The sequence below is a fragment of the Rhizobium sp. PDO1-076 genome, from assembly GCF_000247475.1.
Lineage (GTDB): Bacteria > Pseudomonadota > Alphaproteobacteria > Rhizobiales > Rhizobiaceae > Allorhizobium.
Genome location: NZ_AHZC01000408.1, coordinates 1 through 56,269 on the forward strand (window position 1 = coordinate 1; position 56,269 = coordinate 56,269).

Consider the following 56,269-nt stretch of genomic DNA (forward strand, 5'->3'; position numbering starts at 1 on the left):
GACCGCGCGCAGGACGCTGTCTGACCGCATCGGNGTCCTCAGCTAGCCCATGATGCGATCATCAAGGGTGGCAACGGGTCTTCCAGGGTGGGCGACCTCGTCGCACAGATGATTTCGCTGCACGACGATCCCAACGCGCCGCGGATCTCGACATCGGGTCCCAACCTCAAGATTGGCTCGCGGTCGTCGCTGTCGCTGTCGCTCATCCTGCACGAACTTGCGACCAATGCGCTGAAACATGGGGCGCTTTCGGTCCCGGAAGGCCGCGTCAACCTGACATGGGGGGTCATGGGTCCCCATCAGGACCGCTTCGACCTTGTCTGGAGGGAGAGCGGCGGCCCGCCGGTCATCAGTCCCGTCAGCGAAAGCAGCGGCACGCGCCTGATAAAGGCGGGGCTTGCCGGCACGGCCGACTGCAAGGTCGAGTTCACCTATGCCCCGGAGGGTTTCAACTTAATCATTTCGGCGGAACTGGCCGGATTTCAACAAGAGCATTGATCGTGGCACAGGCACAAAAAACGCGTTTACTGGTGGTGGAAGACGATGGTTTGATCCGGCTCGACCTGGTCGATATCCTGGTGGATGCAGGCTTCGATGTCATCGATGCCGCCAATGCCGACGAGGCCATGGTGGTCTTTCAAAACAGCCAGGACATCGCCGCCCTGCTGACCGATATCGACATGCCGGGGTCGATGAATGGATTGGAACTGGCAAACCGCATTCATGGCCAGGCGCCCGCCTGCAAGATCATCGTCATTTCCGGCCGCTACCACCCCGACACGGACCTGCTTCCATCCGGATCGAGATTTCTCACCAAGCCTTTGTCAGAAGCCGCCGTCGCGCGCCTATTTGCAGACCTCGAACTCCGGCCGCATTAAGCCGTGATACGACCACAATGCCCGCTTCGCCGGCTTCAATAAGGCATTCTTTCCCATGTCTTTTTTGAAAGCCGCCCTACTCTCATCATGATTTCCTGACATCCCTGTTCCTGCCGTTCGGCACTCCTGTTTGTTCTTTTAGAAAACATGTCTCCCGGCACAAAACGGGGCGATGCCAACCTGCCTCGGTTTGACAGCCTCGGCATGGCGCAGGACACTTGGCGGCGTATGATCGGATGTGCGGCAAGAGGGTAAGGGATTGGACGAATTTTATGCGGTCACCTTGGTGGCGACAGCGCTTGTTCTTCTGGCTGCCTTTTCGAGCCTGATCGCCTTCCGCTTCGGCGCACCGCTGCTTCTCCTTTTCCTGCTGATCGGCCTGGGCGCCGGCACCGACGGTCTCGGTATCGAGTTGTCCAACTTCTCCCTCGCCTACGTCATCGGTTCGGTCGCGCTTGCCATCATCCTGTTCGACTCGGGATATGGCACATCACTGCAATCCTTCAGGCTGTCGGCATCGCCCGCACTGACGCTGGCGACCATCGGGGTGCTCGTCACCACCCTGTTGTTCGGCCTCGCCGCCCATCTGCTGCTCGACCTGACCTATCTCGAAGGCCTGCTGCTCGGCGCCATCCTGGCCTCCACCGATGCAGCCGCCGTCTTCTTCCTGCTGCGCATCGGCGGCATCAATATCCGCGACAAGGTGCGCTCCACGCTCGAAGTCGAATCCGGCACCAACGACCCGATGGCGATTTTTCTGACCATCGCGCTTGTCGAACTGATCTCGAGCGGCGCCGGCTATAGCGGCCTTGATCTCGAACTGCTGCTGCTGTTCCTCAAGCAGATGGGCCTTGGCCTCGTCGTCGGGCTGATCGGCGGCGCGGTCATCGTCTTCGTCCTCAAGCGCATGCAGGTCGAGCGCGGTCTGGCGCCGATCTTCCTGCTGGCGCTCGCCCTGATGATCTTCGCGTTCACCGGCACCATTGGCGGCAGCGGCTTTCTCGCCGTCTATGTCGCCGGTATCTATGCCGGTTCGCGCAAGCTGCCGGCGACCACGTCGATCAGCCGCTTCCAGGACGGCATGACCTGGCTCGCCCAGATCATCATGTTCCTCGTGCTCGGCCTGCTCGCCACACCCTCGCAATTCCTCGACATCCTGCTGCCGGCCATCGTGCTCGGCCTGTTCCTCGTCTTCATCGCCAGACCGCTCGCCGTCTGGCTCTGCCTCCTGCCCTTCGACTTTACCCAGCGCGAAACCGGCTTCATCGCCTGGATCGGTTTGCGCGGCGCGGTCTCGATCCTGCTCGGCATCGTGCCGGTCATTGGCCATCTGGAAAACAGCCATACCTATTTCAACACCGCCTTCATCGTCGTGATGATCTCGCTGGTCGTGCAGGGCTGGACGATCAAGCCGGTCGCCAAGAAGCTCGGCCTGATCATCCCGCCGCGCATCGGCGCCATCGACAAGGTCGAACTCGATCTGCCCGGATCGGCCAATCACGAACTGCTCGCCTACCGCGTCGTCGCCGGCAGCCCGATCCTGGGCGGCGAGCGCATTCCGCGCTGGGCCATGCCCTCGCTGGTCATTCGGGACGGCAAGTCGATGCGCTACCAGTATGCCGGCCGCCTGCGCGAGAACGACAATGTCTATCTCTTCGTCGTGCCGGCCTATGCCAAGCTGCTCGACCGCCTCTTTGCTTCGGCAGCCCCTGTTGCCGAGGATGACGGCGAGTTCTTCGGAACCTTCGCAATCGCGCCGACAACCCTGGTCCAGAACCTCGACGATGCTTATGGCCCGCTTTCGGTCAGCGATTCGGAGCGCGGCAAGACCGTCGCCGAACTGATCATCCAGCGCCTTGGCGGACGCGGCGAATATGCCGATCGGGTGCGCCTGGGCACGATCGTGCTGATCGTGCGCGACATCGATGAACTGGGACACATCGCATCCGTCGGGGTTTCCATGGAGCCCGTGGCCCCGGCCACCACGCTGCCGATTTTCCTGAATATTCGTGAACTGGCCCATGCCCTGCGCGACTATCTGCGGCGCAAGCGTGCCGCGCGCATCGCCGAAAGCCAGGTGGAAAAATAGTCTTTTGATCGCCTTGCGTCACCCTGCGGGCGGTGTAAGGTCCGGCCCGACATACCAGTGATGACTGGTATTGACCCAGTTCAACCGCAATAACGACGGGTATTTCCATGCCGGCTTTCAAGACACTCGACGATCTCACCGACATCGCAGGCAAGCGCGTGCTTGTGCGCGTCGACCTCAACGTGCCCGTCACGGACGGCAAGGTCTCGGACACCACCCGCATCGAGCGCGTCGCCCCGACCATCAAGGAACTGTCGGAAAAGGGTGCCAAGGTCATCCTTCTTGCCCATTTCGGCCGCCCCAAGGGTGAACCGGTCGCCGACCAGTCGCTGTCCCTGATCGCCCCCTCCGTCGAGGAAGTGCTCGACCAGCGCGTCGCTTTCGCGGTCGATTGCATCGGCGAAGCGGCAACGGCAGCGATTGCCAAGATGGACAACGGCGACATCCTGCTGCTGGAAAACACCCGTTTCCACAAGGGCGAGGAAAAGAACACGCCCGAGTTCACCGCCGAACTGGCCAAGAACGGCGACATCTATGTCAACGACGCCTTTTCGGCAGCCCACCGCGCCCATGCGTCGACCGAAGGTCTCGCGCATTACCTGCCGGCCTATGCCGGCCGCACCATGCAGGCTGAACTCGAAGCCCTGGAAAAGGGCCTCGGCCAGCCGACCCGCCCGGTTGTTGCCATCGTCGGCGGCGCCAAGGTCTCGAGCAAGATCGACCTGCTCTCCAATCTGGTGACCAAGGTCGATGCGCTGGTGATCGGCGGCGGCATGGCCAACACCTTCATCGCCGCCCAGGGCATCAATGTCGGCAAGTCGCTCTGCGAGCATGACCTGGCCGACACCGCCCGCGCGATCATGGAAACCGCCAAGGCCGCCGGTTGCGCCATCGTTCTGCCGGTCGACGGCGTGGTCGCCCGCGAATTCAAGGCCAATGCCGAAAACGAGATCGTCGACATCGCCGCCATCCCGGCCGACGCCATGATGCTCGATGTCGGTCCGAAATCGGTCGAGGCGATCAATGCCTGGATCTCCAAGGGTGCGACCCTGGTCTGGAACGGCCCGCTCGGCGCGTTTGAGATCCCCCCCTTCGACACGGCAACCGTCTCGGCGGCAAAACATGCCGCCGAAGAGACCCGGGCCGGCAATCTCGTCTCCGTCGCCGGCGGCGGCGATACCGTCTCGGCGCTCAACCATGCCGGCGTTGCCCACGACTTTTCCTATGTCTCCACCGCCGGTGGCGCCTTCCTCGAATGGATGGAAGGCAAGGAACTGCCGGGCGTTGCCGTTCTGACGGCGTCGAAATAAACGCAAAAATCGCCGGCGCGGCATGGAACGAATGTCGCGCCGGTGTATCATTTAAAAAACTTTGAATTTTCAACCGATTGAAATGATTTCAATCGTTTCAATAGTTTAGGCTACCATTTTCCCACCACGGAAGTTCTGTTATCGCCGGTATCATCTTGGTTTTCCAAGGCTGGAAACACCTGAAGGTTTCGAAGAAACCGATCCGGAGTCTGATCAGCAGCCCTTGCTGCTTGATCGCAAAACAGTGAACATACGTGAGCGCGCTAGGCGCCATGTCCAGGGATAGGAGTCAGATATGGTGGACGCAAAGATGTTGAACAAGATCAGCTCGGCGCCAGGTTTCATTGCGGCGCTTGACCAGAGCGGCGGTTCGACACCCAAAGCGTTGAGCCTCTACGGCATCTCCGAATCAGACTATCAGGGCGACGAGGAGATGTTTCGCCTGATGCACGAGATGCGCGTCCGCATCATGCGCGCGCCTGCCTTTACCGGTGACAAGATCATCGGCGCCATTCTGTTCGAGCGGACCATGGACGGCGAGGCTGAAGGTCAGGCTGTTCCGACCTATCTCTGGGAAAAGCGCGGCGTCGTGCCCTTCCTCAAGATCGACAAAGGTCTCCTCGACGAGGAAAACGGCGTCCAGATGATGAAGGCGATGCCGGATCTCGATGCACTTCTGATCCGCGGCCGCGAAAAGGGCATTTTCGGCACCAAGATGCGGTCCGTGATCGCCAATTCCGACAAGGCGGGCATCGCAGCCGTCGTCAAGCAGCAGTTCGAAGTGGCCCGCCAGATTATCGGCCAGGGCCTCATCCCGATCGTCGAGCCGGAAGTCTCGATCAAGAGCCCTACCAAGGCGGAAGCCGAAGCCATTCTGCGCGACGAGATCGCCAACCATCTCGACAAGCTCCCGGCCGGAGAAACCGTCATGCTGAAGGTGACGATCCCGACGGTTGCCGATTTCTACACGCCGTTGGCCGCGCATAAGCAGGTCGCCCGCGTCGTCGCCTTGTCCGGCGGCTACAGCACGGCCGATGCCTGCGAAAAGCTCAGCCACAACCACGACATGATCGCAAGCTTCTCGCGTGCCCTCACCGAAAAGCTGCGCGTCTCGATGAGCGATGCCGAATTCAACGCCAGCATTGCCGATACGATCGACCGGATCTACGCCGCGAGTGTCAGCAAGGTCTGACCTCAACTGTCCGGCTCAGGGCCCGGCTTGACCGCCGGGCCTATTTCCATTGGGTGAGAATTGAAAACAGCATGCTTGCCTGTATCACGAGGATGGCGCCTCGCTCGCCCCGGTGTGGTAAAGGCGACACCCGAAGCATGGATGTGCTGCCGCGCTAAACCACTCACCCTTGTCCCCGCCACCCGTCCGTCCTATATGAACTGTTGAGGACGACCTCCCCACTATGGGCACGATTGCGGGACGACCCGGCTATCATTTCCGGGAGTATCCCATGCGTACCACCAGCGACCGTATCCGCCACGCCATCAGCTTCGAGCTGATCGGCCTTGCCATCGTCATCCCGCTCGGCGCGCTCGCCTTCGCAATGCCGGTTTCCGATATCGGCGTCGTCGGCATTGGCAGCGCCACCATCGCGACGCTCTGGAACTATCTCTACAATATCGGCTTCGATCACCTGATGCAGCGCTTTCTCGGCACGACGCAGAAAACGCTTGTCGTCCGGGTTCTGCATGCCGCTGCCTTCGAGGCCGGGCTTCTACTGGTGCTGATGCCCTTCATCGCCTGGTATCTCGGCATCAGCCTGTGGCAGGCACTGGTGATGGACGTCGCGTTTGCGCTGTTCTACATGGTCTATGCCTTCGTCTTCAACTGGACCTATGACCGTGTCTTCCCGGTCGCGGCCTGGCAGACGCACTGAAACCCGAAGATCCAGCCAAGGCCGGAAAACCCATGCGCGAAATCCCCTTCGTCACCGTCGATGTCTTCACCAGTGAGCGCTTCTCCGGCAATCCGCTGGCCGTCATCACCGATGCAAGGGGATTGAGCGACGCGGACATGCAGAAGATCGCCACTGAATTCGGCTATTCCGAAACGACCTTCGTCCTGCCGCCGAAAGACCCGGCCAACAGCGCGGAAGTCCGTATCTTCACGCCGGTGACGGAAGTTCCCTTTGCCGGCCATCCGAATGTTGGCACGGCTTTCGTGCTGGCCGGCATGGGTGAACTCTTCGGACAGGTCCTATCCGACCAGTTGATCTTCGAGGAAAAGGCCGGCCTCATCGAGGTCTCCGTTCAACGGGCCGGCCACGGCCAACTTGCAACGACCACCATCCGCGCGCCTGGCCCGCTGACGGTCGGCGCCAGTATTGCGGCTGATGAGATGGCACCCTGCATAGGGCTCGCACCGGCCGACATCGAGATAGCCAGGCATCTGCCGACATTCGCTTCGGTTGGCCTCAAATTCATCCTGATCGAAGTGGCAAACCTCGCCGCCCTCGCCCGCGCCGCCTCGCGCATCGAGCCGATCAGGGCTCTGTGCGAAACCTATGCCGACGAACACTGCGACTGCGCCACCTTCCTCTATACCTGGATTGGCGAGAACCACGTTCGCGCCCGCATGTTTGCCCCGCTGGACAACGTCGCCGAAGATCCGGCGACCGGCAGCGCGTCGGCAGCACTCGGTGCGTTCCTGACGACGCTCGTGCCCGATCCGGAAAGCCGGCCGCTTCTCGTCGAACAGGGCGTCGAGATGGGGCGCCGCAGCCTGATCACACTTCAGGTCAATGTCACGGACGGTCGCTTTTTTGACGTCACCGTCTCGGGCGCCTCGGTCGAAGTGACGCGCGGCACGATCCGTCTCTGATCAGGTCAGGTCGCGCGCCAGAAGCGTGATCGACCAGATCACGAAGGCGACCACCGCAAGCTTCCAGAAATCGCCACGTCGGCGCAAACCCGGCAGGCCGAGCGGTTTGATCACCTGGATGAGCATCGCAAGGATCAAAAAGGCGGAGATGGCTTTGGTCATCATTCTTCCCAGGCGGCCGACACATGCGGCCACAACGCCGTCACTTTTGCCTTCCAGAAAGAAATTCTGCAAGCTGCGGTTCCATTCAGACAACAGTAGGAACATGCATTTACTGTGACGTTGTAGTTCGCGCTCCGCTCGGAAGCCCTGCCAACCCCAATCGACAAGACATTGCCATGAGACGAAATCTTTTGCCGGTTGCGGCCCTCCTTCTGGGCACGCTCTTCCTCTTCCTTGGAAACGGATTGCACGGTCTGCTTCTGCCCGTCCGCGGCGCCGTCGAGGGCTATTCCAACGAAGTGCTCGGCCTGCTCGGCACCTCCTGGGCAACCGGTTTCGTCATTGGCTGTTTCGCCGCCCCGAAACTGGTCATGCGCGTCGGCCATGTCCGGGCCTTTTCCACCTTCGTGTCGCTGATTGCCGTCATCGCGCTGTTGACCGGCATCGTGGTCGACGCGCATTGGTGGGTACTCCTGCGCGCCATCACCGGCTTTTGCACCGCAGGCACCTCGATGATCGTCGAAAGCTGGCTGAACGAGCGCGCCACGAACGAGAGCCGGGGCATGATCTTCTCGCTCTACATCTCGATCACACTGCTCGGCGTGGTCGGGGGCCAGATGTTGGTTGGCGTCTTCGACCCCGAGACCACCATCCTGTTCATGATCTGCGGCATTGTCTATTGCTTCGCCATCATGCCGACGACCATGTCGACGGCCGCAAGCCCGCAGCCCTTGAAATCGGTCAAGATCGATCTGCCGAACCTCTACCGCAATTCACCCGTCTCCTTCATCGGCATCCTGCTCATCGGCATCGCCAATGGCGCCTATGGCACGCTCGGCGCAGTCTTCGGCACCCGTGCCGGGCTTGATGCCGGCACCATCGCCATCATGCTGTCCGTCACCATCTTCCTCGGTGCCTTGATGCAGTTTCCGGCCGGCAAGCTCTCTGACCGCATCGATCGCCGCTATGTGCTGGCGGCCCTTTCGCTGCTGGCCGCGCTGGCCGCCCTGATCCTGCTGATCTTCCGTCCGACCGATCCCGGCATGATGATCCTGTTTGTCGCGATCTATGGTGCAGCCGCCAACGCGCTCTATCCGATCGCCGTCGCCCATGCGAACGACTTCGCCGGAGCCGACGAGTTCGTCAAAGTCTCCGGCGGCCTGCTGCTGCTCTTCGGTATCGGCACGATTATCGGACCGACCCTCGGTGGACCGGTGATGACCTTGATGGGACCCTACGCGCTATTTGCCGTCACGGCGATGGCGCATCTGACGCTGTCCGCCTATGCGATCTATCGCAGCCGCCTGCGGGCAGCGATCCCGGCCGCCGACCGTGAGAACATGCCGAACCTGCCGATCAGCGCCTCGCCCATGGGCACCGCCGAAAGCCTGCAGCTGGATCCACGCGCCACACCTTTGCGCGATCAGGACGGCCAGGAACAGCAATCGGGTGAAGAGGTGCGCGCATGAACTGCGAAGACGAACCACGCCAGGTCAAGACAAACCACGAGATCGGCGCTGAGCTGTCAGCGATCTCGGCCGACGAACTGCGCCAGCGCATCGCGCTGCTGGAGCAGGAAATCGGCCGAATCAGGAGCGAGATCGACCGCAAGGAAGCCGGTCGCAAGGCGGCAGATAGCCTGTTCGGACCCAAAGTATAAAACCTGAAAATGCGATTATTCGCCGAGCTGGTCTGTAAAGATCCATTTCTCCCGAATGAATTTACTTAGCGTTAACTCTTTTCATGGAAACTAAGCTCATCCAGTCCTCCTGGATTCAGGCAGTTTCACCTAACGGCGATGGTCTGATTTTCTCCCTGTTTTACCTTGAGAGCCGCGTTTGCGGCTCTTTTTTTGCTTTGCGCCGTAAAGTAACCGCAAAATTGTGGGAATTAACCCTTCCTTAAGAAACGCCTTGCGCATTTGGGGTATTGGTAGCATCGTAGCCTCACCAAATGCGGCAGGAACAAGATCGCACCGCTGCCGTTACGTACAATAGTGATGCGTTTTACAGGGAAACATCCATGTCGGAACTCGGGTTGAATACGGTTAGCTTCGCCGGTCGCGCAGCGGCATCCAGCCAGTTCAAGGCGACCTATGCCGAGGGCATGGGCCTGGTCGAAGAAACGGCCGCCTACCTCGACGGTCCTGGCCGCGCCGCCGCCAAGGTCCTGCCACGCCAGGCCTCTGTGCTCTACGCAGCCGAATCCATGCGCCTTACCACCCGTCTTATGCAGATGGCCTCCTGGCTGCTGCTGCAGCGCGCCGTCAACAACGGCGAAATGAGCCGCGATCAGGTTCTGTCCGAAAAGAGCAAGGTACGCTTGGATGGCTTCAACGTCGACCGTACGGCACCGGGCTGGCTCGACCTGCCGGAATCCTTCCGTGACCTCGTCGAACGCTCGCTGCGCCTGCAGAACCGCATCGCCCTGCTCGACCGCGAAATCTACCGCCCGCAGGAAGAAGAGTTCCTGCCGGACAATGAAAACAGCGTGCAGGCACAGTTGAACCTGCTGCGCACGGCTTTCAACGCCGGCTGAACCACGCCCGCTTCAAGACGATCTGAAATGATACGATAGCCCGGCATGCGCCTGCATGACCGGGCTTTTTGTTAACCGTGCACCTCAAGGTATTTTCCAGGATATTTACAACTTTAAATAAAGGTGACACTCTCTTGCAATCCAAGGGAGGGCATCATGACGAAGTTCATTCTTTCGATCGACGGCGGCGGTATTCGCGGCGCCGTCCCCGCAGCCGTACTGACCGTACTGGAAGACAAGCTCAAGACCCGCGGCAAGACGCTGCCGCTCTATCGTTACTTCGACCTGATCGCCGGCACATCGACCGGTGCCATCATCGCTGCGGGCCTCACCTGCCCGAAGCCAAGCCATCCCGACCAGCCGGTCGCCAATGCAGCGAAGCTGCTCGAACTGTATCGTAGCAAAGGGCCGGCGATCTTCGATCAGTCCCTGTTCCGCAAACTCGCCAATCTCGGTGGCCTGTTTGACGAACACTATGATGCCACGGCATTGGAAAAGATCCTGATCGACATGCTCGGCAAATCGACGGAGATTGCCCAGGCTTTGACCAAGGTCCTGATCACCGCCTACGACATCCACACGCGACGGGCGGTCTTCATGACCAATGCCGATCCCGAGCATGAGCGCTTCTATTTCTGGCAGGCGGTGCGCGGCTCATCGGCAGCCCCAACCTATTTCGAGCCGGCGCTGGTCGAGGATCTTGCCGCACAGAGCCATGGCGCAGTTCCGTCGATCCCGATGGTCGATGGCGGCGTCTTCGCCAACGACCCGGCCATGGCCGCCTATGTCGAAGGCAGCAAGCTCGGCTGGCGCGACAAGAACGAGGAGATGATCTTCCTTTCGCTCGGAACGGGATCCGCCAACCGCAAGATACCCTACCAGCAAGCGAAGAACTGGGGTGCCGGCGGCTGGATCAGTCCGGCCAATGACACGCCGCTGATTTCCGTCTTCATGCAGGGACAGGCCAGCACGGCGTCCTATCAGTTGAACAAGCTGTTGAACCGCACTCCGCCGAAATTTACCGACGGCGCGACCATCGTCACCATGGCCAATCGCGGCTCGCTGAACTATTTCCGGCTGGACGCGCCGCTCATCGGCGTCAATGATGCGCTGGACGACGCCAGCCCCGGCAATATCAAGGCCCTGATCGAATTCGGCATGACGCTCGCAGCAAAGCACGATCTTGCGCTCGAGGAGGTCGCCGACCGGCTGGCCGCGATCTGACCGGGCGTCCGCTCACCTTGCCAATTTGTGCAACGAAAAAAGCCCGGTAAAAACCGGGCCTTTTTGTATTCTTGCGGAATTCGCAGCGATTAGAGGCCGAGGCCGCCGAAACGCTTGTTGAACTTCGAAAGGCGACCGCCGCGGTCCATCAGCTGCTGGTTGCCGCCGGTCCAAGCCGGGTGCGACTTCGGATCGATTTCGAGGTTCATGGTCGCGTTAGCCGAACCCCAGGTCGAACGCGTTTCATATTCGGTGCCATCGGTCATGACGACTTTGATGACGTGGTAGTCGGGATGGATGTCAGCCTTCATCGCTCTATTCCTGCTGTGCCGGTAGGGTCCATATGCCGCAATTGCGTCAGCGAGACCTATTCAATACATGATGCCGCAGTCCGATCAGGCCACGGCTTCCCAATTCGATGCCGTGCCTATACATGAAGGGCGCAGGGATAACAAGTGCCATGGCACGAAAGCCTGCAAGCACTGTCAGGAGCAATGCCGCGTGACCTTGGAAGCCGAAAACAACGATAAGAAACGCCGCTCTCTGAAGCCGCTCAGCAGTCTCTTGCCCTATTTGAAACGATATCGCAGACTGGTCGCCGGCGCCGTCATCTTCCTCGGCCTTGCCGCGGCCACCACGCTTGCCCTGCCGATTGCCATCCGGCGCATGCTCGATCACGGCTTCAATGCCTCCGACAGCGGCTTTATCAACAAATACTTCGCCATGATGATCGTCATGGCCGTGGTCCTCGCCGTTGCCAGCGCCATGCGCTACTATTTCGTCATCACCATCGGCGAGCGTGTGGTTGCGGATCTGCGTCGCGACGTGTTCGCCCATGTGACACGGTTGTCGCCATCCTTCTTCGACATCAACCAGTCGGGGGAAATCGTTTCCCGCCTGACCGCGGACACGGTTCAGCTGAAATCGGCAGTCGGCGCCACGGCCTCGCTTGCGCTCCGCAATTCGATTCTCTGTCTCGGCGCGATCGCCATGATGATCTACACCAGCCCGCGCCTGTCGATCATGGTGCTGGCCGCAATCCCGATCATCGTCTTCCCGCTGGTTGCCTTTGGCCGCTCCGTCCGCAAGCGCTCCCGCACGGCCCAGGACACCTTGGCCGAGGCCTCCACCTTCGCCGGCGAAATGATCGGCTCCGCCCGGACCTTGCAGGCCTTCAATGCCGAGGAAATGGCGCGCCTGCGTTATGGCTCAGCGGTGGAAAGCGCCTATGAAGCGGCCCGCGCCGCGATCAAGTCACGGTCGCTATTGACCGGCGTCGCCATTGCGCTGATTTTCGGCAGCATCGTCGCCGTCCTCTGGTTCGGCGCGCAAAGCGTATTGGCCGGCACGATGTCTGCCGGCACGTTGGGCCAGTTCCTGCTCTATTCGGTGATTGCCGGCGGCTCGCTGGGCACGCTGTCGGAAGTCTGGGGCGAGCTCTCGCAGGCCTCTGGTGCCGCCGAGCGCCTGACCGAACTGCTCGCCGAGCATCCGGCCATCGCCGCGCCTTTGCATCCCGCAGTCTTGCCGCAACCGGCCGAGGGTCGCGTGACATTCGACGGCGTGCGTTTCGCCTACCCGTCCCGCACAGCGAAGTCCGCCCTCAAGGGCCTGTCCTTCAACGTTGCGCCCGGCGAGACCGTGGCGATCGTCGGCCCGTCGGGCGCCGGCAAGAGCACCATCTTTTCGCTGATCCTGCGCTTCTACGATCCGTCCGAAGGCAGCGTCTATCTCGACGGTACCGATATCCGAACGGTTGATCCGCAGGCCTTGCGCGCCCGAACCGCGATCGTGCCGCAGGACGTCACCATCTTCGCCTCGTCGATCCACGACAACATCGCCTTCGGCACACCGAACGCCGACCGGCGGATGGTCGAGGCGGCCGCGGAAGCTGCCCAGGCGAGCGAATTCATCAACCGGCTGGAGAACGGTTTCGACACCGTGGTCGGCGAACGGGGTATCACCCTGTCCGGCGGCCAGCGCCAGCGCATTGCCATTGCGCGTGCGCTGCTCCGCGACGCCCCGCTCCTGCTGCTCGACGAAGCGACCTCGGCGCTGGATGCCGAAAGCGAGACGCTGGTGCAAAAAGCGCTCGATGGCCTGATGAATAACCGCACGACGATCGTTATCGCCCATCGCCTGGCAACCGTCCTCAAGGCCGACCGCATCCTGGTGCTCGACGACGGCCATATCGTCGAACAGGGGACGCATCAGAGCCTGATCCAGCAGGGTGGCCTCTATGCCAAGCTGGCCCGTCTACAGTTCGAGACCGGCGGACGCGACTTCACCGCCGCGGCGCAATAACGCACCAGCGCAAGACTGCTCGGACGATGAACAGACATGGGTGGATTTTCACCCATGTTTGCGCCCGTTTGGGCAGGAATCCACCCATCCCCCGCCAAAGACGTGCAGCCGTCCTACAACCACAGCGCATTGCCGTTGTTCGGTATCACCGGAACGCGACAATCACCCCTGTCCGGATGGATCGCGGGAGGAGCTGTGGCCGCCGGATAGTCAACACATGACGGGAGGAATGTTCATGTCATTCGTTAAATCCATAATCGCGGCGGGCCTGCTGGCCGGCGTTGTGTCGGTCGGTACGGCAAAGGCCGAATTTCCCGAGCGCGCGGTCACTCTGGTCGTGCCCTTTGCCGCCGGCGGCTCGACCGACGTCGTCGCCCGGGTCATTGCCGAGCGCATGTCGACCGATCTCGGTCAGCAGGTCGTGGTGCAGAATGTCGGCGGCGCCGGCGGCAGCCTCGGTGCTGGAAATGTCGCACGCGCAGAACCGGACGGCTACACCATCCTGATGGGCACAGTCGCCACCCATGCGCTCAATCCGCTGATCCTGAAGAACAAGCCGTATGATGCCGAAACCGATTTTGCCCCGGTCTCCCTGCTCGTCGTCGTGCCGAACGTTCTGGTCGTCAACCCGCAACTGCCGGTGAAAGACGTCAAGGAATTGCTCGCCCTGTTGAAGGCCGAGCCGGAAAAGTACAGCTATGCCTCGTCGGGCAATGGCACTCCGCTGCATCTGTCAGGCGAATTGTTCAACGCCATGGCCGGCGTCAAGATGCAGCATGTGCCCTACAAAGGCTCCGGCCCGGCCCTGACCGATGTGATCGGCAACCAGGTGCCGATCATGTTCGACAACCTTCCGTCCTCCTCCGGCCACATCAAGGCTGGCACATTGCGGGCGCTGGCCGTCACCACGGCTGAACGGGCGCCATCCTTCCCCGACGTGCCGACCATGGCCGAGGCGGGCATCCCCGGCTACGAGACCTATACCTGGAACGCATTGTTCGCCCCGAAAGACACGCCAAAGGACGTCGTCGACCGCCTGAACGCCTCCGCGAAAGTCGCCATGGCCGATCCGGCTGTCGTCGAGCGCATGAAGGAATTCAGCGCAACCGTCGTCGCATCGAGCCCCGAGGAACTGGCAGCCCACGTCAAGGCCGAGATGGCCAAGTGGACACCTGTCGTGCGTGACGCCAACGTGCAGATGGACTGATTGCGACCTCAGCAGGCAGGAAAGAAACAGTCCGCCGGATCACCCTCCGGCGGCTCTGCCGGCAACCCGTCCGGAAAACAGGCAGCCGCCGAGGAAGGTACCTTCCAGCGCATTGTAGCCATGCATGCCACCGCCGCCAAAGCCTGACACTTCACCCGCCGCATAGAGCCCCGCAATCGGCTTGTTGTCGCGCGACAAAACCCGACCGTCGAGATCGGTGTGCAAACCGCCCAAAGTCTTGCGGGTCAGGATATGCAGGCGCACCCCGATCAGCGGCCCCGCCTTGGGATCGAGCAGCCGATGCGGCTTGGCAGTGCGCATGAGCTTGTCGCCGAGATAGTTGCGCGCACCGCGAATGGCCGTGACCTGCGCATCCTTGCTGAACTTGTTGTCGATCTCCCGGTCGCGTGCCTCGATCTGTGTCCGGACATGATGGATGCCCAGGCGATGTTCGCCACTCACAGCATTCATCGCCGAGATCAGATCCTCGAGCGTGTCGCGGACGACGAAGTCCTCGCCCTTGTCCATGAAGGCCTGCACCGGACCCGGCGGGTTCTTGCCGAGCCGCTTCAGCAGCAGTGGCAGGTCCTTGTCGGTCAGGTCCGGGTTCTGCTCTGAACCGGAGAGGGCAAATTCCTTCTTGATGATCGCCTTGTTGAGGATGAACCAGGAATAGTCATCGCCGCGTGCCCGTATCGCCTTCAGCGTCGCCAGCGTGTCGAAGCCGGGCATGGCAGGCGCTGCAAACCGGTTGCCATCGGCATCGCACCAGAACGACGACGGACCCGGCAGGATGCGGATCCCGTGGTTTGGCCAGATTGGATCCCAATTACGCAGACCCTCGGTATAGTGCCACATCCGGTCGCCATTGATGATCTCGCCACCAGCGACCTGCGTGATCCCCAGCATGCGTCCGTCGACATGGGCCGGCACGCCCGCGACCATCGATTTCGGCGGCAGTCCAAGCCGCTCGACCGGCCAGCTCTTGCGCACCAGATCGTGGTTGCCGCCTATGCCACCAGACGCCACGATGACGGCTCCGGCCTTTGCCTCGAAACTGCCGACCACATTGCGCGAACTGGAGGCGCCCCGCGGCGTCGCGTCGCCTGCCAGAACTGAACCGGCAGCGCCTGTGACCGCGCCATTGGTGACGACCAGACGGTCCACCTGATGACGGAACAGCAAGGTGAGCTTGCCGGCAACTGCCGCAGCCCTTGCGCGCTGCACGAAGGGGGCAAGCACGCCCGGGCCGGTGCCCCATGTCACATGAAAACGTGGCACCGAATTGCCATGCCCTGTGGCGAGCGCTCCGCCGCGCTCGGCCCAGCCGACCACCGGAAACCAGCGCACCCCTTGCGCTTTCAACCAGCTCCGCTTCTCGCCGGCCGCAAAATGCAGATAGGCCTCGGCCCATTGCCGTGGCCAGAAATCCTCGGTGCGATCGAACCCGGCCGAGCCGAACCAGTCCTGCCGCGCCAGATCGAAGCTGTCGCGAATGCCCATCCGCCGCTGCTCGGGACTGTCGATGAAAAACAGGCCACCCAGAGACCAGAAGGCCTGGCCTCCAAGGTTCTGCTCACCCTCCTGATCCACAATGCCGACCTTCAGCCCGCGATCCACGGCTTCGGTGGCTGCAACAAGACCGGCCAGACCGGCACCGATGACCAGAATATCGAAATGCTGCATGATGTCCTCCAACAACAGGCAGTCTTACGCTTACGCGCACGTAATACAATCCTCAAATAAGGTGGGTATAGAACTGTACAGTACCGGATTTCACCGTTCGGTGAGTTTCAGCTCGATGCGACGGTTCAAGGATCGCGCCTCGACACTGTCGCCTTCGGCAATCGGCTGGTTTTCCCCGAAACCGGCAGCGACCAGACGGTTTGCGGGAACCCCTTGGGCAATCAGATATTTGACCACCGAGATCGCGCGCGCAGCCGAAAGCTCCCAGTTGTCGGCGTACCGACCCGTTCCCGCGAGCGGCACATTGTCGGTGTGACCATCGACACGCAGAACCCAGTTGATCTCCGGCGGAATTTCCCGCGCCAGATCAAGCAGGGCCGTGGCCAGCTTGGCCATCTCGACCTCGCCGGCCGGATTGAGCACATTGCCGCCGGACGGGAAAAGCACTTCCGACTGGAAGACGAAACGGTCACCGACGATGCGGATGTTTTCGCGGTCCGACAGGATTTCCCGCAGCCGGCCGAAGAAGTCGGACCGGTAGCGGTTCAACTCCTGGACCCGCTGCGCCAAGGCCACATTGAGCCGGCGGCCGAGATCGGAAATCTTCGCCTGGGAATTGGCATCCTTGGCTTCCGATGCCTGCAGCGCCTCCTCGATGGCGGCGATCTGCGCGCGCAGAGCGGCGATCTGCTGGTTGAGCAACTCGATCTGGCTCATCGCCCGGGTGCTGACCTGTTTTTCCGCGTCCAGTTCCTGCGTGAGCCTGCCGACTTTCACATTGGCCGCATCGGCAGACCCGGTTCCGCTCTCCAGAAGCTGCTGCAGCCGGGTGCGCTCGCTTTCCGAGGATGCGAGCGACGACTGCAGGCTGGCAAGCGTGTCTTCGAGATCCTGCTTGCCGCTCTTTTCGAGTGCCAGCAACTGGGTGAGTTCGGCAATCTGACTGTTCAGCCTGTTCAGCACCTCGTCCTTGCCGGAAATCTCCCGGCTCAGGATGAACTGCGCAAGGACGAAGACCGTGAGCAGGAACATGATCGCCAGAAGCAGCGTCGACAGGGCATCGACGAAGCCCGGCCAGTAATCGACGGAGCGCTCCCGGCGCCGGTTGCGGCCGAGCGCCATTTACTTCGTCCCACCGATCTTGTCGTTCAGCCGGTCGAGCGTCTTGCGCATCGCGCGGGCGTCCTCCTGCTGCGCCTCGATCCAGTCGCGCAGCATCTGCTGTTCGTTGCGCATGTTCTTCACCAGCCCCTGGATGCCCTCTGCCAGTCCGGCAATCGCAGCAACGGACCGTTCGCTGTTGCTCGTGTCGCCGCCGTCGCGATTGGCAAGCCGCGCAACCTCGACAAGCAGCAGCTTCACATCTTCGCTGGCGACCGCGCCGCTGCCGTCGGAAACGACCGCCAGTTCGGAATCGAGGTCCGTCACGGAAGACAGCCAGTTTTCCAGTTCCGTATAAAAGCGGTTCTGCGCGCGGCCCGCCTGAAGATCGAGAAAGCCGAGGACCAGTGAGCCGGACAGGCCGAGCAGCGAGGACGAAAACGCCGTGCCCATGCCGGCCAGCGGCGCGGTCAGACCGCTCTTCAGCGCGGTCAATACGTCATTGCTGTCGCCGGACGACGGATCAAGCGACTGGATGACGTCGTTGATCGACGCGATCGTGCCCAGCAGACCCCAGAAGGTGCCGAGCAGGCCGAGAAAGACCAGCAGGCCGACGAGATAGCGTGTCGTGTCGCGTGATTCATCCAGGCGCGTGCCGATCGAATCGAGAATGGACCGGAGCGCGGTGCTGGAAATCGCCATCGAGCGACGACCGCCGATCAGCGATTTCATCGGCGCAAGCAGACGCGGGTCACGACCGACGCGGTCGAAATCATTGCCTGCGGCACGGAAAGAATTGAACCAGCGCACTTCCGGGCGAAGTGCCAGCACGTGGTTGAACACCAGGATGATGCCGACCGCCAGAACACCCAGAATGAGGCCGTTCAGCCCCGGGTTGGTGATGAAGGCCGCGTGGGCCTGTCGATACAGGATGGCCGCGATGAAACCGACGATGATCAGGAAGATGACCATTGTGGTGAAGAAAGGCATCGGGCTGGAGAGCTTCTGGCCGTATTCCCCTGCTCGGGTTTCGCCCACTTCCAGGTCCGCCAGCTTCACTTTCGCCATGTGTACTCAACCTCCGGGGAATCTCAGTCCCGAAGGCTAGTAGAAAAATGAGACGAATTGAAGCCGGAAAGCCGCGTCATACAGCCCCGTTTTGAAAGCTCTTACGCCTTCGGTACGGGACGATTAATCACTTCTTCCAAGGCTTTGCGAATATACTCGTTGCCGGCGATCACGGCACCGGTCTCGAACATGTCCTGTGTACCCTTCATGTCCGAGACGAAACCGCCGGCTTCGCGGATCAGCAGCACACCGGCAGCAACATCCCAGATGTTGAGACCGGTTTCCCAGAACCCATCCAGGCGACCAGCAGCGACATAGGCGAGATCGAGCGCAGCCGCGCCCATGCGCCGCACGCCGGAGACTTCGCCCATGACATGGCGCAATTCGACGAGGAACTTGCCGTGCTGGCCACGACCGAGATGCGGCACGCCGCAGCCGATGACGCAATCCGACAGCACCTTGCGGGCGCCGACGCGGATGCGGCGATCGTTGAGGAAGGCGCCGCCGCCCTTTTCGGTCGTGTAGAGCTCGTCCGTCGCCGGGTTGAAAATCACGCCGGCGACGATCTCACCATTGCGCTCCAGCGCGATCGAGACGGCAAACTGCGGAATGCCGTGCAGGAAGTTGGTCGTGCCATCAAGCGGATCGACGATCCAACGATGCGCGCCATCGGTGCCCTTGATCTCTTCGCTTTCCTCGCCGAGGAATCCATAGGTCGGACGCGCCTTCAAAAGCTCCTCGCGCACGATCTTTTCGGCCCGGAAATCGGCCTGCGAAACGAAGTCGCCCGGGCCCTTGACGGAGACCTGCAGGTTCTGCACTTCGCCGAAGTCGCGCGCCAGCGACTTGCCCGCCTTGATGGCGGACTGAACCATGACGTTGAGAAGAGCTGAACGGGCCATTCGGTGACAATCCTTGAAATTCAGTGGTCGCCTTAAGGAAGCGACGAGAGCGGCGCTTGCGCGCGGCAGCGGTTGCGCGGTTCAAGACCACAAAAATTGCCGGATTTCAAGGGGCAACCCGCCATCCGGCCATGCACGAGGCTCACATCAGCCCCGCATCCCAATGCACCGCCCAGTGGACCGCCCAATGGACCACCAGGCCAGCACACACGGCAAGCAGCGAACCGACAGCCACTTTGGCGGCGAAGCTCCGGCTGCCAGTGCCCGCGGCGTAGAGCGCCTTCGCCGCGATGTTCGCAACCACGGCAAGGCCGACCGCCTCGACCGCGACGTCCGGGCTGAGCCGATCCGCCATGCCGGCAATCGTCACTGTCGCCGCATCGACATCGGCAAAGGCCGAAAGCACAGAGACGAGATAAAGCCCGCCATCGCCGAAGACCTGGCTTGCCGCCCGCGCCAGAAAAGCGACAGCAGTGATCAGCAGCGCCATGCGGATGACAGAGCCGATTTCGAACGGGTTGGCCGGCAGGTCTCCCTTGCCGGCGGGCTCACGCCAGCGGACGAAAAACAGCGCCGCAGTGACCATCACCAGCGCGGCAGCCAAAAGCCCCGGCAACACGGACCATCCCAGCAAGGGCGAAAGCGCAAGCATCAGAAACACAGTGCGCACCAGCGAAACGGCACCGGCAACCAGCGCTCCGGCGGCAAGCCCTGCTGACGAGACTGCATCAATACTTCGCCGCGCAAGCGCAAGCGTCGTGCCTGTTGATGAAACGAGACCGCCGACGGCGCCGGCCGCCAGGTCGCCCTGCCCCTGGCCGAGCATGCGGACCGCCACGTAGCCGACATAGGAGATTGACGCGAGCGCGATCACCAGCACCACCAGATTGCGCGGCGACACTCCGCCGAAAGGCCCCACGGGCTCGGCCGGGATCAGCGGCAGCAGCACGAATGTCATGGCCAGAAGAATGACCGCCGAGCGCAATTCCTCCCATTTCAGTCGCCGGATCGCCCCGTGCAGAAACTCGCGGCTCGCCAGAACCGCAACCATCGCCGCACCGCCGGCAGACGCCAAGACCATGTCGCCGATGACCGAGAGCGTTCCCAGGCCGAATGTCGCGACGGCGGCAATCACGGTCGTGGCGCTGAAGGATTTCTGCGCCTGCGCCTCCATCAGGCCAAAACGCAGGATGATCGCGGTGACGCAGAGCAGGAAACCGGTCACGACCAGCCCCGGGTATTGCGTCCCCGAAACCGCCCGCTCGATCAGCCCGGCCAGGCCTCCCGTCATCCCGATCAGGGTAAACGTCCGGATCCCGGCTGTTCGTCCACCCTCCGGCTCGTCACGCTCGCGCCAGTGACGCTCGACGCCGACGGCAGCACCGATGGCGATCGCAAGACCCAGACGCTGGAAAAGATCGAAGATGTCCATGCCACCGCTCCCCCAAGCGGTCGTCTTCCCAAACGAACCTTGTCAGCTCCGACGGAAACGATTGGCCCCGTCGATCGCCTGCTTCTGCTGTTCCTCGTTCAGACCCAGATAGAAGTCCTCAAGGGTTGGATCTGTCAGGCCGGCACGACGCGACAGCACATACCATTTGGCAGCTTCTACCGGGTCGGGCCGTGTGCCCAGCGCATTGATATAGAGATGCGACAAGCGGTTCTGCGCCACCACATTGCCGCGCTTGGCGGCAATGCTCAGCCAGCGGAAGCCCTCATCATAGTCGCGCGGGCCATTGATGCCATTGACCAGCCAGATGCCGATATCGAGCTGGGCCGTATCGAAGCCGGCCTTTGCCGCCCGCTCAAGCCAGTCGCGGGCCTTGGCCTTCTTCTCTGAAGGCACATCCTTCAAGGCCGTGTAGACCTGGGCCAGCGCATATTGCGCATCGGCAATACCTTGCTCCGACGCCTTTTCGTAATAGGGCATGGCCATGGTCAGACCCCGGACGCCCGGATTGTCCGACACCAGGATCTGCGCCCAATTGAACTGCGCCGAACCATTGCCTGCATCGGCGGCATTGCGCATGTATTCGTCGGCCTTCGCCTTGTCGCGCGCGACGTATTTGCCTTCCATCAGAAGAAGAGCATATTTGAACATTGCCGAGGGTTCGCCGCCCTGTGCCGCCTGGCCATACCAGAAGCTCGCACCTTTCAGGTCGCGCTTGACGCCAAGCCCGCGCGACATGATCTCCGCCAGCAATGTCTGCGCCGCCGGATCACCGAGTTGCGCACGCGGCAGTGCCTTGTCGACCGCCGTCAGAAACAGGCCGCGCTGGAAGGCGCCATAAGCCTCGTCCGGTTCCCCGGAGAATTCCTTTTCTTTCGGCGGATCGGGCAGCGGCGTCCCCATGCGCAGATAGATGTTGATCCCCTGCAATTCCTCTTCGCGACCGCCCTTGCCGGACTTGCCTTGATCGCGACCGGATTTCGTTTCCGGCGGCGCGGCATCACGGTCGGCACGGTCCAGCGTCGTCGCATCACCTGCGCTGCTGCTTGGCCGCTGGCCGCGATCAATCTTTCCGGCGTCTTCGGGCTCGGCAGGCCTGATTGCCGGCGCATCGCCAATCTCCATGCCATCCTCTGCATCCTGCGCATGCGCGGCAGGCGCCGTCGCGAGCGCGAGCCCTGTGAAAGCGGCGAGAATCAGACGATGGAGGGACAAGGATTGGCGCATGGAGCGGTTCAATCTTCAAACCGTGGCGCTTTTTCGTCCAGTTCGGCATTCACCTGGGAAACAATCGTCGCAGCCGTCGCCGGATCATCGAATACCGCCTTGCCAAGTGCCACGAACTCGGAGCCGCTCTCGGCCACGACAACGGCCGAGGAAGGATCGATGCCGCCCATGACAATGCACGGAATGGCAATCATTGCCGACCACCACTCACCAAGAGCGATGTTCTTCGAATGCGCTTCCGGCTTGATGTCTCCATCCAGCCTGCCGAAGAAAATGTAGTCCGGCTGTGCCTCGCCCATTTCGAGTGCGTGATGGCGGTCCATGGCGTTGCCACCACCGACAATCATTTTCGGCGTATGGTTCCCGACTGCCTCGGCCAGGGCTGCCGAATTGCCGCTGATATGCAGGCCGTCGGCCTTCACCCGGCCGGCAACCCGGCTGTTATCGACGATCAGCGCCGCGGCACCCGCCTCCTGGATCACCGGAACCAGCAGTTCGGCATGTTTCTGGAATGTCGCGTCGTCCAGTCCGTATTGCGGAATGATCACGGACGCGACGTCGCCACCGCGCAACGCATCGCCGAGAACGCGCGCCTGTTCTGCGGCATCCGCCATATCAGGGACGATCAGCACGAGGCGGCAGCGATCTTGTTTCTTCTTGGTCATCGATGATTCCGTTTCCGGGTGTTTCCGCAACCTGCGGAACACACCCTCGTTGTATCTCATGAAATCCGATAGACCGCTCTCCCTCAAGGATCAACCGGACAATGCGCATGGACTCGAACTTCTATGCTTGGTACCTCGCCCGCCATCTCCCTGTCGGCTGCCGAAAGACGCCGCGAGCACTAGCATCGTGCGCTCCATCAGGCGCTACGGCGAAAGGCAGGATCATTGCACGGAATTTCCACTCATTGATGTAGCGGCGAGCCTGTTCATCACGGAAGAAAGCCGCTCCACGCCAGCATTCCGGCGCCGGCCTGTGTCAGGCACCCGAAAGCCCTGCTGCACCGCACATTCGCGCTTGCCGCGCATTCGCCTTTGACATAACCTTTCGCCATGACAAACGCGGATCCTTTCACGGCTATCGCAGACCCGAACAGGCGTCACATCCTGGAGGATCTGCGTCGATCGCCGAAGACCGTGAATGACCTTGCCAAGACGCTGCCGATCAGCCGCCCGGCCGTCTCGCAGCATTTGAAGGCCCTGCTGGATTGCGGCCTGGTCGACGTGAAGGCGGAAGGCACGCGCCGCATCTACTGCGTGAACCGTCCGGGTTTTGACCGGATGAACCTCTGGCTCGATCAGTTCTGGTCCTGAACCGTCCTTGTTCACCGCAGAGCCTTGCTCACCGCAAAATGGAGACAAAATAAAAGCCCCGAAGTCGTGAACTCCGGGGCCGAAAAATGGTGGCTGCTTCACTCAGTACATCGGCCCCGGATCATCCGGAGCCGGCGCAGCCACATCCTGTCAATGTCGTGTGGAAGCCTTCAGGCGTTCCATTTCATCCTTAAGACGCAGCTTAAGACGCTTCAATTCGGCGATATGTTCATCGTTGACGGAGGGGGATGCAAGAGCGGTATGGAGTCTTTCCTCCAAAGCACCGTGCTTCTTTTCCAGCGATTCAAGATGAGCCTGCATGGTCATTTGATGCGTCCTTCCTTATTGGCCTACTTCCAGCTCTCTCCACTGGAGTTTCAGGCTTTACGAACGTAATGTGACACGAAGAATGCGGTTTGTCGAAGGCAAAGAACCCATTTCATTGCGGCAAAAACGCAGACAAGGATAACTTCCCGTTACCGGTATTTGGTGATAGGAGCTTGCGCGAATCTACCGTGCATCCTTAAGAAAGTGCACGAGGCGGCAATGGGGAACAAACAATGGCCGATCAAGAGCAGGCGGACGTCAGGCTCGCACTGGCACGGCTTCGCCAGGAGCACGAGGACTATGACGTCGCCATCAATGCGATGATCTCGACCGGTTGCGATGCCCTGAGAATTCAGCGAATGAAAAAGAAGAAATTGTCCATCAAGGACAAGATCACCTCGATCGAGGATCAGATCATTCCGGACATCATCGCCTGACCGCACAAAGGAAATCCGATGACAGCTGAGTGCCCACCCGTCGCCATCATCATGGGAAGCCAGTCCGACTGGGAGACGATGAAAAACGCTGCGGACACGCTGGACGCGCTCGGCGTCAATTATGAAGCCCGCATCGTGTCTGCCCACCGCACACCCGATCGCATGTATGCGTTTGCCAAAGGCGCGCGCGACGAAGGTTTCAAGATCATCATCGCCGGTGCCGGCGGCGCAGCCCACCTGCCCGGAATGGTCGCTTCGCTGTCGCCCCTGCCTGTTTTCGGCGTGCCCGTGCAGTCCAAGACCATGTCCGGCCTCGACAGTCTTTATTCGATCGTCCAGATGCCGGCCGGCATTCCCGTCGGCACGCTGGCCATCGGCCGCGCCGGCGCCGTCAACGCCGCCCTGCTTGCGGCCCGCGTTCTTGCCCTGCACGACGAAGACCTGACCGAACGGCTCGACGACTGGATCGAGCGCCAGGCCGGATCTGTCGCCGACTATCCGATGGACGAAACTCCATGACCATTCGCACCATCGGCATCATCGGCGGCGGCCAGCTCGGCCGCATGCTCGCCATGGCTGCGGCGCGGCTCAACTACCGTACTATCATCCTCGAGCCGCAGGCAGACAGCCCGGCGGCACAGGTGGCCAACGCCCAGATCACCGCCGCCTATGACGATCCGCAAGCGCTGGCAGAACTGGCAAAGCTGTGCGACGTCGTCACCTACGAATTCGAAAACGTGCCGGTCACGGCAGTCGAACGGCTGGCTGCAAGCGTTCCGGTCTACCCGCCGGCGAAGGCGCTGGAAGTTGCCCAGGACCGCGTCACCGAAAAACGCTTTCTCAATGCCTCGGGCATCGAGACGGCACGCTTTCACGCCATAGACAGCCAGAGCGACCTCGAAGCGGCATTGGCCGATTTCGGCGGCGAAGGCGTCTTGAAGACCCGCCGCTTCGGCTACGACGGCAAAGGTCAGAAGGTTTACCGCAAGGGTGACACGGCCGAAGGCGGCTATGCGGCCCTCGGTTCCGTTCCGCTGATCCTTGAAAGCTTCGTGCCTTTCGTTCGCGAAGTGTCGATCATCGCCGCCCGTGGTGCCGATGGCGAGGTGCAGGCCTATGACCCGGCCGAAAATGTCCACCGCAACGGCATCCTGCACACATCGACGCTTCCGGCCGCAATCCCGGCGGAAACAGCGATTGCTGCGCGTGAGGCTGCGACCACGCTGCTCAACGGCCTCGACTATGTCGGCGTGGTCGGGATGGAATTCTTCGTGCTCACCGATGGCGGCCTGATCGCCAACGAGATCGCACCGCGCGTGCACAATTCCGGCCACTGGACAGAGGCTGCCTGCATTGTCTCGCAGTTCGAGCAGCACATCCGCGCTGTGGCCGGCTTGCCGCTCGGCGACCCGTCGCGCCATTCCGACTGCGTGATGACGAATCTGATCGGTGACGACATTGATTCCGTGCCGGTATGGCTCGGCCGCAGCAATGTCCTTGTGCACCTCTACGGAAAAACCGAAGCCCGGCCCGGTCGCAAGATGGGGCATGTGACAGAAATAATGTCGATTAAAGCCTGAATTTCCGGGAATATTCGCTGCTTCTTGCCCGCAAATCGGGCATTGAAGGTTGACATGACCGGGCTGGTCGCGGTAATTGCGGCCAACTCTTCAGGGATGCGCCCGGGCGGCGCTCTTTTGATTGTTTTTGGCAGCGGGCGAATAAACCATTCCCCGACAATTGTTGTGGACCAGGAAAATGAAGATCAAGAACTCGCTGAAAGCGCTTAAGGCCCGTCATCGCGACAACCGTCTGGTTCGCCGCAAGGGTCGTGTTTACATCATCAACAAGATGAACCCGCGCTTCAAGGCTCGTCAGGGCTGAGGTTTCGGCGCAGCCTTCTGGCGCGCCATGCCTGTGGGAATACCTCGCCGTTCAGACGGCGTGTTGATGTCGTAAATTTGAGTTTGAAAGAAGGCGCAGAGGGATTATCGTCCCGGTATGCGCCTTCTTTCGTTGCGACTCACCTCGACCGCCCAGACGGTCTCCGCCCTGCTCCCCATGCTGCTCTTCGCAGGCATTGCGGTTGCACAGGTGCCCGATCAACCGTTTCCGGGGACACCACCAAATCCATCCGAACAGGCACCATCCGGGCAACCTTCGGTCGAGCCGGCGCCGGACAAGCAGGTTCCAGTCAAGGCAGCAGAAAAGCCACGCGATCTCGACGGCATGCTGGCCGCGCTCAAGCGTGAACGCAGCCCGCAGATCGCCCGGCAGCTGGCCAATTCCGTCATGGCCCGGTGGAATACATCGCAAAGCCCGACCGCCGACCTGCTGCTCGAATGGGCAAAGAAGGCGACCGATGAAAAACGCACTGCCGCGGCCCTCGATTTTCTCGACCAGGCGATTGCCCTGAACCCGGAATTTGTCGGCGCCTGGAACCAGCGCGCGACGCTTCACTACACAATGGGCAATTACAAGAAATCCGTCTCGGACATCAACAAGGTGCTGGAGCTCGAACCGCGCCACTTCGGGGCACTCGCAGGCCTTGCCGCCATCCTCTCCGAGCGTGGCAGCCAGGAGGCCGCGCTGAAGGCCTGGGAACGTTATGTCGAGATCTATCCGGCCGACCGCGAGGCGCAGGAATTCGTCATCACCATTTCCGAAGAGCTGGCCGGAACCCGGACCTGATGCATTGCCAACGGCAGGGCTTGACTGCGGGCTCCAGCGCCCGATCTTTCTGAGACCTGCCCCGCCATTTGGAAAGCTGCCATCTCCTTGCCAATTCCCCTCAGACCGGGCCTGATCGTGCTGGCCATCGTCATCTTTCTGGCCGCACTGCTTCTTGTTCTGGCCGCCGCGACCTATGTCCGCGCCAGGATGATCGAAGCGGCCTACCCGAACACCGGCACGCTGACAGATGTCGGCGGCTACCGCCTCAACGCGCTGCATGTTCCCGCAGGCCCGAACGCCGACTTGCCACCGATCGTCTTCATCCACGGCGCAAGCGGCAACCTGCGCGACCAGGCCGGCGCCTTCCTGGCACCGCTGCAGGGGCGGGCCGAGATGCTGTTCGTCGATCGGCCCGGCCATGGCTATTCCGAACGTGGCGGCCCGGAAAACAACTTTCCCGACGGGCAGGCGCGCGCCATTGCCAGGCTGATGGAATTGAAGGGCATCGACCGGGCGATCATCGTCGGCCATTCCTTCGGTGGCGCGATCACCGCAAGCTTCGGCGTGCTGTTTCCCGACAAGACCGCCGGCCTGCTGTTCCTCGCGGCGGCAACCCATCCCTGGCCCGGCGGCGTCGACTGGTACTACCATCTCGCCTCGATGCCGATCATCGGTCCGGTCTTTTGCCACACACTGGCGCTGCATGCCGGCATGGCCAGGCTCGACGCGGCTACCAGCCATGTCTTTGCGCCGAATGCGCGCGCGCAAACCTATGCAAATGACACCGGCCCTGCGCTGGTGCTGAGGCCGTCCACCTTCCGCGCCAATGCCACGGATGTCGCCAACCTGCTCGGCTACGTGACACGCTTTGCGCCGCGCTACAGCGAGATCGACAAGCCGACCGTGGTCATCACCGGCGACAGCGACGAGATCGTGCTGGAGGAGATCCATTCGCGCGGCCTTGCCCGCGACATCACCGGATCGGAACTCGTCTGGGTCAAGGGGCTCGGCCACAAGCCGGACTATGTCGCGACCGATCTGGTCATCGCGGCAATCGAGAAGCTCGCCGGCCAGCCGCACGACCTGCAGGCCATGGCACGGGACCTGGAGCCGATACTTGCAGCCTCAAGCCGGGATCGGCACAGCCACACACCCGAGGCCCGGGCGACAATCGGGGCAAGCCCGGCAACGCTTGCCGAACTGGAAGACAACCAACCTCCATCCCGTTGAGCAAAGTGCAATCCGGCCGAAAAAGCTTAAATTCGGGCATTAAAAAAGCCGCCCTCGGGCGGCTTTTCCAATTCTTGAATGTCGGAACCGATCAGATGCCCGACTGGCCGTCAGCACCGATATAGGCGATGCGCAGCATATTCGTCGCGCCGGGCGTGCCGAGCGGAACGCCGGCCGAGATGATGATGCGGTCTGCCGGCTTGCCGAAACCTTCCTCGACCACGATCCGGCAGGCGCCGTTGACCATGTCGTCGAGATCCGTCGGCTCCTTGGACACGACGCAGTGCAGGCCCCAGACAACCGACAGGCGGCGTGCCGTCTGGATGACCGGCGACAGCGCGATGATCGGCACTTCCGGGCGCTCGCGCGACGCGCGCAGGCCGGTATTGCCCGACGATGTGTAACAGACGATCGCCTGCAGCTTGAGCGTCTCGGCAATCTGGCGGGCGGCCAGCGAAATCGCATCGGCGCCGGTTGCTTCCGGCTGGGCGCGCTGGGCGTAGATGATGCCCGGATAATGCGGCTCGCGCTCGATAGTGGCAGCGATCGACGCCATGGTCGCGACGGCTTCAACCGGATACTGGCCGGAAGCCGATTCGGCCGACAGCATGATGGCGTCGGCACCTTCGAACACGGCGGTCGCCACGTCGGAGACTTCGGCGCGGGTCGGAACCGGCGCGGTGATCATCGATTCCAGCATCTGGGTGGCAACCACCACCGGCTTGCCTTCGCGGCGGCAGGCGCGGATCAGCTGCTTCTGGATGCCCGGAACGCGCTCCAGCGGCATTTCCACGCCAAGGTCGCCACGGGCCACCATCAGCGCGTCGGAAAGTTCGATGATTTCGTCGATACGCTCGAGTGCCTGCGGCTTTTCGATCTTCGACATCAGGCCGACGCGACCCTTGGCGATCTTGCGTACTTCGGCCAGATCTTCCGGACGCTGGATGAACGACAGAGCAACCCAGTCGACATCATTGGTCGCCAGAACGGCATCCAGGTCGGCGCGGTCCTTGTCGGTCAGAACGCCGGTCGCCAGAATGGTGTCGGGCAGGCTGACGCCCTTGCGGTCTGAAATCTTCGTGCCGGACACGACTTCGGTGACGATGGTCTTGCCGTCGCACTTCACCGCCTTGAGATGCAGCTTGCCGTCGTCGATCAGCAGGCGATCGCCAACATTGACCGATTCCATGATTTCCGGATGCGGCAGGTAGACGCGGGTGGCGTCGCCAGGTGCTTCGTTGCTGTCGAGCGTGAATGTCTGGCCCGGCTTCAACTCGACCGTGGTGTCGGCGAACTTGCCAACGCGCAGCTTCGGTCCCTGAAGGTCGGCAAGAATGCCGATCGGGCGGCCGCAGGCGGCTTCGACACTGCGAATGCGCTGGATCAGCGTCCGCAGCATCTCATGGCTCGAATGGCTCATGTTGATACGGAAAAGATCGGCACCGGCTTCATGAAGTTTCCGGATCATCGCCTCGTCGGAAGAGGCTGGCCCGAGCGTTGCAAGGATCTTTACTTTGCGGTTGCGCTTCATCAGTTCTGGCTTTCTTGGGTGCCCGACGTATCGGAGAGCTGGACCATCCAGCTGCCCTGCCGGCCGGTGTCATATTCTTTGAATCCCATTTGCTGATAGCCACGCGCGAAGCAGTCGTTCACGCCCACGATCTTGAACTCGTTCTCGGCGACACACATGTTGATGTCACCGGCCCATCGACCGCCGCGGGCCGCGTCTTCAGCATAGAGATAATAGTAGCGCGACTGCAGTTCGCCTTCGATCAACGTGGCGCATGTGCCAGCCGGCACCTGCCACCAGCCCTCGGTAATCCAGCCTTCCTCGGCTCGATATCCCACGGAAACGCCGACCAAATTCTGTGTCCCATTGCAGACCCTGAACTCGGCATGGGCAGCACTTGCGGCCATGAATGGCGCGAGCAAGGCTCCTACGAGAAGAAGGGGCTTTAAAAAACGCGCGGCAGCGCGGTCGCAAGTCTGTCGATGTTGCTTCTGCACGATTGCCGCCGGAACTCCATAAATGCGCATTGGATGCCTTCTTGCGATGATGACCCAAGAATGTCAACGCAACTCTAATCGATTATAATTCCCACCTCGGGTCAGGGTTGGAACCATCATGTTCGATCTTGGCACAAACGTGACCGAGGTGAAAGCTTGCGCTCCCTATTCCCCCATGCGATCAAACCCCTCTAGCATGAGATGGCTTCGAACTGATGAATGAATTCCCACCTTTCGAGATTGTAGACGGCCGATATGACAACGGCTTGATCCTGCTTGCCGATCACGCAACCAACCATCTCCCGCACCGCTACGACCGCCTCGGCCTGCCGGATTCGGCATTCGAGCGCCATATTGCCTATGACATCGGCATCGAGGCGCTGACCCGCGCACTTGCCGCCCGCCTCGGCGTACCGGCGGTGATGTCGCGTTACTCCCGCCTGCTGATCGATCCGAATCGCGGCGAGGACGACCCGACCATCATCATGCGCATCTCCGATGGCGCGATCATCCCCGGCAATCACCCGATTGCACCGGACGAATGGCAGCACCGTATCGAGACCTTTCACCGGCCCTATCATCGCGCCATCGCAGACACGATCGAAAGGGTTGCGACAACCTCCGGCAAGGCGCCCCTCGTGCTGTCGCTGCATTCCTACACCCCCGCCTGGAAGGGCGTGGCGCGTCCCTGGCATGCGGCCGTGTTGTGGGACACCGACCATCGTGCGGTCCGCCCGCTGATCGACCTGCTGAGCGAACCGGGCGACATCCTGGTCGGCGACAACGAGCCCTATGACGGTGCGCTGAAAGGCGACACGATGTATCGTCATTGCATGACCCGGGGCATCCCGCATGCCCTGCTGGAAGTGCGCCAGGATCTGATCGGCCACGAGGATGGCGTGCTCGCATGGGCCGATCGTCTGGCACCGATCTTTGGCAGGATGAATGCCGACCCTGCCCTTCATCGCTATCAGGTCCACGCCTCGCGGACTGGCCCCTACCCGACGATGTCGGCGGACCCCATATCCGAAACACCCCATGAGGAGTGTGCATCATGACAAAGCTCAGCCAACAACAGCAGCTCGAGTTCGAAGCAGCCGCCTTTCGCCGTCTCGTCGCCCATCTGCGTGATCGGCCCGATGTGCAGAATATCGACCTGATGAATCTCGCCGGCTTCTGTCGCAACTGCCTGTCAAACTGGTACCTTGACGCCGCCAAGGAGGCAGGCACGGCGCTGACGCGGGACGAGACGCGCGAGATCGTCTATGGCATGCCCTATGACGAGTGGAAGGCGCAGCATCAGCAGGAAGCCGATGACAAAAAGAAAGCCGCCTTCGAGCAGAACCGGCCGAAGGAGTGATCGCCACCGCGTCTTTGGGACTTGACGCGGGGCTTCGTTCACGGCAGTTCATCGCCACCGATAAAATTCCCCCTACGAAGGAGATTGCCCATGTCTGATGCTGCCCACGGCGTCGCCCGCGACCAGCTCCGCGCCTTTGTTGAGCGCATCGAGCGTCTCGAAGAAGAAAAGAAGACCATCGCCGACGACATCAAGGACGTCTATGGCGAAGCCAAGTCCATGGGCTTCGACACCAAGATCCTCAAGAAGGTCATCGCCCTTCGCAAGAAGGACGACCAGGAGCGCATGGAAGAGGACCTGATCCTCGACACCTACCTGCATGCACTCGGCATGATCGAAAATCCGCCGGAAGCCGAATAAGCGCTGTCAGCCGACATCAGGAACCCGCCCTCGTGGCGGGTTTTTTGTTGCCGTGCTAGGCCGCATCGAAGGTGGGCGCAGATCTGGGAAGGTCTTATGGCCGGGCAAGGCTGCGCTGCGACCTTCCCGGCTACAAACGAAAAACCCGCCGGAGTGGCGGGTTTTTTGTGTCTGGGATTTGCGATGCCGCTAAGACTTGGGCTGGCCGAAGCGGCTTGGATCGACCGAGGTCGCACCCTGCTTGAAGCCGACCGGAATGGCGGTGCCCGGTGCGCTCAGCGAGCGGGCAACGATGCGGGGTGCCTTGACCGGCTTGCTGACAGTCGCGAACGTGTCCTTGCTCAGTGCCCATTGCGTGATCATGCTCTTGGTCAGCTTTGCACCGCCGGTCATCGCCATGCGCGCCTGTTCGGCCTCAAGCTCGCTCGGACGGCCACCCTTGGTCGGCAGGCCGGCCTCGACACCATCGGCCTGGCCGACCGGCGTATCGAACATGTCGCCAAACTGCGTCTCGGGTTCGGCTTCTTCTTCGCGGTCGATCGAGGCAACCTCGATATAACGTGCCGGCTGCTGCGGCTGCGCAGCGGGCGCATCCTCGACCTTGGCCACCGCGGTCATGTCCTTCGGATAAGCTGCCGGAACCGGGGCTGCAGCCATCTCGGGCTGAGCATTGCCCTTCTCGAGCGCCTCGGCCGCTTCAGGAGACAGGATCGCCTGCTCGACTTCATCGACTTCCGCTTCGATTTCCGAATCGGCATTCGCGAGCAGCGCTTCGGCAACCGATGGGCGCACAGACGGGACTGGGACCGTCATGCCGTCAGCCAGCACTGCACCCTCGGTCATTGCCGGATCGATCGATGCCGTCATCACATTCGCGGCAGCACCCTGTTCCGCATTGCCAGGCATGCCGCGCGGTCCGAGCAGTGTCGGGATCGGGATGTTGACCGCCTGCAGATCAGCGAATTCACTGGCCGGTGCCTCAACCGGAACCGGTACGCCGCTGGCGACCTGGCTGAGGGCATCCTCGGCCGCATTGCGAGGCGGCTGATAAAGGGCAACGGCAAGACTTGCATCCGCCTGCTTCAGCGAAGGCCGGGCCTGCGGCACAGGCAGCGCCGCAAGCGACGGCTGCTCGACGCCCGGCAGGGCGCTGGCGACCATAACCGGTTCGGCGGCGGTCACGACGGCTGGCGCCGGTTCCTCGCGCTGCGGCTGCGCGGCGACGGCGGGACGCTCGGACGGCACGCTGACATCTTCTTCCTCGTCCTCGTCACCACCGCCAAACAGCATGGCAAGCAGGTTCTTCGAACGCGACGGGCTCTTAGCTTCCGCCATCAGGATCGTATTGCCGGAGGCCAGACGCTTCTTGTACTCAGCCATTGCCTGCTGGTAGCCCGGCAGCGGCTTGCCGTCCGAAGGAAGGTGAACCGTCTTGCCGTCGGGGAACAAGCGAACGAGATCCTGGCGGTTCATCCGCGGCCAAGCGCGCACGCCGCCGACATCCAGATGGACAAACGGCGAACCGGAATTCGGATAGTAACCGACGCCACCGGCCTGCAGCTTCACGCCGTTCTCGCGAATCGTCTTCAGCGAAACGCCCGGAATGTAGAAGTCCATCGCCGTGCCGCGCATGTGCTGGCTTTCCTTGGCCACGCCTTTCGAGCGGGACCTCAGCATGGCGTTGGTCTGCGGCGAACGATAGCCGGATACGGCCTTGATATAACCCTTGCCGCCGGAGCGCTTGTAGACTTCCCACACCAGATCGAACAGGCGCGGATCCATCTTGGTCGGCTCGTTGCGACGCCAGTCGCGGAGAATGTAATTGAGTTGCTTCAGACCCTTCGGGTCGTAGCGGCCATTGCGCTTGAACGTGATCGACGCTTTTTCGCCCGTGTGGACGAATTCGATGTTCAGCGTCCGGGTTTCGGCCGAAGCCGTCCTGGCCGTACCAACAAGCAAAAACGCACTGATAAAAAACATCGCGAACAGCGGCAGCAAAAGCCTCTTCGCGAAATGCGCGCAAGCAATCCGGGCCAAGCGCCCGTTTTGCTTATGAGGCGCGCTAATGTCCTGCGATGTATGCAATGCAATCCCCGTCCAAAGACTACGTCCCAGGCAAACTCAAATGAATGTCAAATGCGGTCTTAGCATGGCAAATCTGCCACAGATCCGCAAGCAATCCATATATAGTGAACGCTTGCCTAACAAGTGCTTAGCATGTGGTAAGCGATTAAGCTTACCCCAGAGTTAACACTGGACAAAGTCGGAATCAGGCCGCGTGCTTTTGCGGATCGTCCGGATCGATCCCGTAATCCTTGAGTTTGCGATAAAGCGTCGATCGGCCGATACCCAGTTTGCGTGCCACTTGGCTCATCTGCCCACGGTAGAATTTCAACGCGAAACGGATCAATTCCTCTTCAATTTCAGCGAGTTTCCGAACGTTCCCGGCTTCATCAGTGCTGATGATAACATTGCCCTGGCCACCGGTAGCGACCGGAGGAGGTGCTGTCTGTGGTGCCGCAAAACTGGCCGTACGTTCCGCCAGTGCCGCCTGCACCCTCGCCATCGTGGTCGGCTCGTTCAGACCCGCTGGAACGTCATGACTGTGTCCAGCGGTGCGGGTTGTGGATACCTGCGACGCTATATGCGGAAAATCTGATTCGCCGAGGACGCTACTTTCGGCAAGCACGACAGCTCGGAAAATCGCGTTTTCAAGCTGGCGGGTATTTCCCGGCCAGTCGAACGCGGTGAGCAGTGCAATGGCCGATGAATCGATCTGCAAGGTCTTGACCAGCCGCTGCTCGAGCGAGAAGCGCTCGACAAATGCCCGAACCAGATGCGGAATGTCCTCCTTACGCCGCCTGAGCGCGGCAATCGTGATCGGAAAGACGTTCAGGCGGTAGTACAGATCCTCGCGGAACCGGCCAGCTTTCACCTCCTCGATCAGATCCTTATTGGTCGACAGGATCAACCGGACATTGACCTTGCGCGATTTGCGCGAGGCGCCGCCGTCTAGCTCACCGGACTGCACGAGTTCCAGCAGCCGGATTTGAGCCGGTGCCGACAACTCGCTGATTTCCTCTATGAAAAGAGATCCGCCATCCGCATCGGAAATCTTACCGGGTGCGACTTCACCATCGGCCGCAACGCCGCGCTCGCTGCCAAACAGTGCCTCCTCGATTTGGCTCGGTGCGGCAGCGTTGCAATTGATCAGGACGAAAGGCCTGGAAGCGCGATCGCTTGCCGCATGAATGGCCCGCGCGATCAATTCCTTGCCGACACCCGCCTCGCCTTCGAGCATAACCGGAATGGCAGACTGCGCCGCCCGGCGGCCGAGCTCGACAACACGCGACATGGCCGCGCTGACCGACACCACATCGGAAAAACTGACCGCACCGCTGCGCGCTCGGCGCGGTGCCTTGCCCTGCAGGCTGCTGTGATGGATCTTCAGGGCCGCCTGCAAGGCCCCCATCAGGCGCTCCGGCGCAAACGGCTTGACCAGGAAGTCGAAAGCTCCGCCGCGGACGGCGGAAAGCGCGGTATCGGTCGCTCCATCCGCGGTCAACACGACCGCCGGGATCGTCGGATTGATGTCGGAGAGCGTTGACAGAAGTGTTGCCGGCAAGCCATTGCAGGAGGAGGCATCCACCAGCACGACATTGATCGCATCGCGATTGCGCCGCAGGATTTCAATCCCGGCATGCGGCGTCTCGGCCATGTGAGCAATATGCCCTTGCGCCTCGATCGCGAACTTCAGTGTCCGACGCTGTGTCGGATCCTCATCGATAACTAGGATATGTGCGGTCAACGGTGACTCCCCGGATCCATGCTGGCGCGTTCGCGCTCCTGGGTCTTTTCAAGCGGGGAGCCTGCCAGAAAGGACTGAACATGTTCTTTGAAGAAATGCTCGCATTTTAACCGTCTCTAACCTGATTTGGCACAATCCACAGGCGCAGACCGCATCAAGGCACACCCTTTCGATGCCAACTCGGATCAGTTCTGGTGCTTGCCGTCCGGCCACCGACTGACTACATCTCCCACGCGACCGAGAGAGAAAGGATACCACCATGATGATCGACCGAAGCCCCGCCGTGACCCCGCTCATGCGCACTGCGGCCACCGGCTCCGCAGCGGCGTCCCCCGTTCAGGCCTCGACCCTTGGTGATCTGCCCACATGGAAACTGGAAGATCTCTATCCCTCGCAGACCGGCCCGGAATTTCTCGGCGCCGTCGAAAAGGCCGCCAGCGATGCGCTGGCCTTTGAAGTGAAATGGAAGGGCAAGCTGGCCAACGCACTCGAAACAGTCGGTCCCGAAAGCGTCGCCGTCGCGCTGCAGGAACTGGATGCGCTGGAAGACCTGATCGGCCGCATCGGCTCCTATGCCGGTCTCACCTACTATTCCGACATGATCAACCCGGCAAACGGCAAGTTCTTCGGCGACATCCAGGCCAAGCTCACGGATGTTTCCGCCCGCTTGCTGTTTTTCCCGCTCGAACTCAACCGCCTGGATGACGACGCCGTTGATGCGGCCATCGGCCGCGATCCGGCGCTCGCCCATTTCAAGCCGTGGATCGTCGACCTGCGCAAGGACAAGCCGTTCCAACTCGACGACCGGATTGAACAGTTGTTTCTTGAAAAGTCGCAGACGGGCGCTGCGGCCTTCAACCGTCTGTTCGACGAGACGCTGGCCTCGCTGCGTTTCAAGGTCGACGATCAGGAAATGCCTCTCGAACCGACCCTGACCATGCTGCAGGACGCCGATCCGGCCCGGCGCGCCAAGGCCGCCGAAGCCCTGTCGAAGACCTTCAAAGACAATATCCGCGTCTTCGTCCTGGTCACCAACACGCTGGCCAAGGACAAGGAAATCTCCGACCGCTGGCGCGGCTTCGACGACATCGCCGACTCGCGCCATCTTGCCAACCGTGTCGAACGCGAGGTTGTGGATGCGCTGGCGACAGCAGTGCAGGAAGCTTATCCGCGCCTGTCCCATCGCTACTACACCATGAAGGCCAAGTGGCTCGGCATGGACCAGATGAATTTCTGGGACCGCAACGCACCGCTGCCGGAAACCTCCGACCGCCTCATTCCCTGGGATGAAGCCCGCGAGATGGTGCTGTCGGCCTATGGCGGCTTTGCGCCGGAAATGGCCGAGATCGCCAGCCGCTTCTTCGACGGCGGCTGGATCGATGCCCCGGCCCGCCCCGGCAAGGCGCCGGGCGCCTTTGCCCATCCGACGGTTCCCTCTGCGCACCCCTATGTGCTGCTCAACTATCTCGGCAAACCGCGCGACGTGATGACGCTCGCCCATGAGCTCGGCCATGGCGTGCACCAGGTTCTCGCCGGCGAACAGGGTGCGATGATGTCGCAAACCCCGCTGACCCTCGCCGAAACCGCCTCCGTCTTCGGCGAAATGCTGACCTTCCGAGCCCTTCTCGACAAGACGACCGACAAGCGGGAGAGGAAGGCCATGCTCGCCCAGAAGGTCGAGGACATGATCAACACGGTCGTGCGCCAGATCGCCTTCTACCAGTTCGAGCGCAAGATCCATGCGGCCCGCAAGGAAGGCGAACTGACCGCAGAAAAGATCGGCGAACTCTGGCTCTCGGTCCAGGAAGAAAGCCTCGGCCCGGCGATCAAGATCTCGGAAGGTTATGAGACGTGGTGGGCCTATATCCCCCACTTCATCCACTCGCCCTTTTATGTCTATGCCTATGCCTTCGGCGACTGCCTGGTGAACTCACTCTATGCCGTCTACCAGAATGCCGAGGACGGCTTCCAGCAGAAATATTTCGAACTATTGAAGGCCGGCGGCACCAAGCATCATTCCGAGCTTCTGGCACCCTTCGGCCTCGACGCCACCGATCCGTCGTTCTGGACCAAGGGTCTGTCGATGATAGAGGGCCTGATCGACGAGCTGGAAGCGCTTGATACGGCAGCTTGAGCAGGAGACGCCGACGCCCCATGGGTGACCATGCCCCTTACGTGCTTTTCCGCGATGATCCGCGCGGCGAGAGCCTCGTCTTTGCCGAACCGCGCGACCTGATCGTCGCACGGAGGGCAGACGAGGTTCTGCCGGCACTTGCCCGTCTGGAAAAGGCACGGCGAGCCGGAAAGTGGCTGGCGGGTTTCCTCTCCTACGAAGCCGGCTTTGTCTTCGAGGATAAGCTCCGGCCCTTCATCGAGGACAATCGTGAAACGCCACTGCTTGCTTTTGGCATATTCGATGCGCCACAGGCCAACGACCATCCTTTGGCCTTCGCGCCACATGCCATTCCCAATGCCCCGCTGTTGAATGATCTGCGCGCAGCCTGGGACCTGCCGACCTATACCGACCGCTTCGAGCGACTGCACCAGCACCTGCGCAAGGGCGATTGCTATCAGGCCAACCTGACCATGCCGATCACGGCAACCTGGTCGGGCGATGCGCGCGCGGCCTTCTGGTCGCTGATCGCCCGCCAACCCGTTCACTACGGCGCCCTGATCGACTTCGGCGGCCCGGTCATCCTGTCGCGGTCCCCGGAACTCTTCTTTGCCGTCGATGAAGACGGTTATATCGAAACGCATCCGATGAAGGGCACGGCCGCGCGCGGAGCGACGCCCGAAGAAGACGAGGCCATCATCGCGGCCATGCTGGCGGACGAAAAGACACAAGCCGAAAACCGCATGATCGTCGATCTGCTGCGCAACGACATCTCGGTGATTTCCGAGGTCGGCACGCTTTCGGTTCCCAAACTGTTTGCCATTGAGACCTACCCGACCGTGCACCAGATGGTCAGCCATATCAGGGCAAAGCTGCGGCCGGACATCGGTCTGCCGGAGATCCTTTCGGCCCTTTTTCCCTGCGGCTCGATCACCGGCGCGCCGAAAATGTGGGCGATGCGCATCCTGCACGAACTGGAGGCAAGACCACGCGATGCCTATTGCGGCGCGATCGGCTATTGCGATCCGGCCGGCCCGATGCGTTTTTCCGTTGCGATCCGCACGTTGACCCTTTTCAATGACAACAGAGCCGTCTTCAATGTCGGCGGCGGCATCGTCTTCGATTCGAAGGCGGAGGCCGAATATGACGAATGTCTGTTGAAGGCGCGCTTTGCCGTGGGGAACGAATGGATTTCTCGCTGATTGAAACCATGCGCTGGCAGCCGGGCGAAGGTTTTCTTCGCATCGACCAGCATCTGCGCCGCCTGACCCGGTCAGCTGATGCACTCGGCTTTCGCGCGCCGCAGAACCCGCTTGCCATGCTCAAAAGTGAGGTCGCGGCCGACCATCCGCTGCGCGTCCGCCTCGTCATGTCTTTTCGTGGCAAGATGGAAGTGACGACCACGCCTTTCGAGGCAGAGCCTGAAGAAAAGATCTGGAAACTCCGGATCGCCAAGACCCGGCTGAATTCCGAAGACGCCCTCTTCCGCCACAAAACCTCGCGCCGCGACCCTTATGAGGCTGCGCGCGCCGAGTTCTCCAAGGATGAGGCCGACGAGGTCCTGCTGCTCAATGAGCGCGGCGAGGTCTGCGAAGGCACGATAACCAATCTCTTCGCCGAGGCTGCCGACGGCAGCCTGCTGACGCCGCCGCTTGCCAGCGGGCTTCTGCCCGGCGTGCTGCGCGCCGAACTGATCCGCGAGCGGCGGGCAAAAAGCGAAGTGTTGAAACCCGAAGACCTGAAATACCGCAAGCTGTTCGTCGGCAATTCGCTGCGCGGCCTGATCCCGGCCGAACTGGTCGAGGAATAGGAAAGCCGATGTTCATCCTCTCCCTCACCTATGTCAAACCGCAGGAAGACGCCGATCGCCTGATGGCGCCGCACATGGCCTGGGTCAATGCCGGCTATGACAGCGGCATGTTCCTTGCTTCCGGCCGCAAGGTACCCAGAACCGGCGGCGTCATACTGGCCAGGGGTGATCGGGTGGAGATCGAGGCTTATGCGGCAACAGACCCCTTCGCCACGGAAGGTGTCGCGGAATATGCGATCAGCGAAGTGGCCGTGACGCGGACCGCTCAGGGGCTGGAAAATTTGCGGAACTGACGACGGCATCTGATTTTCAGCTATGATGCGCATATATATGCGCATTGAGGATGTGCCATGGAGACGGATTAACGAAAATCATCCAGCGACTCAAAGCCGAAGGTTATGAACTCGTTGCAGTATCCAGTTCTCATCACAAGTTTCGCAAGGACAAAAAGGCAGTGATCATGCCGCATCCGAAGAAAGATCTGCCATTCGGAACCGCGCGTGCAATTGCCAGGCAAGTGGGCTGGATCTAGTCGATCGAGGAGAATGTGATGCATCACTATGTGGCCATCGTCTACAAGGACGCTGAAAGTGCGTATGGGATCAGCTTTCCGGATCTTCCGTCTGCTTTCTCCGCAGCCGATGACGAAGATGACATCGTTGCCAATGCGATAGAAGCGCTGCGCCTCTGGGCTCAGGACGAGCCTCTACCGGATCCAGCCTCCCACGCCGATCTCTTGGCCAGAGACGATGTGCGCAGCGAGTTAAAGGACGGCCCGTTCTTGATCCGGGTGCCTCTGATAGAAGACGACACGCGAACTGTACGTGCCAACATTACGCTGGAAGCTGGAACACTTGCAGCGATCGATATCGCTGCGAGGAAACGCGGCTTGACGCGTTCCGCCTTTATAGCGAGCTGTGCGCGGAAAGAGATCGAGCGCTCGGCCTGAGTGGACAAGCAAACCATGTCCACCTTCACCCAGACACCCTATGCCGGGGCAACGCGTCCCTTCACCATCGGCCTCTCGTCGCTTGATCCCGACCGCTGGATCCAGCCTGACGGAATGCTCCAGTTCTATCTCGACGAAAAGCAGAAGCTGGCGGCAAACCAACGCGACGACATTTTCCGCGCGACTGCAGACAGTCTGCCAGCGCAGCGCGAATGCCTGCGCCTGATCGTCGATCACCTGCAAACCCGGCACCCGCATCTCTGTCGGCGCGAGGGCAATGCCATCACCCTCGCCGGCCATACCGTCGACCTCGACGACGAGACCATTCCACTCCTCATCCGCGCCGGCTTTCTCGTCCAGGACGATCTGGTCATCATGAAGCGGCGCGAGGCGGGCTGGTTCATGGCCGCTGCTCATCTGTCCTTTCCCTCCTCCTGGTCGCTCGCCGAGAAATTCGACCGCCCGATGGAAGAGATCCACGCCCATGTCCCGGGCTTCCAGGGCGGCACCCGCAACGCGGCCCTGATCAACCGCATTTTCGACAATCTCCTGCCCGGCCAGCCGGCCGAGCGTTTCAACTGGTCGATCAACTGGCGGCAAAAGCTGCATCATCCCGAAACCGGCCGCAATGACGCAGCCTCTCCCGATGAGGCCGTGATCCGCGTTGAGCGCCAGACGCTGACCAGACTGCCCGAGACGGGCGATATCGTCTTCACCATCCGCATCTATCTCGATCCGACCGCAGCCTTCGAAAACCACCCTGAAGGAATGCGTCTGGCAATGGCGCTTGCCGATCAGCTCGATGCCTTGACACCCGAACAGGCAGCTTACAAAGGCGTCGACATTCAGCGCGTTCGTCTCGCTGACTGCCTGCGCAATCGGCATTTTGCAAAAAATTCCGCCTGATCGCGACGGTGGCCTGCGACATACTCTTTATTGTGTCAGTATTTTGTGATCTAGAGCCGCCAATATCGGCCCTGCCGATGCGCATTCGGCAATGACCCAATTGTGCACGCAGCAAGATGCTGCGCCCTGCAAGGAGACAGAAATGACTGAGACATCCTATCCGGTTTACGGCGAGATCACCGGCCCGATCGTCATGATCGGTTTTGGTTCGATCGGCCGTGGCACCCTGCCGCTGATCGAACGCCACTTCAAGTTCGACAAGAGCCGGATGGTCGTCATCGACCCGCGCAACGACGATGCGGAGCTGCTGGCAAAGCACGGCGTCAAGCACATCCAGGCGCATGTCACCAAGGAAAACTACAAGGAACTGCTCAAGCCGCTTCTGAAGGCCGGCAAGGGCCAGGGCTTCTGCGTCAACCTCTCGGTTGATACCGGTTCGCTCGACCTGATGAAGATGTGCCGCAAGCTCGACGTTCTCTACATCGACACGGTCGTTGAGCCCTGGCTCGGCTTCTATTTCGACAAGAACATGAAGAATTCGGAGCGCACCAACTACGCGCTGCGCGAAACCGTTCGTGCCGAGATCAAGAAAAACCCGGGCGGGACCACCGCCGTTTCCACCTGCGGCGCAAACCCGGGCATGGTTTCCTGGTTCGTCAAGCAGGCGCTGGTCAACGTCGCCAACGAACTCGGCGTCAAGTTCGAAGAGCCGGCGCAGGATGACCGCGAAGGCTGGGCCAAGCTGATGAAGAAGGTCGGCGTCAAAGGCATCCACATTGCCGAACGCGACACCCAGCGCGCCAAGAACCCGAAGCCGATGAACGTCTTCTGGAACACCTGGTCGGTCGAAGGCTTCATCTCGGAAGGCCTGCAGCCGGCCGAACTCGGCTGGGGCACCCATGAAAACTGGATGCCGAAGAACGCCAAGAAGCACAAGAAGGGCTGCAAGGCAGCGATCTATCTCGAGCAGCCGGGCGCCAACACCCGCGTGCGCACCTGGTGCCCGACGCCTGGCCCGCAATACGGCTTCCTCGTCACCCACAACGAATCGATCTCGATCGCCGACTACTTCACCGTCGAGAAGGATGGCGAAGTTTCTTATCGTCCGACCTGCCACTATGCCTACCACCCGGCCAATGACGCGGTTCTGTCGCTGCATGAAATGTTCGGCAATGGTGGCAAGCAGCAGCCGGTTCTCCACGTTCTCGACGAGAACGAACTGGTTGACGGCGTCGACGAACTCGGCGTGCTGCTCTACGGCCACGACAAGAACGCCTACTGGTACGGCTCGCGCCTGTCGCTGGAAGAAACCCGCCGCATCGCGCCTTACCAGAACGCAACCGGCCTGCAGGTAACCTCTGCCGTTCTCGCCGGCATGGTCTGGGCACTGGAAAACCCGAAGGCCGGCATCGTCGAAGCCGATGAGATCGACTACAAACGCTGCCTCGAAGTGCAGATGCCGTATCTCGGCCCGGTCGAAGGCCATTACACCGACTGGACCCCGCTCGAAGGCCGTCCGGGCCTCTTCCCGGAAGACCTCGACGAAAAGGATCCGTGGCAGTTCCGGAACATTCTGGTTCGTTGATCCGTTAACAGCCCTGCTGGAAGCCCGTCGCCCCTTGCGGCGGGCTTTTTGCTTTCATAGACAGGAACTGCAGGAAGCCGCATCCAGGCGGGATAAACCGGACCAGACGGGATCCCGGCCTTGCTTTGGACAAGGCTTCACGGCATGGTTTTTAAAATTTTAGACAATTAGACAAGCGGACGGCGCTATCACGCCGCCGAGACGGTGGGAGACCAGAATGCAACTGAAGTCACTGGTGGCAATCGCGGCATGTGCAATGGCGCTTTCCTCCTGCTATTCCAGCGGCCCACGCCCGCTGCCTACCGTGAGCCAGGGGCCGACGGTGGAAGGCGCCTGGGCGGATCCGAACGGCATCGTCTCGACCTTCCAGGGAGGCACATTCACCACCCGCACGACCGATACCAACCAGGTACTCGCCTCCGGCAGTTACACACTGCAGTCCGACCGTCTGGTCGAGATCAACATGACCTCGCTGGTGCGCAACACGCAGCAGAAGGTCAATTGCGCCCTGGTCACGCCGAACCAGTTGAACTGCACCTCCGACAGCGGTGCGCAGTTCTCGCTCGCACGCCGGGCTTGAGGCCACGCCTGGGTCTGGGCTTGAGACCGGCAAACCTTTGATTTTCGCGTCATCCTGATGACGTCGTCGACATGATATCCAGCGGCTGCCCTCGGCAGCCGCTTTTTTATTTCACCATTCCAAAACATGACACCCAAGGGTGATTTTCTCTTGCGGTTGCCATGACTTGATGAAAACATCCGGCCTTCCAGGGCGCGGAAGCGGACATCAAGAGCCGTTGTTGCACCGAATGAAGATGTAAAAACAGGAGAGAAAACGATGTTCAGACACCTGCGGTTCGGCCTTTTGAGTGCATCCGTACTTGCACTATCCGCCGGCGGCGCATTTGCCGATTTCGAACTTAACATCCTGCACATCAACGATTTCCATTCCCGTATCGAGGCGATCAACAAGTTCGATTCGACCTGCTCGGCCGAAGAGGCCAGCAAGAACGAATGCTTCGGCGGCATCGCACGCGTCAAGACCGCCATAGATACCCGCCGCGCCGAACTCGACGGCAAGAACGTGTTGACGCTCGATGCCGGCGACCAGTTCCAGGGCTCGCTGTTCTACACCACCTACAAGAGCGCACCGATCGCAGACTTCATGAACGGCATCGGCTTCGACGCCATGGCGATCGGCAACCACGAATTCGACGATGGTCCGGAAGAACTGGCCAAGTTCATAGATGCGCTGAAATTTCCGATGATCTCCGGCAATACGCTGGCCGGCCTCGACACCCCGATCGCCGACAAGTTCAAGCCCTACATCATCAAGGAATTCGGCGCCGACAAGGTCGCCGTGGTTTCTGTTCTGGCCACCGACACCGACGAAACCTCATCGCCTGGCGACAGCGTGCTGTTTGCCGACGAGATCACCTATCTCAAGGAAGCGGTGAAGGAGATCGAGGCGGCAGGCGTCAACAAGATCGTGCTGCTGTCGCATGTCGGCTACGTCAAGGATCAGGAGATCGCGGCAGCCGTCGACGGCATCGACGTGATCGTCGGCGGTCACAGCCACACATTGCTGTCCTCGACCGACGAGAAGGCGGCCGGCCCCTATCCGACGCTGGTCAAGAACCCGTCGGGCAAGGACGTGCCGATCGTCACCGCTTATTCCTATTCCAAATATCTCGGCGACCTGGCGGTCACTTTCGATGACGCCGGTGTCGTCAAGGCTGCCTCCGGCGCACCGAAGCTGCTCGACGCTTCCGTCACGCCCGATGCCGGCTTCGTCGCCAAGGTGGCGGAACTCGGCGGCCCGATCGAAGAGTTGAAGCTTAAGGAAATTGGCTCGAGCTCCGATATCATCGATGGCTCCCGCGATGTTTGCCGCACCGCCGAATGCACCATGGGCAACCTTGTTGCCGACGCCATGGTCGATCGTCTGAAGGATCAGGGCATCACGATCGCCATCCAGAACGGCGGCGGCCTGCGTGCCTCGATCGACGCCGGCACTGTTACCATGGGTGAAGTGCTGACGGTCCTGCCCTTCCAGAACTCGCTAGCCTCTTTCCAGCTCAAGGGCTCCGACATCGTGGCAGCCCTCGAAAACGGTCTCAGCCAGATCGAGGAAGTCGCTGGTCGCTTCCCGCAGGTCTCAGGCCTGAAATATTCCTTCGACAAGTCGAAGCCAGCCGGGAGTCGGGTCGTTTCGGTCGAAGTGAAGGAAGGCGATGCGTTCGTAGCGCTTGATCCGAACAAGGTCTATGGCGTCGCCACCAACAACTACATGCGTGCAGGCGGCGACGGATTCAAGATCTTCGCAACAGCCGGCCAGAACGCCTATGACTTCGGCCCGGGCCTGGAAAGTGTCGTGGCCGATTTCATCGCCAAGAACAGCCCCTACAAGCCCTACACCGATGGCCGCATCACCGAGGTCGCTGCGGCGGTCGCCGTGCCGGCAGAAGCGGCACCTGCCGCGGAAGCTGCGCCTGCGGCCCCGGAAACCGCTGCGGCTGCCCCGGCGGCAACCGCCGTCGAAACCGCAACCACCGCTGCCGTAACGGCCTACAAGGTGGTCGCCGGTGACAGCCTGTGGAAGATCGCCAAGGCAACCTATGGCAACGGTGCGCTGTGGACGAAGATCGCCGAGACCAACGGGCTGAAAAACCCCGACCTGATCGCCGTCGGCAAGGAACTGGAATTGCCCGCCAACTAAGACCGTTTGACGCATGACAACAAGCCGGCCCGGGCTTTCCCGGGCCGGCTTTTGCTTTTATCAGATGATCCTCGATACAATTTCCGACGTAGTGGCATTCAGCCAGCCCATCAGGATAACAAAATGACCGCACTGCCCGCCCATTGGCCATCCGACCATCCGCCCGTCAATTTCGGCAAGGTCGGCGTTCTTCTCGTCAATCTCGGCACACCGGATGGTACCGACTACGAATCGATGCGGCGGTATCTGGCGGAATTCCTGACCGACAAGCGGGTCATCGAATGGTCGCGACTGTTTTGGTACCCGATCCTCTACGGCATCGTGCTCAACAAGCGGCCGCAGAAGGTCGGCGAGGCGTACAAGTCGATCTGGAACAACGATCTCGACGAAAGCTATCTGCGCACCTATACGCGCAACCAGGCGGAAAAGCTGGCAGAGGCCTTCAGGGATCTCCCGCATGTGCATGTCGATTGGGCCATGCGCTACGGTCAGCCGGCGATCCAGAAGAAGATGGTGGAAATGCAGAAGGCCGGTTGCGAGAGGATCCTCGTTTATCCGCTCTATCCGCAATATGCAGCCGCCACCACCGCCACCGTCAACGACGAAGCCTTCAAGGCGCTGTTGAAGATGCGCTGGCAGCCGGCACTGCGCACGGTGCCGCAATATGCGGACGATCCGGTCTATATCGACGCACTGGCAAACTCGATAGAGACCCATCTTGCAACGCTCGACTGGCTGCCGGAAGTGGTCCTCACCTCCTATCACGGCATCCCTATGTCCTATTTCAAGAAGGGCGACCCCTATCATTGTCAGTGCTACAAGACGACGCGCCTGTTGCGCGACCGACTTGGCTGGTCGAAGGAAAAGCTGATGGTCACATTCCAATCCCGTTTCGGGCCGGAAGAATGGCTGCAGCCCTATACCGACAAGACCGTGGAAAAACTGGCCAAGGATGGCGTCAAGCGCATCGCCGTGCTCAATCCGGGCTTCGTTTCCGATTGCCTCGAGACGCTGGAGGAGATCGCTGTCGAGGCAGGAGAGGATTTCCTGCACAATGGCGGAGAGAAATTCACCCATATCCCCTGCCTGAACGACAGTGTCGACGGCATGCGGGTCATCGAAACGGTGGTGCGTCGCGAACTGCAAGGCTGGATCTGAGATCCACAGCATGACCGAACTGACGAAGGGCCGTAGCGATGCGGCCCTTCTTCTATTCTGCCACGAGAAAACATTAAACCAATCGGTTGACAATCAAGATAACGCCAGCCATATTCAACCACATGGTTGAGCAACATACCCACGACATGAATTTGGTCTTTGACGCACTTGGCGATGCGACGCGGCGGCAGATGCTGCACGATCTCGCTGATGGCGAACGCACGGTCAGCGATCTGGCACACCCTTACGAGATGTCGCTTGCGGCAGCCTCCAAGCACATCAAGGTTCTCGAAAATGCCGGCCTGATCCGCCGCGAAATACGCGGACGGACCCATCTGTGCCGTCTGGATCCCGGACCACTCGCGACGGCGCATGAATGGCTGAACTTCTATCAACGCTTCTGGACCGGTCGCCTCGATACACTCGAACGGCTCCTCCGGCAGGACGACAAGCAGATATCCCCCGGCCCTGATAAAAAAGAGAGGAATGACACATGACCGAAACAGCAACTCTCGACGCTTATGGCGTTGTCACCGAGCCTGCCACGTTGAAGATCGAACGCCTTTTGCCCGGCCCGGTCGAGCGGGTCTGGGACTACCTGACCAAAAGCGACCTTCGAAGGCAATGGCTGGCCTCGGGCGACATGGACCTTAAGGTCGATGCGCCGTTCGAACTGACATGGCGCAACGACGAATTGACCGATCCGCCCGGCACCCGCCCGGAGGGTTTTTCCGAACAGCACAGCATGCAGAGCCGGATCACCGAACTGGAACCGCTGCGCAAGCTGACCTTCACCTGGGGCGATTGCGGCAGTGTAACGATGACCCTGGAACCCAGGGGCACGAACGTGCTGCTGACGCTGGTCCACCAGCGTATTTCCGATCGCAAGAACATGCTGATGGTCGGCGCCGGCTGGCACATGCATCTGGATATTCTGGCCGCCCGCATCAATGGCACGAAAGCCCAGCCCTTCTGGGATGGCTGGCTGCGCCTGCGCGAAGAATATGATCAACGGATACCCGCCTGAGTGAATTTCCCCGCACGGCCCTGCGAACGATGACAGATGCCGTGCAATCAAAGTCGCCATCCGCGATGATCGATCCGATCCAATCTGGGACATGAAAGGGGCGCCGCGGCGTCCCTTTTTTTGTCGCCGCAGGAAAGGAAATGCTCATGCAACCCGCAAGCGCATCCGCAAAGAGCGAGTGCTGATTTTTTATGCAACCAAACAATGAAGGCGATCGAAAAAGGCATAATATATCAGCGATTTGGTCCCGACGCCGGTCAGTTATCGAACATAACAAAAGCACCTAAAGGTTGACTAACAACATCTGTAAAATTTGACGAATTACATCTAACACATTGTATTCAATTGAGATTTCGTATCGATGATTTCTTATATTAACTGACATTTAAATATTGATGCCTAAATTTAAGGCCAACAAAGGAGACGATCATGGCATTTTCTAGATCCACGTTGGCCGCTGCAGCTTTGATGTTGTCGGCCGCCTCAACAGTCGCCGAACCGGCCAAACCTGATGTTCAAAAGATGATTACGCCGGCTGTTATCGAAGAGATGCGCCAGTGGATCGACACCGAGATCGTGCAGGTTTCCGTCGGCGCCCAGAACGCTGCCAAGAGTGATCTGGCGCAGGAAAAGATCGATGAACTCGACAAGATGTGGCGCGCCGAGCAGGAAGCCGCCGATAAGCCGCTGATCGCAGCCACCTTGTCCAACCCCTTGTCTGTCTATCTCGCGCGCATGCAGGGCCGGTCGCTCGGTCTCTATGCCGAGATCTTCATCATGGATCAGAATGGCCTGAATGTCGGCCAGAGCTCGGTCACGAGCGATTTCTGGCAGGGGGACGAGGACAAGTTCCAGAAGACCTATGACGTCGCCGATGATGCGCTCTTCATCGATGAGCCGGAATGGGATGACGAAGCCAAGATCTGGCGCAACCAGGTCAGCTTCACGCTGACGGATGCGGCCAAGACGAAGATCGGCGCGGTAACCGTCGAGATCAATCTGACCGAACTGCAGCGCCGCCAGTCACCGGCCACCTAACCAGCCATATGATGAACGCTTGAGGCCAGTCACAGCCCAATCCCGCTGAACGGCCACACAATTTTTCACAGGAACGAACCCATGCTGAAGAATATCTCCGTGAGCGCAAAAGGTTTTGCAGCCTTTGGCATTCTGGCCGTGATCGCGATCGGCGCCTCCGGCGTGATTTACACGCGCGCGACGACCGCCACCGCCCTTGTCGAACACAATCAGGAACTCGAACAGCTGCAGGGCGCGGCATCGACCTTTGTTGACGATGTCACGGAGGCAAACCTTGCCCTGAAGAACTTCCTGCTGACGGGCAACCGTGATTTCGTCGCGGAATACGCGGATGTCGTGAAACGGCTGGATGCGGAAAAGCCTGAGCTTGAAAAGCTCTTCGCAGCGTATTCTGCGGCCGACCTTCCGGCCGTCACCGAAGCACTGGGTATTCTGAATGAGTGGCGAACGAGCGTCGTCGACAGGCAAGTTGGTCTGATGCGCGATCCGATGACCGTCGAACTTGCCCGCGCCCTGGAGCTGACCGGTTCCGGCACCAAGTTGCTCGGCAACTTTGCCACCACCATCAGCAAGGCAACAGACTCGGTTCAGCAGCAGATCACTGTCGCTTCCGGCGACCAGAAGACGGCACTTGGCGCGGTCGAATGGATCAGCATGTTCGCCGCCATCACAGTCGCGCTCGTTGCCGGCCTGATGAGCTTGCTGAACTTCCAGCTGGTGTCCAGGCCGCTCGGCAAACTCGCCGACGCGACCTCGCGTCTTGCCAATGGCGACCTGAACGTCGCGATCGAAAAGGGCGGCAAGGACGAAATCGGCAAGATGGCCGAGGCCATGCAGGTCTTCCGCGAGGCAGCGATTGCCAACAACCGCCTGCAGGGCGAAGCCGAGCAGAACCGCAAGCAGGCCGAACTGGACCGCATCGCGGCTCAGGAGCGCGCCGAATCCGACGCAGCCGAACGCTTGCGCATCGCGACCTCCGGCCTCGCGCACGGCTTAAAGCGCCTTGCCGCCGGTGAACTTTCCTTCCAGCTGAATGAAGCCTTTGCACCGGACTTCGAAGCCCTGCGTCACGACTTCAACCAGTCGGTGCGACAGCTGAACACCACTATGGGTAGCATTGCCAACAGCGTCGCAACCATCGAAACCGGTACCCGCGAAATTGCCTCGGGCACTGATCACCTCTCCAAGCGCACCGAGCAGCAGGCGGCAGCCCTTGAGCAGACGGCAGCAGCCGTCGAACAAATCACCGCCAACGTGGTCAACTCGACAAAGCGCACGGAAGAAGCCCGCGGCGTAGCGACCCAGGCCAATTCCTCGGCCACAGAATCCTCCAAGGTCGTCGCCCATGCCGAAGACGCCATGCGCAAGATCGAACAGAGTTCACAGCAGATCTCCAACATTATTGGCGTGATCGACGAGATTGCCTTCCAGACCAACCTGCTGGCACTCAATGCTGGCGTCGAGGCCGCCCGCGCTGGCGAAGCAGGCAAGGGCTTTGCAGTCGTCGCTCAGGAAGTACGCGAACTGGCACAGCGTTCGGCCAACGCGGCAAAGGAAATCAAGGCGCTCATCCACAATTCGACGACGGAAGTGTCGAGCGGGGTCGATCTGGTTCGCAAGACCGGTGAAGCACTGCGCACCATCGGCGGCTTCATTGCTGAAATGAACACCCACATGGATGCCATCGCGATTTCCGCCAAGGAACAGTCGACTGGTCTGTCGGAGGTCAACCATGCCGTCAACTCGATGGACCAGACCACCCAGCAGAATGCGGCCATGGTCGAGGAATCCAATGCGGCATCCGGCGCCCTTGCCGGCGAAGCGGCAAAGCTGCGCGAACTGATCTCCCAGTTCGCCATCGAAGCGACCGCCTCGGCCCAGTCCTCCGGATTGCGTGAAACGGCCCGTGCCATGGCGCAGCCGACCCGCAGCCCGGCAGCGCGTCCCGTGCAGCAGCCGGCCCGCACCAGTGCGCCGATGCCGCGAAGCCATGGCAATGCAGCCGTTGCCCAGGACAGCTGGGAAGAATTCTGAGCAGCGCCAACCGGCAAAGGCGACGGAATGACCAAGGGCGGCGTGATGCAGATCACGCCGCCCTTTGCATTTATCGCCGATCCACAACCTCAAAGCCTGTCCATTGTTCCCCGGGCTCTTGCAATCAGCAAGTGCTTTCACGATGTTAGGACAACAGCACAAACGGCGCCGCGCCGTCTGAGGAGGAAACAATGCTCAATCTTGCCGGTCCGGATATCGTCGTCATTGCGGTGGCGGTGCTCGTCATCCTGGTGCTCTTTGCCGGGATCAAGACCGTGCCGCAGGGCTATCGCTATACGATCGAACGGTTCGGCCGCTACACACGCACGCTTGAGCCCGGCCTCAACCTGATTATCCCCTTCTTTGATCGCATCGGCGCGAAGATGAATGTCATGGAGCAGGTGCTCGACGTACCGACCCAGGAGGTCATCACCAAGGACAATGCGTCCGTCTCCGCCGATGCCGTCGCCTTCTATCAGGTGCTGAACGCCGCCGAAGCGGCCTATCAGGTATCCAATCTGGAAAACGCCATTCTCAACCTGACCATGACCAATATCCGCTCGGTCATGGGTTCTATGGACCTCGACGAACTGCTGTCGAACCGTGAAGTGATCAACGACCGCCTTTTGCGTGTCGTCGATGATGCCGTCCGCCCCTGGGGCATCAAGGTCACGCGCGTCGAGATCAAGGATATCCAGCCGCCGGCCGACCTTGTCGACGCCATGGGCCGGCAGATGAAGGCGGAGCGCGAGAAGCGCGCCCAGGTGCTGGAAGCCGAAGGTTTCCGCAATGCCCAGATCCTCCGTGCCGAAGGTGCCAAGCAGTCTGCCATCCTCGAAGCGGAAGGCCAGCGTGAAGCGGCCTATCGCGAGGCCGAGGCCCGCGAACGCCTGGCCGAAGCCGAAGCGAAGGCAACCCGCATGGTATCGGAAGCGATCGCTGCCGGCGACATCAATGCGATCAACTACTTCGTCGCCCAGAAATACACCGAGGCGATGGCCGCGATCGGCACCGCGTCCAATTCCAAGATCGTTCTCATGCCAATGGAAGCCTCGGCCCTGATCGGCTCGCTCGGTGGCATTGGCGCCATCGCCAAGGAAGTCTTCGGCGACCAGCCGCGCGCAGCCGTTCCGCAGGCTCCCGCCCGCTCCGCTCAACCCGCGCGTCCGACCCCGCCCGTCAATCCCTTTGCACCACCAAGTGGGACCTGAGCCATGCTGAGCCGCATCGCCGCCGAACTTGGTCCCTGGAGCTGGTGGGTGCTCGGCATGATACTGCTGACCGCCGAACTCTTCCTGCCCGGCGTCTTTCTGGTCTGGATCGGCCTTGCTGCAATCGTCACCGGGCTCCTGTCATTGCTGCTCTGGGATATGGGCTTCTGGAGCTGGCAGTTGCAGCTACTGGTCTTTGCCGCGGCAGCAATTGCCGCAACTCTCGGCGGCCGCCGGCTCTTTGCCCGCAAGGATGCGCAATCGGACGAACCGTTGCTCAACCAGCGCGGTGCGAGCCTTGTCGGCCGCACCGCCGTGCTGGTCGAGCCGATCGCCGAAGGTCGCGGCCGCATCCGGCTGGATGATACATTCTGGGTGGTCAATGGCCCCGATCTACCGGCCGGCGCACGGGTCGTTGTCGTCAGCAGCAATGGCCGGGATCTGACCGTCGAGGAGGCTTGATCTGCTCAAGCCACCCCGATCCGCAGCAGATCGTGGAAATGGATGAGCCCAACCGGGCAATGGTTTTCATCCACCACAAGCAAAGCCCCGATGCCGTGCTTGTTGATCATTGCCGCAGCGGTGGACGCCAGCGCTGCGCCGTCGATCACCTTGGGATTGCGGGTCATCACGTCATCGACATCGAGGACCGACAGATCCCGCGCCAGGTGACGCGCCATATCGCCTTCGGTGACGATGCCACAGAGCTTGCCTTCAGCGTCGATCACGCCGACGCAGCCAAACCGCTTGCTCGACAGGATCTTGACCGCATCCGGCATCGAGGTGCCAAGCGCGACCAGGGGAACCCGGTCACCGGTATGCATGATATCGCGCACATGGGTCAGGCTCGCGCCGAGTTTTCCGCCCGGATGAAACGTGCGGAAATCGCTGGGTGAAAAGCCGCGCGCCTCAAGCAGCGCAATCGCGATCGCATCACCCATGGCCAATTGCAGGACCGCAGACGAGGTCGGCGCCAGTCCATGCGGACAGGCTTCCTGGACCTTGGGCATCAGCAGAACCACATCTGCATTGCGCGCCAGCGTAGATTGCTCCCCCGCCGTCATCGCGATCAAGGGAATGGAAAAGCGGCGCGAAAAATTGACGATGCCCTGCAACTCGGCGGTCTCGCCCCCCCAGGACATGGCAAGGATCGCGTCATCGGCGCCGATCATGCCGAGATCGCCATGATTGGCTTCGGCCGGATGCACGAAAAAGGCCGGCGTGCCGGTCGAGGCAAGCGTCGCGGCAATCTTGGTGCCTATATGGCCGCTCTTGCCGACGCCGGTGACGATGACACGACCGGCAATATCGCCGATCACTTTTACCGCATTGCAGAACGGCTGCGCCAATGGCCCGGCCAGGGCCTCCTCAAGCGCAAGCAGTCCGGCCCGTTCGGTCGAGACAACACGGATGGCCGACTCGATGGCGCCAGCTTCGACAAGATTGACAGCACGTTTGATCATGGCAGTTCCCATACTGCGTTTGCCCGATCCTGTCCACCGAAGCACCTCGCCGGCATCGCGGGCGGGCGCGATGGTCTCGTCATGGGCGATTGCTCGGGATCGAAACCAAACATTAACCACCTCGCTTTACGTTTGGGTAAGCATTTCAGATCGCCAGGCGTAAATTCATGGGTATCGACAAGAACACGGGACTGCGCGGCGCCGGCCGCCTCGGCTTGCATGCCGCAGCCGGCCTGCTGGCAACCCATGTCTTTGCCCTGCCCGTGCCTGCCTTCGCCCAGCAGGCAACGGCTACCAAGCCATCCAGCGCAGCCGTCTCGACGACACAGCAGGCAGCAGCAACCCAGCCTGCAGGCGCCGATGATCTTTATGCGACCGGGGACGATACGCAGAACGCGGACGGCACCACCACCGGGACCATCCCGGACGAAGGCACCTTGCCCGGGACCCCTTTGGCTGCACCATTGAACGATCCCATGGTCGAAGCAGATGGTGGCATTGCCCAGGATCCGGATTTCGCTCGCCAAAACCTGCGGGAAACCCGCCTCGACGACCCCACTGCTGCCAGGATCCGGCGTGAGGACGACAAGACGCCCGGCATCCGGCTCGGCACCATGGTGCTGCGTCCGTCGATCAGCCAGGCCATCGGAAGCGAGACTTCGGACGACGGCGCGGGACGCGAAACCCGAATCTTCTCCGAGACCGGACTGAAGGGCACGCTGACATCCGACTGGTCCCGTCACCAGTTGACGATTGGCGGCGAAGGTTACTGGCAGAACACCATTTCCGGCGACACCGAAGACAAGCCGCGTGCCAATATCAATGCAGACCTTCGGCTCGACCTCGCCGATGACACCATTGCCAACATCACCGGCGGCTATAACTACAGTCGCGAAGACACCGACGATCCAAACGCCGTTGCCGGCGCCAGCGCGCAATCGGCGGTCAACCAGTTCGACGCCGGCCTCTCGATTGAACGGGATCTCGGCCTGTTGCGCGGCTCGATTGCCGGGGACATCACACGCTGGCAATATTCCGACGTAAAGCTGTCCGATGGCTCGACCCTGTCGCGAAGTGATCGAGACCGCATGCGCTCGACCGTCAGTGCCCGCGTCGGCTACGAACTGTCCCCTGCCCTGACACCTTTCGTCGAGGGAACGATCGGCCGCATTTCCTATGATGACACCGTTGATGCCAATGGCTACGAGCGCTCGGCAGATGTTTATGCCGCCAAGGTCGGTGTAGCCGTTGATCTCGGCGAGAAACTGCGTGGCGAATTGGGCGTCGGCCATGAGCGCCAACGCTACGACGACAGCCGCTTGGCAGAATTGTCGGCCCTCACGGTGGACGGCAACCTCTACTGGTCGCCGCAGGAAGGCACCGATATCGACCTGGTGGTCGAGACCTATGTCGATCCATCGACCACCGCCGGCGTCAACGGAGCACGGGTTCACCGGCTGACGGCCAAGCTGGAGCATGATCTGCGCAGCAATCTCGTCGCGCGCCTGTCTTCGGGCCTGACCCTGACGAACTATGATGGTGTAGGAGAAACGGGCAACAGCACCGGCTATCTTGCAGGTGCCGGCCTGACCTGGAGCATCAATCGCTACCTGGATGCCACAGCCGACCTGAATTACGAGCGAACGGACTACAAATACGGCGGCGAGAGCAGCGATCTGACAGCCCTTGTCGGACTGACCGCCAAGCGTTGAGCCTGGCGGCCAGAGAATCGGACGTTTATTTCAACGCAGCCAGAAGCGCCTTGAGCTGTTCCTCGATCGCCGGACGGATATCGGGGCGTTCGATGGCAAACGATACGTTGGCCAGGATGAAACCATCCTTGGCGCCGCAGTCGAAGGTCTGGCCCTTGAAGTGATAGCCGGAAAACGACTGGTCCTTGGCAAGCTTCAGCATGCCGTCTGTCAACTGGATTTCATTTCCGGCGCCACGTTCCTGCGTCGACAGAATATCGAAGATCTCAGGCTGCAGGATATAACGGCCGTTGATGAAGAAATTCGAGGGTGCCGTGCCCTTGGCTGGCTTTTCGACCATTTCGGTGATCTTGAAGCCGCCTTCGAGCGCCTCGCCGACACCGACGATGCCGTATTTGTGCGCCTGATCCGGCGTGCATTCCTCGACGGCCACGATATTGCCGCCGGTTTTCTCGTAGAGTTCGACCATGCCCTTGAGGCAAGCCTTCTCGCCGCGCATGATCATGTCCGGCAGCAGCAGCGCGAAGGGCTCGTGGCCGACGATATCGCGGGCACACCAGACAGCGTGGCCGAGACCCAACGGTTCCTGCTGACGCGTGAAGCTCGTCTGGCCGGCAGTCAGCTGGAGCGAATCGAGCAGCGAAAGCTCGGCATTCTTGTTGCGCGACTTCAGCGTCTGCTCAAGCTCGAACTGGATGTCGAAATAGTCTTCGATGACCGCCTTGCCACGCCCTGTGACAAAAACGAAGTGCTCGATGCCCGCTTCGATGGCCTCGTCGACCACATACTGGATGACCGGCTTGTCTACGACCGTCAGCATTTCCTTCGGCACGGCCTTGGTGGCAGGAAGGAAGCGAGTGCCGAGACCGGCGACGGGGAAAACTGCTTTGCGGAGCTTATTCGGTTGAACCACACATTCCTCCTGGAGGATCTAATCGATTAACGTCGTCACGGCGCGGGGCCTTCACTACTATACATTTGCAGTGAATTCGCAAAGATGGTGCGAGAGCAAACCGCGCATGGTAAAGAGTTTGTTGACGCAATAGC

56 protein-coding genes and 1 pseudogene are annotated in these 56,269 nt (G+C 60.9%); 41 read left to right on the forward strand and 16 right to left on the reverse strand.

Annotated elements, in window-relative coordinates:
- Positions 1–87: 87 nt before the first annotated feature.
- The 7 genes from PDO_RS29200 to PDO_RS21995 all read left to right on the forward strand — a co-directional run bounded on the left by PDO_RS29200 (position 88) and on the right by PDO_RS21995 (position 7,110).
- Positions 88–498, forward strand: a complete 411-nt coding sequence (locus tag PDO_RS29200; protein WP_007607052.1) for a hypothetical protein — start codon at positions 88–90, stop codon at positions 496–498.
- Positions 499–500: 2 nt separating this feature from the next.
- Entirely contained in the window at positions 501–878 is a 378-nt protein-coding gene (locus PDO_RS29205) for a response regulator (RefSeq protein WP_007607053.1), read from the forward strand.
- 259 nt (positions 879–1,137) lie between these two features.
- Entirely contained in the window at positions 1,138–2,967 is a 1,830-nt protein-coding gene (locus PDO_RS21975) for a potassium/proton antiporter (RefSeq protein ID WP_007607054.1), read from the forward strand.
- 107 nt (positions 2,968–3,074) lie between these two features.
- Positions 3,075–4,277, forward strand: a complete 1,203-nt coding sequence (locus tag PDO_RS21980) for a phosphoglycerate kinase (RefSeq protein WP_007607055.1) — start codon at positions 3,075–3,077, stop codon at positions 4,275–4,277.
- Between the two features lie 295 nt (positions 4,278–4,572).
- Positions 4,573–5,469: a fructose bisphosphate aldolase gene (locus PDO_RS21985; RefSeq protein WP_007607056.1), complete on the forward strand. Its 897-nt coding sequence runs from the start codon at positions 4,573–4,575 to the stop codon at positions 5,467–5,469.
- A gap of 271 nt (positions 5,470–5,740) precedes the next feature.
- Positions 5,741–6,166: a PACE efflux transporter gene (locus PDO_RS21990; RefSeq protein WP_007607057.1), complete on the forward strand. Its 426-nt coding sequence runs from the start codon at positions 5,741–5,743 to the stop codon at positions 6,164–6,166.
- A gap of 32 nt (positions 6,167–6,198) precedes the next feature.
- Positions 6,199–7,110, forward strand: coding sequence for a PhzF family phenazine biosynthesis protein (locus PDO_RS21995; protein ID WP_007607058.1), 912 nt, complete (start codon positions 6,199–6,201; stop codon positions 7,108–7,110).
- Here PDO_RS21995 and PDO_RS28665 read toward each other — a convergent pair whose 3' ends face one another.
- Positions 7,111–7,272 carry a hypothetical protein gene (locus tag PDO_RS28665; RefSeq protein ID WP_192814385.1) on the reverse strand — a complete coding sequence of 54 codons (162 nt, stop codon included), beginning with the start codon at positions 7,270–7,272 and terminating at the stop codon, positions 7,111–7,113.
- A gap of 176 nt (positions 7,273–7,448) precedes the next feature.
- On the opposite strand from PDO_RS28665, the gene PDO_RS22005 reads away from it, so the two are divergent.
- The 4 genes from PDO_RS22005 to PDO_RS22020 all read left to right on the forward strand — a co-directional run bounded on the left by PDO_RS22005 (position 7,449) and on the right by PDO_RS22020 (position 11,034).
- Entirely contained in the window at positions 7,449–8,741 is a 1,293-nt protein-coding gene (locus PDO_RS22005; protein WP_007607060.1) for an MFS transporter, read from the forward strand.
- Entirely contained in the window at positions 8,738–8,932 is a 195-nt protein-coding gene (locus tag PDO_RS22010) for a DUF1192 domain-containing protein (protein WP_007607061.1), read from the forward strand. Before PDO_RS22005 ends, PDO_RS22010 begins: the two co-directional genes overlap by 4 nt.
- A 362-nt stretch (positions 8,933–9,294) precedes the next feature.
- Positions 9,295–9,810 (forward strand): protease adaptor protein RcdA, encoded by a 516-nt coding sequence (rcdA, locus tag PDO_RS22015; protein ID WP_007607063.1) that lies wholly within the window; start codon positions 9,295–9,297, stop codon positions 9,808–9,810.
- A gap of 156 nt (positions 9,811–9,966) precedes the next feature.
- Positions 9,967–11,034 carry a patatin-like phospholipase family protein gene (locus tag PDO_RS22020; RefSeq protein ID WP_007607074.1) on the forward strand — a complete coding sequence of 356 codons (1,068 nt, stop codon included), beginning with the start codon at positions 9,967–9,969 and terminating at the stop codon, positions 11,032–11,034.
- A gap of 89 nt (positions 11,035–11,123) precedes the next feature.
- Here the strand turns inward: PDO_RS22020 and rpmE are convergent, their stop codons facing one another.
- Entirely contained in the window at positions 11,124–11,345 is a 222-nt protein-coding gene (gene rpmE / locus PDO_RS22025) for a 50S ribosomal protein L31 (protein WP_007607076.1), read from the reverse strand.
- Positions 11,346–11,535: 190 nt separating this feature from the next.
- On the opposite strand from rpmE, the gene PDO_RS22030 reads away from it, so the two are divergent.
- Together PDO_RS22030 and PDO_RS22035 are read left to right on the forward strand one after the other, a co-directional pair.
- Positions 11,536–13,338 carry an ABC transporter transmembrane domain-containing protein gene (locus tag PDO_RS22030; RefSeq protein ID WP_007607078.1) on the forward strand — a complete coding sequence of 601 codons (1,803 nt, stop codon included), beginning with the start codon at positions 11,536–11,538 and terminating at the stop codon, positions 13,336–13,338.
- Between the two features lie 229 nt (positions 13,339–13,567).
- Positions 13,568–14,545 carry a tripartite tricarboxylate transporter substrate binding protein gene (locus PDO_RS22035; RefSeq protein ID WP_037075073.1) on the forward strand — a complete coding sequence of 326 codons (978 nt, stop codon included), beginning with the start codon at positions 13,568–13,570 and terminating at the stop codon, positions 14,543–14,545.
- A gap of 39 nt (positions 14,546–14,584) precedes the next feature.
- Here the strand turns inward: PDO_RS22035 and PDO_RS22040 are convergent, their stop codons facing one another.
- From PDO_RS22040 to PDO_RS22070, 7 genes are all read right to left on the reverse strand, one after another.
- Complete coding sequence (locus tag PDO_RS22040) at positions 14,585–16,231, reverse strand: FAD-binding dehydrogenase (RefSeq protein ID WP_007607091.1); 1,647 nt, start codon at positions 16,229–16,231, stop codon at positions 14,585–14,587.
- Between the two features lie 90 nt (positions 16,232–16,321).
- On the reverse strand, positions 16,322–17,353 hold the full coding sequence (locus PDO_RS22045) for a peptidoglycan -binding protein (RefSeq protein ID WP_007607097.1): 1,032 nt from the start codon (positions 17,351–17,353) through the stop codon (positions 16,322–16,324).
- Positions 17,354–18,400, reverse strand: a complete 1,047-nt coding sequence (locus tag PDO_RS22050; RefSeq protein WP_007607099.1) for a hypothetical protein — start codon at positions 18,398–18,400, stop codon at positions 17,354–17,356.
- A 101-nt stretch (positions 18,401–18,501) separates the two neighbouring features.
- The gene (locus PDO_RS22055) at positions 18,502–19,302 is read right to left on the reverse strand and encodes an inositol monophosphatase family protein (RefSeq protein ID WP_007607101.1); all 801 of its coding nucleotides are present in this window, start codon (positions 19,300–19,302) and stop codon (positions 18,502–18,504) included.
- Between the two features lie 142 nt (positions 19,303–19,444).
- Complete coding sequence (locus PDO_RS22060) at positions 19,445–20,734, reverse strand: MgtC/SapB family protein (RefSeq protein ID WP_007607103.1); 1,290 nt, start codon at positions 20,732–20,734, stop codon at positions 19,445–19,447.
- Between the two features lie 42 nt (positions 20,735–20,776).
- A complete protein-coding gene (locus PDO_RS22065; protein ID WP_037075075.1) occupies positions 20,777–21,979 on the reverse strand; it encodes a tetratricopeptide repeat protein in 1,203 nt (400 codons plus the stop codon).
- Between the two features lie 8 nt (positions 21,980–21,987).
- A complete protein-coding gene (locus PDO_RS22070; protein WP_007607107.1) occupies positions 21,988–22,644 on the reverse strand; it encodes a thiamine phosphate synthase in 657 nt (218 codons plus the stop codon).
- A gap of 390 nt (positions 22,645–23,034) precedes the next feature.
- Between PDO_RS22070 and PDO_RS22075 the strand changes: the two genes are divergently transcribed.
- The gene (locus tag PDO_RS22075; RefSeq protein ID WP_007607109.1) at positions 23,035–23,295 is read left to right on the forward strand and encodes an ArsR/SmtB family transcription factor; all 261 of its coding nucleotides are present in this window, start codon (positions 23,035–23,037) and stop codon (positions 23,293–23,295) included.
- A 150-nt stretch (positions 23,296–23,445) separates the two neighbouring features.
- On the opposite strand, the gene PDO_RS27455 is transcribed toward PDO_RS22075, so the two are convergent.
- Entirely contained in the window at positions 23,446–23,622 is a 177-nt protein-coding gene (locus PDO_RS27455) for a YdcH family protein (protein ID WP_007607112.1), read from the reverse strand.
- A 233-nt stretch (positions 23,623–23,855) separates the two neighbouring features.
- Here PDO_RS27455 and PDO_RS22085 point away from each other — a divergent pair, with 233 nt between their 5' ends.
- The 6 genes from PDO_RS22085 to PDO_RS22110 all read left to right on the forward strand — a co-directional run bounded on the left by PDO_RS22085 (position 23,856) and on the right by PDO_RS22110 (position 27,962).
- Positions 23,856–24,059 (forward strand): YdcH family protein, encoded by a 204-nt coding sequence (locus PDO_RS22085; protein WP_007607114.1) that lies wholly within the window; start codon positions 23,856–23,858, stop codon positions 24,057–24,059.
- 18 nt (positions 24,060–24,077) lie between these two features.
- A complete protein-coding gene (gene purE / locus PDO_RS22090; RefSeq protein ID WP_007607116.1) occupies positions 24,078–24,578 on the forward strand; it encodes a 5-(carboxyamino)imidazole ribonucleotide mutase in 501 nt (166 codons plus the stop codon).
- Positions 24,575–25,639, forward strand: a complete 1,065-nt coding sequence (locus PDO_RS22095; RefSeq protein WP_007607119.1) for a 5-(carboxyamino)imidazole ribonucleotide synthase — start codon at positions 24,575–24,577, stop codon at positions 25,637–25,639. Before purE ends, PDO_RS22095 begins: the two co-directional genes overlap by 4 nt.
- Before the next feature lie 178 nt (positions 25,640–25,817).
- The gene (gene ykgO, locus PDO_RS22100; RefSeq protein WP_007607121.1) at positions 25,818–25,943 is read left to right on the forward strand and encodes a type B 50S ribosomal protein L36; all 126 of its coding nucleotides are present in this window, start codon (positions 25,818–25,820) and stop codon (positions 25,941–25,943) included.
- 117 nt (positions 25,944–26,060) lie between these two features.
- Entirely contained in the window at positions 26,061–26,750 is a 690-nt protein-coding gene (locus tag PDO_RS22105; RefSeq protein ID WP_007607122.1) for a tetratricopeptide repeat protein, read from the forward strand.
- 126 nt (positions 26,751–26,876) lie between these two features.
- Positions 26,877–27,962, forward strand: a complete 1,086-nt coding sequence (locus PDO_RS22110; protein ID WP_052023496.1) for an alpha/beta fold hydrolase — start codon at positions 26,877–26,879, stop codon at positions 27,960–27,962.
- Positions 27,963–28,053: 91 nt separating this feature from the next.
- On the opposite strand, the gene pyk is transcribed toward PDO_RS22110, so the two are convergent.
- Complete coding sequence (pyk, locus tag PDO_RS22115; RefSeq protein ID WP_007607124.1) at positions 28,054–29,493, reverse strand: pyruvate kinase; 1,440 nt, start codon at positions 29,491–29,493, stop codon at positions 28,054–28,056.
- Positions 29,493–29,885: pseudogene (locus tag PDO_RS22120) on the reverse strand (DUF1036 domain-containing protein); the annotation flags it as partial. The gene pyk and the pseudogene PDO_RS22120, both read right to left, overlap by 1 nt.
- A gap of 299 nt (positions 29,886–30,184) precedes the next feature.
- On the opposite strand from PDO_RS22120, the gene PDO_RS22125 reads away from it, so the two are divergent.
- From PDO_RS22125 to PDO_RS22135, 3 genes are all read left to right on the forward strand, one after another.
- The gene (locus PDO_RS22125; protein WP_007607126.1) at positions 30,185–31,027 is read left to right on the forward strand and encodes an N-formylglutamate amidohydrolase; all 843 of its coding nucleotides are present in this window, start codon (positions 30,185–30,187) and stop codon (positions 31,025–31,027) included.
- A complete protein-coding gene (locus tag PDO_RS22130; protein ID WP_007607127.1) occupies positions 31,024–31,329 on the forward strand; it encodes a DUF1244 domain-containing protein in 306 nt (101 codons plus the stop codon). The genes PDO_RS22125 and PDO_RS22130 overlap by 4 nt, the downstream gene beginning before the upstream one ends.
- Positions 31,330–31,419: 90 nt before the next feature.
- Complete coding sequence (locus PDO_RS22135) at positions 31,420–31,689, forward strand: DUF2312 domain-containing protein (RefSeq protein ID WP_007607128.1); 270 nt, start codon at positions 31,420–31,422, stop codon at positions 31,687–31,689.
- 189 nt (positions 31,690–31,878) lie between these two features.
- Here PDO_RS22135 and PDO_RS22140 read toward each other — a convergent pair whose 3' ends face one another.
- A complete protein-coding gene (locus PDO_RS22140) occupies positions 31,879–33,669 on the reverse strand; it encodes a DUF882 domain-containing protein (protein WP_244426507.1) in 1,791 nt (596 codons plus the stop codon).
- A gap of 289 nt (positions 33,670–33,958) precedes the next feature.
- Positions 33,959–35,497, reverse strand: a complete 1,539-nt coding sequence (locus PDO_RS22145; protein ID WP_007607130.1) for a sigma-54-dependent transcriptional regulator — start codon at positions 35,495–35,497, stop codon at positions 33,959–33,961.
- A 295-nt stretch (positions 35,498–35,792) separates the two neighbouring features.
- Between PDO_RS22145 and PDO_RS22150 the strand changes: the two genes are divergently transcribed.
- The 17 genes from PDO_RS22150 (at position 35,793) to PDO_RS22225 (ending at position 52,509) form a co-directional block, all read left to right on the forward strand.
- A complete protein-coding gene (locus PDO_RS22150) occupies positions 35,793–37,631 on the forward strand; it encodes a M3 family oligoendopeptidase (RefSeq protein ID WP_458574668.1) in 1,839 nt (612 codons plus the stop codon).
- Positions 37,632–37,651: 20 nt separating this feature from the next.
- On the forward strand, positions 37,652–38,812 hold the full coding sequence (locus PDO_RS22155; protein WP_007607132.1) for an aminodeoxychorismate synthase component I: 1,161 nt from the start codon (positions 37,652–37,654) through the stop codon (positions 38,810–38,812).
- Positions 38,797–39,420, forward strand: coding sequence for an aminotransferase class IV family protein (locus tag PDO_RS22160; RefSeq protein ID WP_007607133.1), 624 nt, complete (start codon positions 38,797–38,799; stop codon positions 39,418–39,420). The genes PDO_RS22155 and PDO_RS22160 overlap by 16 nt, the downstream gene beginning before the upstream one ends.
- A gap of 8 nt (positions 39,421–39,428) precedes the next feature.
- Positions 39,429–39,713: a YciI family protein gene (locus PDO_RS22165; protein WP_007607135.1), complete on the forward strand. Its 285-nt coding sequence runs from the start codon at positions 39,429–39,431 to the stop codon at positions 39,711–39,713.
- 50 nt (positions 39,714–39,763) lie between these two features.
- Positions 39,764–39,952, forward strand: a complete 189-nt coding sequence (locus tag PDO_RS27460) for a type II toxin-antitoxin system HicA family toxin (RefSeq protein WP_081593222.1) — start codon at positions 39,764–39,766, stop codon at positions 39,950–39,952.
- A gap of 18 nt (positions 39,953–39,970) precedes the next feature.
- The gene (locus PDO_RS22170) at positions 39,971–40,369 is read left to right on the forward strand and encodes a type II toxin-antitoxin system HicB family antitoxin (RefSeq protein WP_007607137.1); all 399 of its coding nucleotides are present in this window, start codon (positions 39,971–39,973) and stop codon (positions 40,367–40,369) included.
- 15 nt (positions 40,370–40,384) lie between these two features.
- Positions 40,385–41,275 (forward strand): heme-dependent oxidative N-demethylase family protein, encoded by an 891-nt coding sequence (locus PDO_RS22175; RefSeq protein WP_007607139.1) that lies wholly within the window; start codon positions 40,385–40,387, stop codon positions 41,273–41,275.
- A 142-nt stretch (positions 41,276–41,417) separates the two neighbouring features.
- Complete coding sequence (locus PDO_RS22180; protein WP_007607141.1) at positions 41,418–42,860, forward strand: homospermidine synthase; 1,443 nt, start codon at positions 41,418–41,420, stop codon at positions 42,858–42,860.
- 217 nt (positions 42,861–43,077) lie between these two features.
- Positions 43,078–43,440 (forward strand): outer membrane lipoprotein Omp10, encoded by a 363-nt coding sequence (gene omp10, locus PDO_RS22185; protein WP_007607143.1) that lies wholly within the window; start codon positions 43,078–43,080, stop codon positions 43,438–43,440.
- Between the two features lie 258 nt (positions 43,441–43,698).
- Complete coding sequence (locus tag PDO_RS22190) at positions 43,699–45,579, forward strand: 5'-nucleotidase C-terminal domain-containing protein (protein ID WP_007607145.1); 1,881 nt, start codon at positions 43,699–43,701, stop codon at positions 45,577–45,579.
- A 123-nt stretch (positions 45,580–45,702) separates the two neighbouring features.
- Entirely contained in the window at positions 45,703–46,737 is a 1,035-nt protein-coding gene (gene hemH, locus PDO_RS22195) for a ferrochelatase (protein ID WP_007607146.1), read from the forward strand.
- Positions 46,738–46,859: 122 nt separating this feature from the next.
- Positions 46,860–47,234, forward strand: coding sequence for an ArsR/SmtB family transcription factor (locus tag PDO_RS22200; protein ID WP_007607147.1), 375 nt, complete (start codon positions 46,860–46,862; stop codon positions 47,232–47,234).
- On the forward strand, positions 47,231–47,764 hold the full coding sequence (locus PDO_RS22205; protein WP_007607148.1) for an SRPBCC family protein: 534 nt from the start codon (positions 47,231–47,233) through the stop codon (positions 47,762–47,764). The genes PDO_RS22200 and PDO_RS22205 overlap by 4 nt, the downstream gene beginning before the upstream one ends.
- Before the next feature lie 429 nt (positions 47,765–48,193).
- Entirely contained in the window at positions 48,194–48,802 is a 609-nt protein-coding gene (locus tag PDO_RS22210; protein ID WP_007607149.1) for a hypothetical protein, read from the forward strand.
- A gap of 81 nt (positions 48,803–48,883) precedes the next feature.
- Positions 48,884–50,836 (forward strand): methyl-accepting chemotaxis protein, encoded by a 1,953-nt coding sequence (locus PDO_RS22215; protein ID WP_007607150.1) that lies wholly within the window; start codon positions 48,884–48,886, stop codon positions 50,834–50,836.
- Between the two features lie 191 nt (positions 50,837–51,027).
- The gene (locus PDO_RS22220) at positions 51,028–52,047 is read left to right on the forward strand and encodes an SPFH domain-containing protein (protein ID WP_007607152.1); all 1,020 of its coding nucleotides are present in this window, start codon (positions 51,028–51,030) and stop codon (positions 52,045–52,047) included.
- A 3-nt stretch (positions 52,048–52,050) separates the two neighbouring features.
- The gene (locus PDO_RS22225) at positions 52,051–52,509 is read left to right on the forward strand and encodes an NfeD family protein (protein WP_007607154.1); all 459 of its coding nucleotides are present in this window, start codon (positions 52,051–52,053) and stop codon (positions 52,507–52,509) included.
- A 5-nt stretch (positions 52,510–52,514) separates the two neighbouring features.
- Here the strand turns inward: PDO_RS22225 and PDO_RS22230 are convergent, their stop codons facing one another.
- Entirely contained in the window at positions 52,515–53,510 is a 996-nt protein-coding gene (locus tag PDO_RS22230) for a KpsF/GutQ family sugar-phosphate isomerase (protein ID WP_007607157.1), read from the reverse strand.
- 167 nt (positions 53,511–53,677) lie between these two features.
- On the opposite strand from PDO_RS22230, the gene PDO_RS22235 reads away from it, so the two are divergent.
- On the forward strand, positions 53,678–55,222 hold the full coding sequence (locus PDO_RS22235; RefSeq protein WP_007607160.1) for an outer membrane beta-barrel protein: 1,545 nt from the start codon (positions 53,678–53,680) through the stop codon (positions 55,220–55,222).
- A 25-nt stretch (positions 55,223–55,247) separates the two neighbouring features.
- Here the strand turns inward: PDO_RS22235 and galU are convergent, their stop codons facing one another.
- Positions 55,248–56,135, reverse strand: a complete 888-nt coding sequence (gene galU / locus PDO_RS22240; RefSeq protein ID WP_007607162.1) for a UTP--glucose-1-phosphate uridylyltransferase GalU — start codon at positions 56,133–56,135, stop codon at positions 55,248–55,250.
- Positions 56,136–56,269: the final 134 nt, after the last annotated feature.

Excerpts from the sequence above, each read along its gene's own strand:
- PDO_RS21980 (WP_007607055.1), top strand. The coding sequence starts at position 3,075 with ATGCCGGCTTTCAAGACACTCGACGATCTCACCGACATCGCAGGCAAG.
- PDO_RS21985 (WP_007607056.1), top strand. The coding sequence starts at position 4,573 with ATGGTGGACGCAAAGATGTTGAACAAGATCAGCTCGGCGCCAGGTTTC.
- PDO_RS21990 (WP_007607057.1), top strand. The coding sequence starts at position 5,741 with ATGCGTACCACCAGCGACCGTATCCGCCACGCCATCAGCTTCGAGCTG.
- PDO_RS21995 (WP_007607058.1), top strand. The coding sequence starts at position 6,199 with ATGCGCGAAATCCCCTTCGTCACCGTCGATGTCTTCACCAGTGAGCGC.
- PDO_RS28665 (WP_192814385.1), bottom strand. The coding sequence starts at position 7,272 with ATGACCAAAGCCATCTCCGCCTTTTTGATCCTTGCGATGCTCATCCAG.
- PDO_RS22005 (WP_007607060.1), top strand. The coding sequence starts at position 7,449 with ATGAGACGAAATCTTTTGCCGGTTGCGGCCCTCCTTCTGGGCACGCTC.
- PDO_RS22010 (WP_007607061.1), top strand. The coding sequence starts at position 8,738 with ATGAACTGCGAAGACGAACCACGCCAGGTCAAGACAAACCACGAGATC.
- rcdA (WP_007607063.1), top strand. The coding sequence starts at position 9,295 with ATGTCGGAACTCGGGTTGAATACGGTTAGCTTCGCCGGTCGCGCAGCG.
- PDO_RS22020 (WP_007607074.1), top strand. The coding sequence starts at position 9,967 with ATGACGAAGTTCATTCTTTCGATCGACGGCGGCGGTATTCGCGGCGCC.
- rpmE (WP_007607076.1), bottom strand. The coding sequence starts at position 11,345 with ATGAAGGCTGACATCCATCCCGACTACCACGTCATCAAAGTCGTCATG.
- PDO_RS22035 (WP_037075073.1), top strand. The coding sequence starts at position 13,568 with ATGTTCATGTCATTCGTTAAATCCATAATCGCGGCGGGCCTGCTGGCC.
- PDO_RS22040 (WP_007607091.1), bottom strand. The coding sequence starts at position 16,231 with ATGCAGCATTTCGATATTCTGGTCATCGGTGCCGGTCTGGCCGGTCTT.
- PDO_RS22045 (WP_007607097.1), bottom strand. The coding sequence starts at position 17,353 with ATGGCGCTCGGCCGCAACCGGCGCCGGGAGCGCTCCGTCGATTACTGG.
- PDO_RS22050 (WP_007607099.1), bottom strand. The coding sequence starts at position 18,400 with ATGGCGAAAGTGAAGCTGGCGGACCTGGAAGTGGGCGAAACCCGAGCA.
- PDO_RS22055 (WP_007607101.1), bottom strand. The coding sequence starts at position 19,302 with ATGGCCCGTTCAGCTCTTCTCAACGTCATGGTTCAGTCCGCCATCAAG.
- PDO_RS22060 (WP_007607103.1), bottom strand. The coding sequence starts at position 20,734 with ATGGACATCTTCGATCTTTTCCAGCGTCTGGGTCTTGCGATCGCCATC.
- PDO_RS22065 (WP_037075075.1), bottom strand. The coding sequence starts at position 21,979 with ATGCGCCAATCCTTGTCCCTCCATCGTCTGATTCTCGCCGCTTTCACA.
- PDO_RS22070 (WP_007607107.1), bottom strand. The coding sequence starts at position 22,644 with ATGACCAAGAAGAAACAAGATCGCTGCCGCCTCGTGCTGATCGTCCCT.
- PDO_RS22075 (WP_007607109.1), top strand. The coding sequence starts at position 23,035 with ATGACAAACGCGGATCCTTTCACGGCTATCGCAGACCCGAACAGGCGT.
- PDO_RS27455 (WP_007607112.1), bottom strand. The coding sequence starts at position 23,622 with ATGACCATGCAGGCTCATCTTGAATCGCTGGAAAAGAAGCACGGTGCT.
- PDO_RS22085 (WP_007607114.1), top strand. The coding sequence starts at position 23,856 with ATGGCCGATCAAGAGCAGGCGGACGTCAGGCTCGCACTGGCACGGCTT.
- purE (WP_007607116.1), top strand. The coding sequence starts at position 24,078 with ATGACAGCTGAGTGCCCACCCGTCGCCATCATCATGGGAAGCCAGTCC.
- PDO_RS22095 (WP_007607119.1), top strand. The coding sequence starts at position 24,575 with ATGACCATTCGCACCATCGGCATCATCGGCGGCGGCCAGCTCGGCCGC.
- ykgO (WP_007607121.1), top strand. The coding sequence starts at position 25,818 with ATGAAGATCAAGAACTCGCTGAAAGCGCTTAAGGCCCGTCATCGCGAC.
- PDO_RS22105 (WP_007607122.1), top strand. The coding sequence starts at position 26,061 with ATGCGCCTTCTTTCGTTGCGACTCACCTCGACCGCCCAGACGGTCTCC.
- pyk (WP_007607124.1), bottom strand. The coding sequence starts at position 29,493 with ATGAAGCGCAACCGCAAAGTAAAGATCCTTGCAACGCTCGGGCCAGCC.
- PDO_RS22125 (WP_007607126.1), top strand. The coding sequence starts at position 30,185 with ATGAATGAATTCCCACCTTTCGAGATTGTAGACGGCCGATATGACAAC.
- PDO_RS22130 (WP_007607127.1), top strand. The coding sequence starts at position 31,024 with ATGACAAAGCTCAGCCAACAACAGCAGCTCGAGTTCGAAGCAGCCGCC.
- PDO_RS22135 (WP_007607128.1), top strand. The coding sequence starts at position 31,420 with ATGTCTGATGCTGCCCACGGCGTCGCCCGCGACCAGCTCCGCGCCTTT.
- PDO_RS22140 (WP_244426507.1), bottom strand. The coding sequence starts at position 33,669 with ATGTTTTTTATCAGTGCGTTTTTGCTTGTTGGTACGGCCAGGACGGCT.
- PDO_RS22150 (WP_458574668.1), top strand. The coding sequence starts at position 35,793 with ATGCGCACTGCGGCCACCGGCTCCGCAGCGGCGTCCCCCGTTCAGGCC.
- PDO_RS22155 (WP_007607132.1), top strand. The coding sequence starts at position 37,652 with ATGGGTGACCATGCCCCTTACGTGCTTTTCCGCGATGATCCGCGCGGC.
- PDO_RS22160 (WP_007607133.1), top strand. The coding sequence starts at position 38,797 with ATGGATTTCTCGCTGATTGAAACCATGCGCTGGCAGCCGGGCGAAGGT.
- PDO_RS22165 (WP_007607135.1), top strand. The coding sequence starts at position 39,429 with ATGTTCATCCTCTCCCTCACCTATGTCAAACCGCAGGAAGACGCCGAT.
- PDO_RS27460 (WP_081593222.1), top strand. The coding sequence starts at position 39,764 with ATGTGCCATGGAGACGGATTAACGAAAATCATCCAGCGACTCAAAGCC.
- PDO_RS22170 (WP_007607137.1), top strand. The coding sequence starts at position 39,971 with ATGCATCACTATGTGGCCATCGTCTACAAGGACGCTGAAAGTGCGTAT.
- PDO_RS22175 (WP_007607139.1), top strand. The coding sequence starts at position 40,385 with ATGTCCACCTTCACCCAGACACCCTATGCCGGGGCAACGCGTCCCTTC.
- PDO_RS22180 (WP_007607141.1), top strand. The coding sequence starts at position 41,418 with ATGACTGAGACATCCTATCCGGTTTACGGCGAGATCACCGGCCCGATC.
- omp10 (WP_007607143.1), top strand. The coding sequence starts at position 43,078 with ATGCAACTGAAGTCACTGGTGGCAATCGCGGCATGTGCAATGGCGCTT.
- PDO_RS22190 (WP_007607145.1), top strand. The coding sequence starts at position 43,699 with ATGTTCAGACACCTGCGGTTCGGCCTTTTGAGTGCATCCGTACTTGCA.
- hemH (WP_007607146.1), top strand. The coding sequence starts at position 45,703 with ATGACCGCACTGCCCGCCCATTGGCCATCCGACCATCCGCCCGTCAAT.
- PDO_RS22200 (WP_007607147.1), top strand. The coding sequence starts at position 46,860 with ATGGTTGAGCAACATACCCACGACATGAATTTGGTCTTTGACGCACTT.
- PDO_RS22205 (WP_007607148.1), top strand. The coding sequence starts at position 47,231 with ATGACCGAAACAGCAACTCTCGACGCTTATGGCGTTGTCACCGAGCCT.
- PDO_RS22210 (WP_007607149.1), top strand. The coding sequence starts at position 48,194 with ATGGCATTTTCTAGATCCACGTTGGCCGCTGCAGCTTTGATGTTGTCG.
- PDO_RS22215 (WP_007607150.1), top strand. The coding sequence starts at position 48,884 with ATGCTGAAGAATATCTCCGTGAGCGCAAAAGGTTTTGCAGCCTTTGGC.
- PDO_RS22220 (WP_007607152.1), top strand. The coding sequence starts at position 51,028 with ATGCTCAATCTTGCCGGTCCGGATATCGTCGTCATTGCGGTGGCGGTG.
- PDO_RS22225 (WP_007607154.1), top strand. The coding sequence starts at position 52,051 with ATGCTGAGCCGCATCGCCGCCGAACTTGGTCCCTGGAGCTGGTGGGTG.
- PDO_RS22230 (WP_007607157.1), bottom strand. The coding sequence starts at position 53,510 with ATGATCAAACGTGCTGTCAATCTTGTCGAAGCTGGCGCCATCGAGTCG.
- PDO_RS22235 (WP_007607160.1), top strand. The coding sequence starts at position 53,678 with ATGGGTATCGACAAGAACACGGGACTGCGCGGCGCCGGCCGCCTCGGC.